The sequence below is a fragment of the Flavobacterium sp. UM26 genome (assembly GCF_057922445.1).
In genome coordinates this window covers 57,672-104,090 of sequence record NZ_JBVHCY010000013.1, presented here as the reverse complement: position 1 = coordinate 104,090, position 46,419 = coordinate 57,672, and the positions used below count along the sequence as shown (strand labels likewise).

The following is a 46,419-nucleotide window of genomic DNA, read 5'->3' as shown; positions in this document are numbered from 1 at the left end:
GATTGAGTTATAACCCATCCACTTTGCAATCCACTCAATACAACGCTACCTGCTGAAGAACAAGTAACATTTGTTATGGTGCCAACTGTAGGGGTAGAAGGTAGAGGGTTTACAGTAATGGTTACATTTTGAGTAGCATTACAATTTCCATTCCCAATAGTCATTGTACCAGAGTAAGTTCCGGGATTAACATTAGCAGGTATGATTATGTTGATGTTTCCTGATCCTGAATTAAAAGCTTGTGTTGTGTTCGCTTGATCTGTTAATCCTGCACTATTTGCTACTGTATTCCAATCAATACTGTAGCTATTAGGACTTCCAGTTGTTGCTGTATAAGCCAACGTGGTAGCGGTGGTTGCACTAGCATTAAAACAAACAGCTGTAATTGTTCCAGATGTTGTAATTGTTGGTACTGCATTAACAATAACAGAAAAAGTATCTCCTACACTTTGACAACCATTAGCGTTTTTAACTGTAATGGTTCCTGTATAAGTTCCTGCAGCAGTTCCTGCAGGAACCGCAATAGAGATTGGAGTAGTTATTGGGGCATCAGTAACTGGCACGAAACTATTAGTTGGAGAAGCATTCCAAACAATACTATATGTCGTTGGTGTACCAGTAGCAGTATAGCTTAAGGAAGTAGTAGTGGTACCTTGACAAATACTAGTGGCTGATAACGCAGCATTTATACTAGGATTAGCAGTAACAATGCTTTGAACAGTAGAATTACCACTAACTTGATTGCTACACCCATTAAAGGACCTAACTCTATAATAATAAGTAGTACCTACCGCCAAACCTGCAACATTAAAGGAGGTAACTAAACCAACAGGCAAATCTTGAAATCCAGAAACAAAACTAGTAAAATTGCTTACTGTAGAAACATCCAATCTATAAGTAGTCGCTGTAGCTACCGAACTCCAATTGGCAGTAAAACTAGTACAGCTAACATTTGTCCCTGCTAAAGAAGTTGGTGCTGGTGGCGTTGCATTTGCTCCAGTTGTTATACTGATAACATTACTATCCCAAGTACAAGCAGAGGCATATGCCGCTGTAGCTGAAACCACCCTTTTATAATATCTAGTAACAGCTCCAGTTGTGGTTATTGCTGCTGGTGTATAATCCTCTGCTGTACCACTAGTTCCAGTTGTTACATTTGACCAAGGACCTGATGCACTTGTTGCCGTTTGCCATTGATATTTAATAGTTGGATTTATTGTTGACCCATTGTAAGTATAGGATGAACCATTTATAACTCCTGGTGTAACCCCACTACAAACCGTAGAAGGAGTGGGAGCTGTAATCGAATTGGACGATGAAACAAAAGGAGTAATACTAAAACTAACCACATTTTGCCCTCCATTTTCATAATAATCAAGAATAAAATCAGTATCTCCATCTAGATAAACTAAAATACTTTGATAATTCGTTGGTGATTGTTCTTCCCATTCATCAAAAACCAAAACGTTGTCTACATACAATCTCACACCATCGTCTCCTTGAATGTTGACAATATAACACCCTGCAGCTCTTGTAGATTTCATTCGATAGCGCACAGCAAATTGTTCTGGATAAATTGTTGCTCTTTGTGTTCCGTTTGAAAAAACATTAAAACATCCTGTATCACCATTAAAGTTAAAATTTGTGGGTATTGTTTCTGTTCCTACATCATAATAACCTGCATATTGTGAAGCACTGAATGGGTTCGTTGTAGGCGGAGTTGCTGGTGATGGAGAACCACCACCTGGAGGAGCTGTCCCAGTCCAATTATAAATATGTCCTCGCCAAGTATTTGTGCCAAATGATGTTTGATCGTCTTGGGTGTTCCCGATAGCATTTAAAGTCAAAGTTATTGCTCCCCCTGACAAACCATTAGGACCATTTTCATTTGATAAAACTACTTTTACTTGACCAGAATATGTTGCTATCCAATTATTAATTGATGCACCAGTTGCACCCGTTGAAGTAATAGGTGTTGCTAATTGATTATTAGACATATCTAACAAAGTCAATCTCTCATCATAAGCAGTGAATGCGTTACCAACAGAAAAAGAATAAGTGTAACCTTTTATAATATTAACAGTAGCGAATTGACCTGATAAAGCAACAGATGAGTTTTGTGTATTTGTATTATCAATACAAAATTGATAGGTTCCTACGGACGTTGTTGGAGTTAATGATAATGGGACAACGGTTCCATTAAAAGTAAAATCATCAATTCCATATCTTCTAGTTGCTGAAGAAGCTCCCCAAGCATATAATCTAAAAGTTACAGCACTAGTTAAATTTTGAAATGCCGCACCAGACAAATTTACTGTACTGGCATTAGTTAATCCTGTCCCTATATTGGCTGTAAAACCATCTAAACTTGATCTCAATACATAATTTGTTGGTCCAGTTCCTCCCCCAGCAGTAGTACCTACGTAAACAAAATTTGACAAATTAATCTTGTAACCTGAATTTGGCGTTATAGTAAATTGAAAGTAGTCATTTGTATTAATGCTTCCAGAATCCCAACCTATTGCATCATATCGATCATTAGCATTGTTTCCATTTATTCCACTTCCTCTTCCTATTCCACTAACAGTAATGTTGGGGTCAACTGTTTGCCCTGTTGTATATGGATTAGAAGTATTAGGATTTGTTCCAGTTATAGGATTTGTCCAAATACTAGTCTGCCCAAACCCCAATTGTACCATCAATAACACTGCAAAAAGTAAAATTCTTTTCATAAAAAAATGTTTAGAAATTTTAAAAACTAAACTTGAAAAACATGTCACCAAAGTAAGCATTATTTTCCCAGTCTAGTTCTCCACAAAAGTAACCAATATTGACTAAAACACAAGTAAAAGCTTCATTTATAGCGCTTAGAAATTCATTTTTGCAAAAAGCTACTCCTATCCTAAATTATCCAAGATAGTTATGTGCGTATAAATCGCTATTTTTGTGAGCAAAAGACTTACAAACTCAAGAATAACAAAATGGCAGCACTCACCCTTCTACAAGCCCAACACAAAATAGAACAGTATTGCGCCTATCAAGAACGCTGTCACGAAGAAGTGTTGACCAAATTGAGAAGTATGCACTTAGCATCCCACGAAATCGACCAACTTATTGTGCATCTTATCGAACACAACTTCTTGAATGAAGCTCGTTTCGCTTGTAGTTTTGCTCGTGGCAAACACCGCATCAAACATTGGGGAAAAATCCGCATTACCAACGAACTCAAAATGCGCCACATCAACAACACCTTGATTACACTTGCTCTAAAAGAAATCTCAGCCGAGGAATATTTGGAAACTTTTAATGCTTTAGCCGAAAGGAACTGGCAATCCGTTTCAGAAAAAAATGCGCTTAAAAAAAGGAAGAAGTTTTGTGACTATATGATTCGCCGTGGTTTTGAGAGTAACTTAATTTATGAGAAAGTAAAGGAATTGGAGCTTAGGAACGAGGATGACACGGATTTTTTATAGTGACTAAAATTAACCGCAAGGACGCAAAGGCGCAAAGTTCAAAAGCATTCCTTTGTGTAGCTTCGTGACTTCTAGGTATTTCTTTGTGGTGAAATTTTAACCGCAAAGTTTTAAATAATTAACTCTTTAAAATCTGTGGAATCTGCGTGCAAAATTTAACCGTTAAGTTCACAAGAAAAAAACATATAAGTCACCCAAGTTTTTCTGAATAGCTGTGTATTTTGAAGCATATAAGACAAATAAGGGCATATAAGTTTTGGTTGAGCGTTACAACAATTGGAACATTTTTGCTTTGTGCGGCTTCGTGACTTCTTCGTGTTTCTTTGTGGTGAAAAGATTTAACCGCAAGGCTCGCAAAGATTTACGCAAAGGGCGCAAAACTTTAAACAATTAACCATTAACCGATTAAACCCTTTTTAAAATCCGTGGAATTTGTGTCTAAAATTTAACCGATTAAACAGTTAACCAAATTTTACAAACTCAACAACACCGAAACAGCATTACCTCCAAAACCAACGGCGTTTACTAAAACTTTTTTGATATCCTTTTTAGAGTTTTGAACTATGAAAGGGTTACTATCGCTAACAAAAGGCACTCCAATAAACTGATTATGTTGCAGCATCAAAAGGGCCATTTCGACACTTAAGATTCCTGAGGCACCAAACGTGTGGCCAATTTTCCATTTATTGGTAGTGAGTAATGGCAAATTATTTCCGAAAACTCTTTCAATGGCACGATATTCTGTCAAATCACCTTTGATGGTACCTGGCGCGTGCATTACAATAGCATCTACTTCAGATAAAGGCGTATTTTGCAAAGCCATTGTCATCGATTTTTGAAAACAAATAGCTTCTGCCGAGATTGAAATGTTATGCTCCAAAATTTCTGTGGCGTAGCCGATGCCATCAATAAAAGCCAAGGCATTTTCTTTTTGTCCTACTTCTAAACAACATACTGCCGCACCTTCACCCAAAACCATTGTATTTTGCTTCTTATATAAATCCAAAGCACGGTTGGGCCATTCGACAGGCTCATGATGACCCTCTTTATTTTGAGTATAAATCTTCAAAGCGCGCATTTGGCCTATCGTAAAATCTGTCAAGGGCGCTTCACTACCTCCTACCAAAAATTGATTCGCCATTCCTGCTCGCAACCAAGCGACTCCGTTGAGCAAAGCATGCAAAGCAGTAGAACAAGTAATGGAATGTGAAATTTCGGGACCGGTAGTTTGCAAATCATGCGCCACCCAAGACGAAATATTCCCCAAAGTAGTCGTTGGTGAGGCTAAAGTTTGCGCTTTGCCCGTGGTTAAATATTCCTGAAAATGTTTTTCGAACAAATCGGTGGCACCTCTTGAAGAGCCAATGTTGATACCAAAACTCCCTCCTTTTTCCCAACCTGCCTGCGTCATCGCTTTTCTTGCCGCCACCATAGCATACAACACCGATTTATCCAATGATTTGTACTTTATATCCGTTTGCTGTAACGCCAAAACTTCCTGTTGTGAAGCAGCATCCAAAGCAGCTACCCAAGTCTTTTGATGGTCTAAAAACTGCTCCGAAAAACAAGTTTTAGTATGTTGATAATTTTCCCAAATGGTCTTCGGGTTATTGCCCAATGGGGAAATGGAGGACAGGGCGGTTATAGAGATAATTTGTGACAAAATAGACGATTGTAATTTAACCGCAAAGGTCGCAAAGAATTACAGAAAGTCCACAAAATAATTAAAAATCTATACAAATTGATTTTAACTATACGCATAAATGTAACACTGATGACGCAGATTTTTAATATAAAACACAGATTGAACAAATTTGCACAGATTGAAATTGAAAGACAATCGGTGTGTATTTTATCCATTGGTTTCTGTGGCTCTTAAAAAAATGGAACACGGATGACACAGATAAAACGGATGAACGCGGATTTTTTTCTTTGTAATTGGAACAAACACAAATTTTCCACAAAGCGCAACACTTTGCGAACCTTGCGATTTTCCTTTGCGTGCCTTGCGGTTAAAATGAATAACCTGATGGAAACTCGGATGACGCAGATTTAATTATACCAAAATAAAAATCTGTGGAATCAGTGTCTTTTTCACCTCGAAGACTCTACAGTTTTAATTTGTGTCAATTCGTGAAATTCGTGTTTAAAAACTATACTATTTCCAAAGCACTTTCGACTACTTCATACACTTTTTGCAACTGCGCATCGGTAATAACATAAGGCGGTAAGATGTAAACTATATTCCCAACTGGACGAATAATTACTCCATTTTCAATAAAAAAATCGTAAAGCTTATTACGCAAAGAACCATAATAACTCGCTGCGCCATCAGTTTTGATTTCCAAAGCGAAAATTACCCCAAAAACTCGTGTAGTGGTCACTTTTGGATGGGTTGCAATATGCTTTTGAAAGTCTAAATGGCGTTGATGAATGCGTTGAATGTTGGACTGCATCGTTTCGGTTTGCAACAATTCGATACTCGCTAGAGCAGCAGCGCAACCTGTTGGATTCGCCGTAAACGTATGCCCGTGAAACAAAGCTTTATTGATATCATCATCATAAAAAGCATCGAAAATGGCTGTTGTGAAAGTCGTAATCGCCATAGGAATAGTGCCACCAGTCAAGGCTTTAGACAAACACATCATATCGGGCAACGCTTTCAAATAATCGCAGGCAAAGTTTTTTCCGGTTTTCCCAAAACCAGTCATCACTTCATCGGCTATGGTCAATACTTGGTTTTCTCTACAAATTTGAAGCAAGTTATCCAAAGCTTCGGGTGCATACATCACCATTCCTGCTGCACCTTGTATTAAAGGTTCAAAAATAAAAGCCGCGCAATTTTTATCGACAATTGCTTTTTGAAGAGCTGCTATACTTTCCGCTTCTTTTCCTTGCACTGGAACGGGAATCCGAACCACATCAATCATCATTCCTTGAAAGGCTTCGGTAAAGAAAGAAATCCCACTTGCCGCCATAGCCGCAAAGGTGTCGCCGTGAAAAGCATCTTCAAAAGCAATAATGGTTGTTTTTGAAATCCCTTGGTTAAAGTTATACTGCAAAGCCACTTTTATCGCTATTTCGACAGCGGTAGAACCATTGTCCGAAAAAAAGAGTTTTTGCTGATTGCTAGGTAAAATCTCAATCAATTTCTCGGATAAAACAACAGCGGGTTCGTGCGTAAAACCTCCAAAAAGCACGTGCTCTAAAGTGGTGAGTTGTTTATAAATCGCATCTGCAATAAAGCGATTCGAGTGGCCATACGGATTGACCCACCAAGAAGCAATGGCATCAATATATTCTTTTCCACTTTCGTCCCATAACAACGCCGCTTCGCCACGGACAATTCCGACTGGTAAAGCCGCTGTTTTATGTTGGGTGTATGGGTGCCAAAGGTGTTTCTGGTCTCTTTCTGTAAGCTTCATTGCTTCGGAAGAAGGAATATTTGCTGTATTCATAATTATAAACTCAATAGTTGCTCACGAAACAAATCGGCATATTCAGCAATTACATTCGTATCAAAATAGGGTTCTTGGTCAATTCTACCAATGCATTTTACGCCTGTTTTGCTTAAAATAATCGATTCGGTTGCTTGATTTTCATCTCCAGAAAAAACAATTCCTGCCACCGTAATGTTTCGATTTTGTAAGGCCTCAATAGTCAAGAGTGTATGATTGATACTACCCAAATAATGACGAGAAACTACAATCACTTTGTAATCGGGTTGAATCAAATCGGCAATGGTATCAGTTGTATTTAGAGGAACTAAAATTCCGCCAGCGCCTTCAATTACCAAATGGTTTTCGGTTACCGGCTCTTTAATCTGAGTGATATCAATGTTGATTCCATCTATTTCAGCTGCATAATGCGGGCTTGCGGGTGTATGCAAAGCATAACTATTGGGATGAAAAACAGTCTTTGGATTGCACACGTAGGCCTTAACTTTATGACTATCGGAATTATCTAAATCTCCTGCCTGAATGGGTTTCCAATAATCGGCTTCTAAAGCTTGAGTAATGATAGCAGCTGCAACGGTTTTACCAACATCAGTACCTATTCCTGTAATAAATAATTTCATATTTTTAATTGCCACGGATAAAACGGATGGAACGGATTATCGCTGATTTTTTAAATTAACTTTTCTATCGTTTGTATATATAACACGTTTAAATTCTGGTTCTTCGCCGAAATTCAGCAACAATCCAACTTCTATTTCAGTTGCTTTTAAATAGTTTATTATTTGAGCCATATGAACATCCATCAACATTTCAATTGCTTTTAATTCTACTATTACTTTATCTTCAATCAATAAATCTGCAAAATATTCGCCAACAAGTTGCTTTTTGAAGTATACTTTAATTTGTTTTTGGGCTTCTACTTTAAAGCCTTTGTCTTTTAATTCAAAATACATCGCATTTTGATATACTTTTTCAAGGAATCCAGAGCCAAGTTCATTATAGACTTCATAAAAAACTTTTAAAATTGCTTCGGTAATACCTTTGTGTAATAATCCCGCCATAAACATAATTTACATCTGAAATTCATTGAATTTGTGACAAAAATAAACCACAAAACTTTATGTTTTTTATTTTTTTAAAACCATAAGCTATTATCTTTTCAATTTATGGTAAACTTCCTGAAATTCAACCACAAAATATAAAAGTAATTTTCAGTGCTAATCAGTAAAATCCGTTGAATCCGTGGCAAGAAAACTGTGCTTTAAGTTCGCAAAGAATTTACAAAATCTACTATGGTTGCAACACAAAAAAAGCAACCCGAAAGTTGCTTTACTATTTATTCTTCTTTTAACTCGTCTAAAACGGTTCGGATTTCTTTAGCGTATTTGCCGTAAAAAAAGTGTACCCACCATTCTAAAGCCACGCCCATAAACAACATACTAAACACAACCGAAACAAACAACGCTATACTATTACTACTATCCGCAAATAATGACGCGCCATTAGGCAATGTAAAATATAAAACCCCAACCAAAAACAAAACAATAAAAGGTGTTAAGGCGAACCCAAAGGTCTTGTAGAGTTCCATATTCAAACGAATATCAAAATAAGTTTCGTATAAATTGTCTTTGGTATTCAAAGCTGTTTTGTTTAATCGTTTATAAAAAATAAACAACTTAATTAGATAATAAGCACTAACTGCCACAAACAAACTAAACAACAAATAAAAGGGCGTGATGGCTTGCTCTGGAAATCCATTTAAATAAGGCGCAAATCCTATAAGAACAATTGATCCTATTTGGTAAATAAATTCATTTTTTAAATTTTTCTTGATCTTGTCTAGTGGTGTATTGGCTTGTTGTACTTTCTCTAATTGAGTGGGAACAACCACATTTTTGGTGTTTTCGTTGTTCCAAGCTGATTGTATATCGTTAAAATCCATATCCTTGATTTTTTATAATTTCTTTTAATTTTTCTTTGGCTCTATTTAATTTGACTCTAGCATTTCCTTCTGAAATCCCTAGGTTTTCCCCAATTTCTTTATGAGAAAATCCCTCAAGTTGGTAAAAAATAATCGCTTTGTCTATCTTATCTAATTTTTGAACGGCTCTATAAAAGTGTTCCAATTGCCGCTCTTTAATATCGGCATCTCCTTCTTCGTCGGGAATATTTGTAGATGACAATTCATATTTGTCTACTTTCTTTTTTTCTTTTTTCAGAAAAACAATAGCAGTATTGATGGCTACACGATACATCCAAGTAGAAAACTGACTTTCTCCTTTAAAACTATCATTCGCTTTCCATAATTGGCATATGATTTCTTGAAACAAATCTTCTTGGTCGTCTCGGTTGTCCATATACATTTTGGAAACCTTGTACAAGATGCCTTTATGCTGCTCGATTCGGGATAAAAATTCTTGCTCTTTTGTCTTCAAAGTCAAATTAGTTGGTTATGGGTTGTACCTTATATCCTGCTTTTTGCAATAATTGAATCACTCCTTTTTCTCCACCTAAATGCGCTGCACCTACCGCAAAGAATACACTTTCATTTTTCATCATAGCTGGCATATCTTTAACCCAATTACTATTGCGGTTATCTAACATTACAGGTTTACTTTTCTCATCCATAAATTTAGGGTCATTAACCATTTCATAAATGGCCTTTACATCTTCACTTTTATAGGTTTGAGTTAATAAATCGAAATACTTTTTATCATAATTACTCAACTGCTCTACCAAAACTGGTGGTGAAAAAGTAGCATCCATTGCAGCAAACTGCACTGCCGCTTTCTCTAAACCTAGAACCTCCATCTTTCTTTTTTGAGCCATTTGAAAAAACTCCAATTCATACATTTTAGGATTGCAATGTAATGCTTTAAACATAACCATACTCATCAAAGTGCTTAAACTTGTATGCTCAAATTGATTCGCTCCTGCTCCAACCCTTTCTTTCAAAAGAACGTCTAATTTTTTATAATCTGCAGGAGACAGAAGAGTGCTCAAAGCTACTTTGCTTACACTCATTTCTTGCATCGCTTTTAGTTCTGATGGGTCGTCATAGTCAATTTCTAAGGCTAATTTCGATGAGGCATCAAAGGCTTTTTTTACTTTTTCTTTGATGACAAAATCACTTTCACACATCATGTGTAAGGTTCCGTACAGATAAGAAGGACGTGCTAATCCGTTTCCTGAAATTTCCCATAATAAAGAATTTTCGTTTGCCTTTTTGGTTTGAGCTTGTGTTGAAAAACTAAAGCTTGTTACCGCTACTAAACCTAAAATAAGTGTTTTAATTGTTTTCATGATTGTTGATTTTTTTGATTGATGAATGATTAATGATGATTTGATTAATGGATTTGATTGATGATTGTTTAGCCTTCTATTTATTCTTTGTTTGCGAATAACCAGCTAACAAACAGCAAGCAGTGATTAGTAATAAACCGTTTTCTGGTTTCTCGAATACAAACTCTTTTACTAGACTATAACCTAAGCTAATTCCAGCTAAAAAAAGCAATACGTAAAGGACTGGGTTTTGGGATTGTGTTCTTACATTTTTCATGGTTTTTAATTTTTTGGGTTAATGATTGATGATTAAAACGATAGCTAAATTATTTGATTTCGACTCGTAAGTAATCAACAACTAAAAACGTTACAAACTTTTTTTATTTTTTTCAAAAAACCCAGAAAACACAAGACTTATGAAGTGTAGTTTTTTTTATTCAAACACGAATTACACTAATTAACACGAATATGCAGCTAACTTAACCGCAAGGCTCGCAAACAAAAAACTTACAAGACCTTATATGTCTTATATGGTTAAGAAATATCCGTAAGGGTTTATGATTTGTGGTTCATCCAAAATGACTTAAATAAAATTCAATTTAAAAAAAACAAGCAAATAAATTCTTTGGTTTCAATAAAGCTGTGTCATCAAAACAGTCTCTTTTCGGAAAAATTAGTGAAATTCGTATTTACTTTTAATCAATCGAAAACACACAAAATTCGATTAGAGTTATTTTTATTAGAGACAAGAAGATAAAGTATACAATACTTCCGAAATTTGAGCTTCGGTATTGTAGCTGTGTAAACAAAAACGCAAGCGTTCTTGCCCCGCGGGAACCGTGGGGGAAAGTATAGGTTTTATATCAAATCCCTTTTCTTGAAGTTGTTTTGCAATGGCTTTTACAGTAGCATTTCCTGGAATTATAGCTGACTGTATAGCCGATTTACTTCGAACGAAAAGCGGTTTTAAACTGAAGCGGTTTTTTTCTTGATTAAAAAAATTAATTCGCTCTTTCAATTCACCAATTACTGCTACTTTAGCATCCAACTCCTTATAAGCATTAAGAATTGTGGCAACGGAATGTGGAGAAAGTCCTGTCGTGTATATAAAACTTCGGGCAAAATTGACCAAATAACTACTCAATGCTTCTGAGCCAAGAATAACAGCACCATGACAACCTAAGCCTTTTCCAAAAGTAACAATCCGAGCAAAAAAATGCTCTTGTAAACCCAAAAATTGCACCAATCCTTCTCCTTTTTCACCAAAAACCCCCAAAGCGTGAGCTTCATCAATAACCAAATAGCAATTATGTTTTGTGGTTACTTGAACCAGTTCTCCTAAATTCGGACAGTCTCCATCCATAGAAAAAACACTTTCCGTAACTACATAAATGGTAGTGGAATGCTGATTTTCCGAAGACTTAAACTTTACAATTAGTCGTTCCAAATCTTCAAAATCGTTATGCTTGAATTTATAAGCTTTGGCATTAGATAATTGAATCCCATCTCTGATGGATGCATGACACAATTCATCATACAAAATAAAATCGCCTTTTTGAGGTACAGCACTAAAAAAACCAACATTGGCATCATAGCCCGAATTAAAAAGTAGAGCCGATGGTGACTCATGATAAGCAGCAATAAAAGCTTCTGTTAAAGGATATAGTGAATGATTTCCTGAAAGCAATCGCGAACCTGTAGCACCATTAACCAAAAATCCTTCTTGCAACAAATACTCATGTGTAGCATTAAATAATTCCACATTTTTCGAAAAACCAAGATAATCATTAGAAGCAAAATCAATCAAATGATTGGACAATGGTAATTGCCTAAGTGCATTATCCTGAGCTCTAATGGCTAACTTTTGTACAAGAGACGGTGGTAGTGCTTTCATAGAAAACAAAAATAAGCACTTTTTTGGAATGATTTTCAAAACCAAAATTTAACTAAAATCAATTTTTTACCAAAAAAATAATTAAATTCATTTTTATTTGTAAATAAAATTTTAGTATTTATTTTTTATTTGTTAAATTATTCTTAAATAACTTAAAAAATCTGTTAACAAGTCATTTAGTTTTTTACTTTCGAAACATGATGAAACGAATAGCATCTTTATTCCTAATCGCCACCCTATTCTACAATGTATTAGGGTATTACTTACTGTTCCATCAACAAGAAGAACAAAATTGGGTTGAGACTATGAAGGAAAAGACTACTTCCGAGTACAAAGTACTTCAATTAAACGCCTCGATTTATACTTTTACAGAAGATACTGATTTTGAATATGTAAACGAAAATGTTGAAATAAATAACAAATTTTATCATGTCTTCAAAAAGCGCATTCAAAATAACATCTTGTATTTATATTATTTACCAAATTCTCATCAAGATCAAATAAGTTCGGCCTTGACCAAAATTGTAGACCAACAATTATTTGATCACTCACCTTCAAAAGAGTCTCCTACCAAAAAACTCTTCAAAACTTTCCTTACAGACTATGTAGTTACTAAACCTATAATAGTTCAAACCCCTTGTTTTCAATTTTTAAATACTTGTGCGCATCCACAAACACATAATTCCAAACTCCTTTGTGGTCACTATAATGTGCCTTTTTCACCTCCTGATTTCGTTTAGTTTTCTTTTTCAATAATTCAAAACTCTTTGTATTTAGAGCATCCTATGTATGTACACATTGATATGAATTTTGAAGAATCCTACTGACTACTTTTTCCAAAAAACTAAACAATTTCTAAACCCTAGATTATTAGATTAAATCAGATTTAGATGTATTTATTACATCAAAATTGAGTTATTCTAGCAATACTAAAAAAGCATTTTTGACATTTTTGATGTCAATTATTGCCAACATTTTTATTACTCACATGAAAAAAATATACTGTTCATTACTATTCTTGACCTCTTTAATAACATACTCTCAAACCGAAATCGATGGGATTATGATGAGTAAAAATAACTTTTGCACTGGAGCAATATACCAATATAGCAGTTGGGACAACTACTGGGAAGGCGACTTCAAAAGAACCAATCTAAATCTTGGAACTGTAAGTACAAAATCACTGGCAGTTATGGGCAATTATGGAATTTCAGATAAATTAAATCTATTATTTAGTTTGCCCTATGTAAAAACAAATGCTTCTGCCGGTACCATGAAAGGTCAAAAAGGAATACAAGACCTTTCCTTAACTTTGAAATACATGCCAATTGAAAAAACAATTGGAAAAAACACCTATTCCCTTTATTTAATTGGAAGTTATGCTACTCCACTATCCAATTATGCCATCGATTATCTACCTCTCAGCTTGGGCCTTGGAAGCAAAACAGGTACATTCCGCATTATGGGAGATTTCCAAAGAGGTAATTTTTTCAGCACCCTTTCAGGAGCTTACATAAAAAGAGCAAACGTTACCATTGAAAGAAATTCTTACTTAACCAACAACGAAATTCACTATACCAATGAAGTAAATATGCCAGACGCGATTTCAGTTAATTTTAGAACTGGCTATCGCTCTAATCGATTAATAGCCGAATTTATAATTGATAATTGGGTTACTCAAAAAGGAGGTTTTGACATTACCAAAAACAATATGCCTTTCCCAAGCAACACGATGAATGCTATACGTTATGGCATAAATACAAAATACACTTTAAAAAGCATCCCCGAGCTTGCCATAATTGGCGGGTACAACTATGTGGCTGAGGGTAAAAATGTCGGACAATCCAAAACCATTTACGGAGGCTTATTTTATATTATCAATTTTGAAAAAAAATCTACCAAAAATGAAAACTAAACCATACCAATCACTTATAAACAGCCTTATTATTTTACTCTCTTTATTTATTTATTCTTGTAGTGAAGAAGTTACAGAACGCAATAATAATTTTCAGGCTTTAAACCCAACCAATAACGATGCTAATGGCGGAACTTGGAAACCAATTTTACTAACAACACCCGATGAATTTCCAATCGATGTTCCTGTAGCAACAAATACAGCTGCTTATACTCGTGAAATTAACGAAATCAAAAGTTATCAAGCCAATATTACCGAAGAGCAAAAAAAAATCATCGCCTACTGGAGCGTAGGCGGGGTTTTACGCTGGAATGAAATAATGCGCACCTTAGTTGCTAGACACAATCGTCCGCCTTATCAAAACGAAGACGGTACATATCCCGCACCTTCTGCCGCCAATCCATTTGCATATCCTGAATTTCCCTTTTCAAATCCACCTTATGCAGCAAGAGCCTATGCGTATGTAAGCGCCGCACAATATGACGCATTAATCGCCGCTTGGCATTACAAAAAATTACACAATAGAGCCGCTCCCTATACTGTAGATGCGACTTTACAAGTATTAGTCCCAAAAAGTACTTTGCCCGCCTACCCTTCAGAAGACGGAGTACTGTCTGGAGTGACTGTAGAATTACTAAAATTACTTTTCCCAACTGAAATCGCTTATATTCAAGAAAAAGCAGATGAAGAAAAACTATACCGAATCATTAGCGGTGCCAACGTTCGTAGTGATGTAGAAGCCGGAATTGCACTAGGAAGAAAAATTGCTGCTAAATTCATAACTAGAGCCGCTGGAGATGGAGCAGGAGCCGCAATAGGAACACCAGCTATATGGGCTCAATTAGAGTCCGATGCTATAGCAAAAGGAGAAACACCGTGGATTTCACTTGACGCACCAAAACGCCCACCAATGCTACCATTATTTGGGAAAGTAAAATCATTTTTAATGACTCCTGCTGATGTTGTGGCAAGTCGACCTGTACCGCCCCCATCCACAAAATCAGAGGCTTTTGCAAAAGAACTAGCAGAAATAAAAAAATTTAGCACTAGTAGCACAAAAGAACAACAACGAATTGTAACATTTTGGGCAGATGGCGTTGGCACTTATACGCCTCCCGGACATTGGAATGCTATTGCAACAGAACATTTTGTACAACAGAATTATAGTGAAATCCGCTGGGCAAGAAATATGGCTTTACTTAATCTTGCCATGATGGATGCTGCTATAAGTTGCTGGGATGCCAAGTACTTCTATTTTAACCCAAGACCTTCACAAATGGACCCATCCATAAAAACAACAACAGGAGTGCCAAATTTTCCAGCATATGTTTCTGGTCATTCTACCTTTAGCGCAGCGGCAGCAACAGTATTGTCACATATCTTACCTGAATCAAAAGAAAAATTCAATGCCTTCGCCAAAGAGGCGTCCAATTCAAGACTATATGGAGCCATCCACTATAGAAGCGATTGCGAAAAAGGATTACTGCTAGGTGAAACTGTTGGTGCATTCGCAGTTTCAAGAGCCAAAACAGATGGCGCTGAATAAAGCACTAAAATAAAAAATTGGTAATTTAACAATTGGTTATTGCTTTTATTATCAACCAACCTAACAGGATTGAGCCCCTGTTAGGTTTTTAATTCAATCAAATACCATGGAAACACAACTCAACACGTTTTATAGCCAATTCAGCAGAAAAATAGACGCTTACAGCGCAATACTACTAAGAGTATCATTAGCTATTGTTTACATTTGGTTTGGCGCTTTAAAAGTCTTCGAAACAAGCCCTGCAGAAGCATTAGTTCAAGAAACCGTATATTGGTTGGAGCCCTCCATTTTTGTTCCTTTACTAGGAATAGCAGAAATGATGATTGGTTTTGGACTTTTAATAAAAAAATGGACGCCAATAGTGATACTACTTTTGTTGCTACATATGTTCGTAACCTTTTTTCCAATAGTTATCGTTCCAAAATTATGCTTTAACACTACTCTTTTTTGCCCAACATTAATCGGGCAATACATTGTTAAGAATTTAGTACTCATCGCGGCAGCATTGACGATAATTGGGAAACATCACCAACAGCAATCAAGCATATAAAACAAGAAAGCCCAACAAATTGTTGGGCTTTCTTTTCTATTGTATATTCTCTTAGTCTGCTAAAAGAATTAATTTATTGTCTTTCATTTCAATTGTTCCAGACTCGATATCAAGTGTGTATAATTGATTCGAAACTTTTTTAAATTTAGTTTCTGCTTCGCTTATAAAATCAAAACTATTGGCTGCAATTTTTACAGTTCCTTGTTTTAGTAACGAGACAATTGGCGCGTGATTATTCAAGATTTGAAAACTTCCGTCTACACCTGGAAGGGTAATAGAAGTAATTTCCCCATTAAATAATTTTGCTTCTGCTGATACAATTTCTAAAATCATATATTTTAAGTTTGATGTTAGAAGTTAGAAGTTAGAAGTTTTACAACAACCAACTGAAAACTACCAACTGATTTTATGCTTCGGCTAACATTTTTTCTCCTGCTTCGATCGCTTGCTCGATAGTACCTTTAAGGTTAAAAGCAGATTCTGGCAAGTGATCCAATTCTCCATCAATAATCATGTTAAATCCTTTGATGGTATCTTTAATATCAACCAATACACCAGGAATACCTGTAAATTGCTCCGCTACGTGGAAAGGTTGAGACAAGAAACGTTGTACACGACGCGCTCTTGCAACCGCCAATTTATCATCTTCTGACAACTCTTCCATACCAAGGATAGCAATGATATCTTGTAATTGTTTGTATTTTTGAAGAATCTCTTTTACTCTTTGTGCGCAGTTATAGTGGTCGTCACCTAAAATATGAGGAGTCAAAATTCTTGAAGTAGAATCCAATGGATCCACTGCAGGATAAATACCTAACTCAGCAATTTTACGAGACAATACTGTAGTAGCATCTAAGTGAGCAAAAGTTGTTGCTGGCGCAGGGTCAGTTAAGTCATCCGCAGGAACGTAAACCGCTTGTACAGACGTAATAGATCCTTTGTTTGTAGAAGTAATACGCTCTTGCATTGCACCCATCTCAGTTGCCAATGTTGGTTGGTAACCTACCGCAGATGGCATACGTCCTAAAAGTGCTGACACCTCAGAACCTGCTTGCGTAAAACGGAAGATATTATCTACGAAGAACAATACATCTTTTCCTTGATCAGATCCAGCTCCATCACGGAAATACTCAGCGATAGATAATCCAGAAAGTGCCACACGTGCACGAGCTCCTGGTGGCTCATTCATTTGTCCAAAAACGAAAGTAGCTTTAGACTCTCTCATTCCAGGTAAATCAACTTTGGATAAATCCCAACCTCCATTTTCCATAGAGTGCATGAAATCTTCACCATATTTAATAATTCCTGACTCTAACATCTCACGAAGTAAGTCATTCCCTTCACGAGTTCTTTCTCCTACTCCTGCGAATACAGAAAGACCACCGTGACCTTTTGCGATATTGTTAATCAACTCCTGAATCAATACTGTTTTACCAACACCAGCACCACCAAACAATCCAATTTTACCACCTTTTGCATAAGGCTCAATCAAATCGATTACTTTGATACCTGTAAATAAAACTTCAGAAGAAGTAGATAAATCTTCGAATTTTGGAGCTGGTCTGTGAATTGGCAATCCGTTTTCACCAGTTTTAGGCAATTCACCTAAACCATCAATCGCGTCTCCAACCACATTAAACAAACGTCCGTAAACGTCTGGACCAATTGGCATTTGAATTGGACTTCCTGTACCAACTACTTCATAACCTCTGCTTAAACCATCTGTAGAGTCCATCGAAATGGTACGAACGGTATTTTCACCGATGTGAGATTGCACTTCTAGTACTAATAAAGTACCATCTTTTCTAGTGACTTCTAATGAGTCATAAATTTTTGGAAGTTCAACATCCTTACCGTTGAAAACTACGTCCACTACTGGGCCAATGATTTGGGCAACTTTTCCTATTACTTTAGACATTACTTATGTATTTATTAAATAGCTATTTAGGTTTGTGAAATTCATCTTCAGAAATCAGGTCTTTCAGATGCTTTTTTCCGTGTGCAAAGATATATTTTTTAAAATACATAATCAATACCTTTTTTTTAAAAAAAATGATATTTTTTATCAAAGTCACAAAAGCAGCCCTCTACTTTCATCATATTCATTTTTCATCGCAACAAAAAAACCACCTGCATTACACAAGTGGTTCCTTTGATTATTGTTTCTTTTATCTTTTTACAATGTTGATGGAAATAAAATGCGATATTGCCCAACGTTTATACTTTTAAAATTAGAACCATATTTTGCATTAATGGCTTCCGTAAATAAATTAGCAATGATTGCATAACCACGTGGACTTGGATGTACACCATCTAATGAAAACATTCCACCAGTTACAAAAGTTGAAGTTGTAGTGTATCCATTATACACAACTCCAGTCGACGCTAACAAATCTGTCACTCCTTTTAACTCAACAAACGCTAAACCTTTTGCATCTGCAACTGATTTAATTGTAGCATTGTATGCATCTGTAGCAACTTTTACTTCTGTTATTTCTGACTTAGTCAAAACATCCTTGTCTTGAAGTGGATAAGTAATCCCAAATCTATTTAGAGGCGCCGGAACTCCTGCTGGCGCAGTACCAATAACAGATTGTGTAGTTAAAACTACTAAATCCTCATTAGTTGCCTGTCTAGCTTGACCAAAAATTTGACCATAAAAGGCTGCTGTTGCAGCACCTAAGGTTGGCGTAAATGCCGCTGTCAATTGAGCAGATAAATTAGTTAAAGACTCGTCTCTAATCAATAATGGATTTGCAGCCGTTGTAGACATAAGATTAATTCTATCTCCAGCACCAAAAGCTGTTAAAGCTTGTTTTAATGGACCGTACAACTGAGTATTTAAAGCTGCAACCGTAGCTTGCCCAACCGCAACATTGCCACCACCTAAAACAGCGTTCGAAAGCGGATTAAATGGTACAGTGGTAAAATAAGGCAAAGCCGTTACATATGGTAAATTAGCAACAACCCCTTTTGCTCCTTTCGCAGTCAACGCATTTACTATCGTAGAATAGGCATTTGCAAAAACATTTGGATCAGTAATATCATTACTTGCATAAGTTGCTGGATTCAAATTACCCGTTTGATTTTTCCCAGACCCACCAGAAGTAGCATATCCTAAGATGTCATTTCCTCCAATCCATAAAGAAAAGAAAGTAGGATCTTGAGCGACAGCGTCGGCTACAACCGTAGTTGTAGCACTTGTAGCGAATCTAGCAAAATAAGGATTTGCCAATCCTCCTGCTACCCCAGCAACATTGCCATAACCAGGAGCTACCAAATGATAACTTTTGGCACCTGGAACACTTAAATTATTGAATGGACCAGTTAATTTAGCAGTTACCTCTGTAGAAGGCTTACCAGCAACAGGCAATGGAGATCTGGTCACTAAATCGAAATATAATCTCACACCAAGTATTTGGTTCCCCCCAAAAAGCAACCCTCCTACGTTATCCGCCATAAATGGAGTTTTGAACTCTCCTCCACCAGCTAAAACAAATTGATTTGCTAATAAATTAGCATATGACCCTTCTTGTGCTAATTTAAACAATGCATTGTCACTAAAACCAGCCCCGTAAGAATCCCCTAAGGCCACATACTTAGTTACATCTGCAGTTCCTGCCGTTAAGGGCTTTCCGTCTGATGAATTCGAATCAATCGTTACTTCATCATCATTATTACAAGCTACAAATGCTAAAGAAGCAATAAGTAACCATTTGAAATTTTTTATCATTGTTCTTATTTTTTGATTAATGAATAATTACGGATTAATTGTCCAAGAAGCGAAGTATTGTTGACCGATTAACCCAGCCCCTAATACTTGACCATATTCTTTTCCTCCAATATTTGAAGCCCCTACTTTTAAAGTTGATCGCAAAGAAGGTATATTGTAATTTAATTGCGCATCAATCACAGTAGCAGAAGCGATTACACCATCAGCAAATGTAGACTGCCACAAATATTCACTATTCCATCTACCGCTTATATTAAATCCAAAGTTTTTAAATAAATTTTCATTACTAATTGAAGCTTTAACTCTGTGCTTTGGCGTATTGAAACCTGCCTCAAAACTTGGATCTTTAGCTTGATCAAAACTAAATTCTGCGTAGTTATAATTAACACCTACCTCAAAATCTTGATACACCTTTCTAGACAATCCAACACCAAATCCTAAGGATTTTATTTCTAAATCAGTATTAGTATACAATTGGAATGTTCTAGTATTTCCAGTCCCTAAAGCATGTACGGATTGCCAACCTAAATCAGCAGGGTTCGGCGTTGCATTTGGAGCATCTTGCGCAGTACCATACAAAGGAGCCACAACATTCAAGTTACCAATAAAATTATTGTAGATATTGTAATACCCATTAATATCAATAGAAGTTTTATTAATGAATGAACGATACCCCAATTCAAATGCTTTAACTTCTTCAGGCTTAACAAAACCGACATTAGTTTTACGCAATAATGTTGTGTTACCACCAGCTGCAGCAAAAGCCTGAACAGATGAAGCAGTATATGAATTATTGTAAGCATTTAAGCCATTAACCGTTACAGATGTTCCTCCTGCAAATGATTGCCCTAAAGCAGTAGCAACTGGCAACACCTCAGAATATCTAGTTAAGTTATCTGGAGCAGACCCTAACAAAATAGCACTACCCACGTTGAATCCTATATATTGGTCTTGTGTGGTCGGGTTTCTAAATCCTGTTTGAAAAGACCCTCTAAAATTATGATTCTTATTCTCTCCCGCTGAATATACCAAAGATAACCTTGGAGAAATATTACCTTTGAAATTTTGAGACTTATCATAACGAATAGAACCCGTAAACTTCAAACGATCATCCATCATTTTTTTGGTCGCTTGTGTATACAAACCGTATTCATTATAATAGATAGGACCATCAGCATCAGTATAAATACGTCCTCCAGAATTTAACTGGTACTGTCTAAATGAACCACCTACTTGTATTTCTGCAAAAGAGATTAAATCTTTGAAATTATAGTTAGCATCTGAATGATATATTCTAGAATTATCTACCAATTTAGAGCCAGACAAAACATTAGGATCTGCTATAACTTGATTAAAAGCATTTTTAAATGCTGCTGTTCCTGGAATCAATCTACCTGTATCAGCACTTGCTCTTGCTGCTGCATGGGCTTGATCTGGAGTAGAACCTGCTAAAGTCGCTCCAATATATCCAGCGGCGTACTGCCCAAACCAAGTTCTGTCATCTTTCCATTTTCTATTAATATTAATACCCGTAAACAACATGTCGTAAGAACTTCCTCCATCCTCAGTTGTAAAGTATCCTCTTACAAAGAAATTCTTGCCTTTGAACTCAATTTTATGTTGTTGCATAAAAAAGTTATTCAAGTAGTAACGATTAGCTCCTTGATAAACCGTATTCCCAAAGCCAAACTTACTTTGCCATATTACTTCCAATTTTTCATCCCCAAAAGGACGATAGTGTAAAGAGAAATCCACTTTAGTATTCGCAACTTTATTATCCGTCAAATCAACTTCATTATACCCGGTTCTGCTTACATTAGTATTTGGCAAAAGATTAACCAACGCAGTTGTCAGCCCAGGAACACCTGCAGCTACTAATGCAGTACCCACATTTCTAATATTTGTCGCTACCTCATCACCATAAATATTAATTCCATCATAATTAATAGTATTTCTATCTATCCCTTCTCTAGTCTTATCGTCATAATTTACCGCATGCCACTCAGTACCTTTCATTACAGAAAAATTAGCTTTTGCAGCAAATTTTGGACTGAAAACACCAGCCATTCTCACACCATAATCATAATAATCATTTGTTCCTGCTGCTTTTTGACTTGTTTGTCCAAACTTGGCATACGCAGTAATACCAGGAGATGTAAACGGGTTTTTACTATTCATAAACAAAATACCATTAAAAGCATTTGCACCATACAATGCAGAAGAAGCACCTGGCAATAACTCTACACTTTGCACATCTATTTCAGATAAACCAATAAGGTTACCCAATGGAAAATTCAATAGAGGAGAAGAATTATCCATACCATCCACTAATTGCATAAAACGAGTATTGGCAACCGAAGCAAAACCACGAGTATTAATAGATTTAAATGACATACTTGACGTATTCATTTGAACCTCTTTTAAATTTTCTAATCCATCATAAAAAGAAGGAGAAGCTGTTTTTTTTATCTCAGCAAGACCCATTCTTTCAATAGTTACTGGGGATTCTAAAACTCGTTCTGGAGTCCTAGAGGCAGAAACTACAATTTCGTCCAATTTAGTTTCCTCATCCAACAACTTTACAGCGATTCTCTGATTGTAAGAGGTCACATTCAAAACTTGCGTTGTAAACCCCAAGCTAGAAATTTCAATCTTTACAGGCAAAGATTGAACAGACTTCAAAACAAACTTACCGTCAAAATCCGTAGCAGTACTTGCATTTTGTCCGATAACTTTAATATTTACGCCAGGAATTGGTTGGCCATTACGGTCAGAAACAGACCCTGAAATTGAATTCTGAGCAAATGTTAAGCTGCAAAAAAACAATGACAAAAAAAGTAAATAAATTCTCATTAGGTTCAAGTTAAATGGTTTAGTTCGTAAATGTAAAAATATTTTTGATATTAATAAAAATAGGTGCAAAAAACTGCCGAAATAGCATTAAAAAGAGGCAAAAAAAACCAATTTCTTGTTGAATAGTTTTTAATAAAAATGGATATTTAGAATAATTGATTAAATAAAAAATTATGCATGCATAATAAATTATATTAATCGTATTTTTTATAGTATTTTTTTGAATTTTTAATAAAAATGAATTTATCAACGAAATCGATTGAAAAAAAAGAGAAAAAAGGCACGTATACACTAAAAAAAGACATAAAAAAACCCCAAATGTATACACATTTGGGGTGATTAATAAATCAAAAAATATTATTCTACTGTAACTGATTTAGCCAAATTTCTAGGCTGATCTACATTACATCCACGCAATACCGCAATGTGGTAAGACAATAACTGTAAAGGTATTGTCGTAATAAGAGGAGATAGAGCATCTGACGTCTCTGGTATTTCAATAACAAAATCAGCTAAGTCTCTTACTTGAGTATCCCCTTTAGTAACTACCGCAATAATTTTACCACTTCTTGATTTTATTTCTTGTATGTTACTTACAATTTTATCATAATGTCCTTGTCTAGGTGCAATTACAATAACTGGCATTTGCTCATCTATAAGAGCTATAGGCCCATGCTTCATTTCGGCGGCAGGATAACCTTCTGCATGTATATAAGAAATCTCTTTTAACTTTAAAGCCCCTTCTAAGGCAACAGGAAAATTATATCCACGTCCCAAATACAAACAATTTGGAGAATCTTTAAACGTAGCCGCAATAACTTTTGATTGTTCATTTGTCTCTAAAGCATCCAAAACTTTACTAGGGATAAACTCTAATTCTTGCAAATAAGTATGATATTGAGACTGTGTTAAGGTACCTTTTGCCTTAGCTAATCTCAAGGCTATCATATTAAGAACTGTAATTTGAGTAGTAAATGCTTTTGTCGAAGCCACACCAATTTCGGGACCAGCATGTGTGTAAGCCCCTGCATGCGTCTCTCTAGAAATTGAAGACCCAACAACATTACAAACACCAAAAACGAAAGCTCCGTGCTCTTTGGCTAATTTAATAGCCGCCATCGTGTCTGCAGTTTCTCCTGATTGCGAAATAGCAATTACAACATCTTTGCTAGTAATAATTGGATTACGGTATCTAAATTCAGATGCATATTCTACCTCTACAGGTATTCTTGTAAACTCTTCAAATACATATTCAGCTACCAAACCAGCATGCCAAGAAGTACCACAAGCCACAATAATGATACGATCTGCATTTAAAAACTTTTCTAAGTTATCTTCAACTCCTGCCATTTGAATAATACCGTCATTGGCATGAAGCCTACCTCTATAGGTATCTTTTATAACATTAGGTTGCTCATAAATTTCTTTTAGCATAAAATGCTCATAACCTCCTTTTTCAATTTGCTCCAAATTCATTTGAAGTTCTTGTATATAAGGATCAACCAATGAATCATCTTTTATCTTACGAATCTTCATAGGCTTATGCAGACGAATATTCGCCATCTCACCATCTTCTAAATACACCGCATTTGATGTATACTCAATAAACGGCGATGCATCAGAAGCTACGAAATATTCTTTTTCACCAACTCCAATTGCTAAAGGACTTCCTAAACGGGCCGCTACAATTTCCTCTGGATTTTTTTTATCAAAAACTGCTATTGCATAAGCACCCACAACTTGATTTAAAGCTAATTGTACCGCTTTTCCAAGTTTCAGTTTTTCTTTTTTCTGAACTTCCTCAATTAAATTAACTAAGACTTCTGTATCCGTATCTGAGTGAAAAACATACCCTCTTTTGATTAACTCTTGTTTTAATGGAGCATAATTTTCAATAATTCCGTTATGAATAATTGTTAAGTCGCCAGAGTTAGAAACATGAGGATGAGAATTTACATCATTAGGAACACCATGTGTAGCCCAACGGGTATGCCCCATACCGATAGTTCCATTGGTAGTAATATCCGAAAGTGCTTTTGTTTCTAAATCAGAAACCTTACCTTTTGTTTTACAAAGCTTGATTTCCTTTTCATCGTACACCATGATTCCGGCACTATCATAACCTCTGTATTCTAAGCGCTTCAACCCTTTTATAACTATCGGGTACGCTTCTCTATAGCCAATATATCCAACAATTCCACACATATTTTTTACTAATTAGGTTTGGTATAAATAATTTCAAGTCGCAATCTTTTTTCTTCTGGCACAGCAGGATGACCGCCATAAAGAATAGTTCCCAAAGGATTTAATACTGAAGCTGTAGGAACCGAAGACAATATACTATTGGGTGTTTTTAATTTATTAAAGGTTGCAACTGCAATATCCTCGGTAACAACAACGCCTAACTTAACATTTGTTGAATCAGCATTTTTGATTAAATTTTTGATTTGATTAGTAATACGGACTTTATAATTCAAACCTCTACCATTAGTGACAGCTTCCTTATTCAAAATACCACCATAAATAAATTTATTGAACTTTACTCGATTTGCTCCAGCAGTAGTATTATCTGTTAAATAATCTAAAACAGCTGTTTTATTTGTCAAATTATAAACATAAATTCTATTAGGCTCAATAGAGTTTTTCATTGCTGCCGCATCAATATGAAACACCAAATTAGCTTCATTAATCAACCAACCATTCTTTCTTATTTTTTCAAGTTCGTCTGCTACGCCATTGTTATCATTATCTGCACCAAACAACTCAAGCACTGCCACCGATCCTTCACCTCCTTTTACATAAAGCATTTCATCTCCAACTGAAGGATTGAAATTAGTTACTGCATTACTATAGACAGGATTGGTATTGGATTGTTCTAAAAAGTTAACGGTGTTGCCATCAATATTTAAATCTAATGTTTTATTAACTCGTTTAACAGTAGTAACACCATTTGAAGTGGTAGATAAATCTTCTTTATAATAAAGACGTATTACATTTTGAACAGAACCTGCTTTTTTAAAATTAATTAAAGCCATATTCTCATCCGTTCCTGTTTTCTCTACTTTGAAATACAAGCCTCTAAAATAGTTTTTGAATGCTTCATTTGTAGTCAATTTACCAGCTGGCGCATTTAAAATTTTTGATGTAAAAAAAGCATTATTAAGCTTTAAACGCATACCTGGCCCTGAACGTTTTGTAGTTGCCTTTTTCGTTTCCTCGTCTATTGTCGTTTCTGCAATTTCTTTAGGATCGAAATAAAAGGCATCATTTTGATTAGCATCAGCCGCATCATTAAGTCTACTTCCAATTTTCAGGGCATCAAAATCATTTTTTTGATTGCTATAATAAGCCTGCTTTTCTTTGAAGTTTGTTGCTGGATCTAAATCTCGCATAAAATATCCAGACTCATATATACTTAACTTGAATGGCGCTTTGGATGTCCCATAAATAGAATCCAATTCGTATGTTTTTTTACCGGTAGAAGCATCAGTTGCTGTAACAGTACTAAAATAAGGAACCGTCATAACCACACTATCCATTACTGCATTAGCTCCTATTGTAGGATTAACATCCGCTAAAGTTAACTGTGTGGCAAAACTTGCCGTTGTGGTACCAAATGCAGCATTGGTATACGTGCCCAAAGCGTTTACTGCCAAGTTATCAGTCTGTACAACTCCTGTACCTTGATTATAAGCTTTTACAGCAGAGTAATATTTTCCTAATTCAAAATTATTATCACCAATCAAATCTTCTCCAACAACATTGTAGTCTTTGTCACAAGAAAAAAGAATAAAAAAACCACAAAGAATAGATAACTTCTTTATAAAAGACGTATTGTACATAAAATAGTGTAAGTTAAAATTAAAGCACCTGATTTGTATAAAATTTGGTATACGCCTCAGCGAAACCATCTTTCGGAGTGAAAGGTAAAAAAGGTTTATTGGAAGATTCTATAAATTTTGTTAAACTTGGTGTCAAATTATTAGAGGCCACAATTACAGCATCAGAATTTAAAACAGCTGTTTTTAAAATGTTCTCATAATTAGGCACCTCTAAATCAGCAATCGCTTCATGAGGCACACCGTCAAATTTGACTTTGTTAATCATTTCAACATCCAAAGTTTCTGAAAATGATTCAGAATATACAGAAGTAACTATTTTAGTTTCAGAAAATAAAGCTTCGTTTTTGTAATAATGCTTCATGTAAACAGGCAACATTGATGCCATCCAGCCATGCACATGAATAATATCTGGTACCCAGTTAAGTTTTTTAACTGTCTCGACTACACCTTTGGCAAAAAAAATGGCTCGTTCATCATTATCAGGGTACATAACCCCATCCTCATCAGCAAAAGTTGCTTTACGCTTAAAATATTCATCATTGTCGATAAAATAGACTTGTATACGCTCTTTAGGAATAGACGCTACCTTTATAATTAGCGGCATATCTAGGTCATTTACCACTAAATTCATTCCAGAGAGACGAATCACCTCATGTAATTGATGTCTTCTTTCATTAATATTCCCATATCTAGGCATGAATATCCGTATCTGACCACCTTGATCATTAATCATTTTTGGTACGTCATAAGACATTAAAGAGACCTCATTCTCAGCAAGATAAGGAACAACTTCAGATGACACGTATAATATCCTCTTATCTTTCATAGCATTATTTACTTTATTTATTGGCAATAAAAACGTTGCAAAATTACAAAATTTTATGCAGTTATGGACTAAAATATTATGTTTGCACCTAATTTTAATAAAATGACCATGCAAATCTTCAATAAAAACATCGAATTAAGAGAATTCTTGACTTCGATTAAGTCCAAAAATTCTACTGTTGGTTTCGTACCAACTATGGGCGCCTTGCATGAAGGTCATTTGGCATTAATGAGCCAATCCATTCAGGAGAACGATCTTACTGTAGTTAGTATTTTCGTAAACCCGACACAATTCAACAATCCCGACGATCTTGCCAAATATCCTAGAACATTAGAGGCCGATGTTGAAAAAATGAGCGCACTAAGTGATAAAATTATTGTGTACGCACCTACCGTTGAGGACATTTATGAAGGAAAAACTACAGCAAATTCCTTCGATTATGACGGGTTAGAACATCAGATGGAAGGTAAGTTTAGACCCGGTCATTTTGATGGCGTGGGAACAATCGTAAAAAAGTTATTTGAAATTGTTACCCCAACAAGAGCTTACTTTGGAGAAAAGGATTTTCAGCAACTTCAGATAGTCAAAAAATTAGTCACTAAAAACCATATTCCTGTGAAAATCATTGGTTGCCCAATTCACAGAGAACCAAGCGGTTTAGCCATGAGCTCTCGCAACGAAAGATTAAGCAGCACAGAGAGAAAAGAAGCAGCTGTAATATACACCATTTTGAAAGAAGCCAAAGAAAAATTTCAAACACAAGACGCTGATTTGGTGGAAGATTGGGTTAAAAATGAATTCAAAAAACATCCGTTATTTCAACTGGAATATTTCGTAATTGCTGACGAATCGACACTTTTGCCTATCAATTTTAAAGAAAAACACAAAAAATATCGCGCTTTTATTGCTGTTTTTGTTAACAACATCCGTTTGATTGACACTATTACATTAAATTAATTACCTTTGCCACATGCAAATTCAAGTAGTAAAATCTAAAATTCATCGCGTAAAAGTAACTGGTGCTGACTTAAATTATATCGGCAGTATTACTATAGATGAAGCTTTGTTAGACGCCTCCAACATTATCGAAGGTGAAAAAGTATCTATTGTAAACATCAATAACGGAGAACGTTTTGAAACCTACGCTATCAAAGGCGAAAGAAATTCTGGCATAATTACTCTAAATGGTCCTGCGGCAAGAAAAGTACAAAAAGACGATATTATCATTATCATTTCTTACGCCACTTTAGAATTTGAGGAAGCCAAGACTTTTAAACCTTGGATTGTCTTCCCTAACGAAAACGACAATTCTCTCACTTAATTCCTTTTTTATTGGTCTAAGATGTAAAAATCCAGACGATACCATACCTGCTTTTAAAGTTTAAAAGCGGTCATCTATTATTTATCTATAAAATAAATTAAAATAGTATCTTGCTCTGTTTTTAAACCATACCTAATTTAGACTCCCCAATCATGAAAAAGGTCCTTTTAATGCTATTTTTTTCAATAGCACTTTATGCACAACACAAAACCGAATCCTTTGATTCTGAAAAATTAGCTGAAAAACGAGAAATTACCATAAGTTTACCGCTATCTTACGAAAAAAATACCACTAAAAAATATCCTATTTTGGTTTTACTAGATGGAGATTTTTTATTTGATCCTTTTTATGGCGCCCTTTCATATGGCAGCTATTGGGATGATTTTCCAGAAACAATAATTGTTGGAATCCATCAAAATCATAACGACGAGCGAGTTGACGACACAGAATATGAAGACGCCCAAGGGCTTCCTGCCGAAAAAGGAGCGGCTTTTTATGAGTTTATCGGTCAAGAATTACTGCCTTATATTGAAAAAAAATACCGCGTAGCCCCATTCCGAATAATTGCTGGACTTGACACAACAGCTGGTTATTTGAATTTTTTTCTGTACAAAGAAAACCCTCTTTTTAACGCTTACATTTCATTAAATCCCGAACTCGCTCCACTAATGGAAAAAAGAGTGGCTGAACAATTAAGCATAGCGAAAAATCCAGTTTTTTATTACTTATCTACTAGTGAAGATGAAATCAAACAATTGGCAGAACCTATCAAAATGCTGAATGACAACATCAAAAAAGACAACAATCCATTAGTCAATTACAAGTTTGAATCATTCAAAGGTGCTGGGCATTATTCCCAAACCTTATATGCTATTCCAAGTGCATTACATCAAATATTTGACAGTTACAAACCCATCACTTCTCTAGAGTTTAGCAATAAAATTGTCATACTACAATCAGGCTATGTCGATTATTTAGAAAAAAAATACAACACTTTAAACGAAGTTTTACATCTTGAAGTTCCGATTAGAATTAATGATTTCAAAGCTATTGAAGCTGCTATTTTAAAAAACAATGCTTTTAGTGAATTGGATCAATTGGCAATTTTGGCCGATAAATATTATCCAAAATCAATGCTTGCAGAATATGAATTAGGCTTAATGTACGAAAAACAAGAAGACTACAAAAAAGCCATGAAACGCTACCAAAACGCCTCACAAATGCAAGAAATTGGAGCGTTAACAAAAACAATGATGCTAGAGAAATACGACTTAATGTTGAGTAAAATTGCACCTAAAAAATAATGGCTAAAGTAAAAACTACCTTTTTTTGTCAAAATTGTGGCGCTCAATATGCCAAATGGCAAGGACAATGCAATTCCTGCAAAGAATGGAACACCATTGCAGAAGAAATTATACAAAAACAAGAAAAAGTAGCCTGGAAAAGTGAACCTACTTCTATAAGTAAAGCACCACGCCCGTTGCGCATCAACGAAATTGATTCGACAGCAGAAATTAGACTAGACACCACTGATGCGGAATTGAACCGTGTTTTAGGAGGCGGAATTGTTCCTGGTTCCTTAATTTTACTAGGCGGAGAACCAGGTATAGGAAAAAGTACACTGTTACTGCAAATTTCCTTAAAACTACCTTTTAAAACCTTATATGTTTCTGGTGAAGAAAGCCAAAAGCAAATCAAGATGCGTGCGGAACGCATTACTCCCAATGGAGACAATTGCTATATTTTGACAGAAACCAAAACACAAAACATCTTTAAGCAAATCGAAACGATGCAGCCTGAGATTGTAATCATCGATTCGATTCAAACGCTGCATACGGATTATATTGAATCGACTGCTGGAAGCATTTCTCAAATTAGAGAAACCACCGCAGAGTTGATTAAATTTGCCAAAGAAACTAACGTTCCCGTAATTCTTATTGGCCACATCACCAAAGATGGCACCATTGCCGGCCCAAAGATTCTAGAACATATGGTGGACACCGTTTTGCAATTTGAAGGCGATAGAAACCACGTGTACCGCATCCTTCGCTCACTAAAAAACCGTTTTGGCTCCACTGCTGAAATAGGTATTTATGAGATGTTGGGCAGCGGTTTACGCGAAGTTTCAAATCCGTCTGAAATATTGATTTCGCACAAAGACGAACAACTCTCTGGAACTGCTATTGCAACTACATTAGAAGGTATGCGCCCTTTAATGATAGAAATACAAGCGCTTGTAAGCACCGCTGTTTACGGAACACCTCAACGAAGCACAACAGGTTACAACGCCAAACGACTAAATATGATTTTGGCTGTTTTAGAAAAAAGAGCTGGTTTCCGATTAGGAGCTAAAGATGTCTTTTTGAACGTAACAGGAGGACTTTCCGTCGATGACCCGGCGATTGATTTAGCGGTAGTTGCCGCCATCTTATCTTCAAACGAAGACATTCCTATACATAAAGATTTTTGTTTTGCTGGAGAAGTAGGGCTTTCGGGAGAAATTCGCCCTGTTAATCGAGTTGACCAACGCATACAAGAAGCTGAAAAACTGGGTTTCTCAACTATATTCGTTTCAAAATACAACAAAATTGCAATTAAAAATACTGGGATTCAAATTCGGTTAGTCACGAAAATAGAAGATGTAGCAGCCGAACTCTTTGGATAACTCAAACCCCTAGCCCTTATGGAAGCGGCATCCTTTTATACTAGAAACCCTTTCAGTAAATAAAACTGAAAGGGTTTCTAGTATAAAAGATATAGCGTACAGCAGGATAAAGCTCCTAAAAATTAGGCATCTCCTTTATGAAAAGCTTTTTTATTAAAAACAATTAAGATTCCTACACCCGTTGAAATGGCCACATCGGCTACGTTGAAAATAGCATTGAAGAACGTAAAAGGTCTCCCTCCTATGAAAGGTACCCATTCTGGCATTGGAAAATCTTTGATGATAGGAAAGTAAAACATATCAACCACTTGCCCGTGAAACCAAGTTCCGTAAGGCTCTTCAGAGAACATAACGGCCAATTGCTGATAACTGTCGTTAAAAATAACACCGTAAAAAACAGAATCTATAATATTTCCTAATGCTCCAGCAAAAATCAAGGCAATCGCCACTATAAGATAATTAGAACTTTTATGATTACGCACAGAATCCCATAACCAATAACCAATTCCGCCGACAGCAAAAATGCGGAAAACGGTCAAAAACAACTTGCCGTACTCGCCAGGAAGTTTAGTTCCCCAAGCCATTCCTTCGTTTTCTATAAAATGAATTTTGAACCAATTGAAAACGGTCACTTCTTCGCCTAAAACAAAATTTGTTTTGACATAAATTTTAGAAACTTGATCTACCAATAGAAGTAGAAATATAAGCAGATAGGCTTTTCGTAAGGACATCTTATACATTTTAGTGGGGCAAAAATAGACAAATTCAAAAAAAGAACTCTAAAATAAAAATTAAAATCCAAAAAAAAGAAATTCCAAATTCCAAAAGATACCCTTGGAATTTGGAACTTGAAATTTAGTATTTTAAATAATTATCGTTGCATGTTTTTGGCTTCGATACTCATAGTAGCATGAGGAACTATTTTAAGCCTTTCTTTACCAATTAACTTTCCGGTTACTCTACAAATACCGTAGGTTTTGTTTTCCACACGGAAAAGAGCATTTTTTAAATCACGCAAAAACTTTTCTTGACGAATAGCCAATTGTGAATTGGCTTCTTTAGACATCGTTTCGCTTCCTTCTTCAAAAGCTTTGAAAGTAGGCGAAGTGTCATCAGTACCATTATTTAAATCATTCATATAGGCACTTTTTATCAAGTCAAGATCAGCCTGTGCTTTTTCAATCTTCTCTTTGATTATCTGTTTGAACTCTGCTAAGTCAGCGTCTGAGTATCGTGTCATTTCCTCGATCATAGCCTAAATTAATTTAATGGGTTGGTTAATTCTTTTTTGGTTGGTTTATTTTGTTATCGTTAATTTTGTTTTAATGTCGTCGAACTCAATTTCTATGCCATTTTCTAAGCTTTCAGCAAATAGCAATTCTTCAGTCAATGTTTCTGACTTAATGTAGCTTTCATTAGCTAGAATTGCTTCTTGTAAAACAGCGTGATTTTGAACGTAAACCTTCACTTTATCAGTAACCTCGAAACCAGAATCTTTACGGATATTCTGAATACGATTTACTAACTCCCTAGCAATTCCTTCTTTTCTTAACTCTTCAGAAATGGTGATGTCTAATGCTACTGTTATTCCATTAGCATTGGCTACCAACCACCCTTCGATATCTTGCGAAGAAATTTCTACATCCTCTAGAGATAAAATTACATCTTTTCCTGAAATTACAATACTTAAGCTTCCTTCTTTGTCTAATTGATTGATTTGTTCAGGTGTAAAAGATTGTATCTCTTTGGAAATCAGACCCATATCTTTTCCGAATCGTGGTCCAAGAGCCTTAAAATTAGGTTTAATTTGTTTTACCAATATGCCTGAAGCATCGTCTAAAAGTTCGATTTCTTTGACGTTTACTTCGGCTTTTATAAGGTCGGCAACCGCTTCGATTTCAGCCTTCTGAACCGCGTCAAGTACCGGAATCATTACCTTTTGCAGAGGTTGACGCACTTTGATCATTTCCTTTTTACGCAGTGACAACACTAGTGAAGAAATGGTTTGCGCCTTCTGCATTTTACTCTCTAACGATTTATCAACAAACTTTTCAACTGAAACGGGGAATTGCGCCAAGTGTACTGACTCGAAATTCTCTGTTCCTGTTGCTTGAGTCAAGTCTCTATACAACTTATCCATAAAGAAAGGAGCGATAGGTGCACTCAATTTTGCTATGCTCAACAAGCAAGTATAAAGTGTTTGATAAGCAGCAATTTTATCTTGAGCATACTCCCCTTTCCAGAAACGACGTCTACACAAACGCACGTACCAGTTACTTAGATTTTCTTGAACAAAATCAGAAATAGCACGAGCGGCACGAGTTGGTTCATATTCAGCATAAAACACATCCACTTCTTTGATCAACGTATTCAATTCTGAAATGATCCATTGATCAATCTCTGGGCGTTCTTCTAAAGGCACCTCAGCTTCTGCATAACTAAAGCCATCGATATTGGCATATAAAGCAAAGAAAGAATAGGTATTATACAACGTTCCAAAGAACTTACGACGCACCTCAGCAATTCCTTCAATGTCAAACTTCAAGTTATCCCAAGGGTTAGCATTCGAGATCATGTACCAACGCGTTGCATCAGGACCATATTCTGATAACGTTTCAAATGGATCGACAGCATTTCCTAAACGCTTGGACATTTTTTGACCATTTTTATCCAAAACCAAACCGTTGGATACTACGTTTTTATAAGCGATACGATCAAAAACCAAAGCACCAATGGCGTGTAAGGTGTAAAACCATCCACGAGTTTGATCGACACCTTCTGCAATAAAATCAGCTGGGAAATCGGTATTTTGATCAATTTTTTCTTTATTTTCAAATGGATAATGCCATTGTGCATAAGGCATAGCACCGGAATCAAACCAAACGTCAATCAAATCGGATTCGCGTTTCATTGGTTTTCCTGAAGCAGAAACCAGTGTGATTTGGTCTACCACATTTTTGTGTAAATCAATCAAATCGTAATTGGATTCAGACATGTTTCCAATTTCAAAACCTGCAAACGGATTGTTGGTTTGAACGCCTGCTGCAATAGCTTTGTCTATCTCGTTGTATAATTCTTCAACAGAACCAATTACAATTTCTTCTTGTTTGTCTTCGGTTCTCCAAATTGGCAAAGGAATTCCCCAATATCTAGAACGCGATAGGTTCCAGTCATTAGCATTTTTCAACCAATTTCCAAAACGACCTTCGCCAGTAGCTTTTGGTTTCCAATTGATGCTGTCGTTCAGGTCGAACATACGGTCTCTCACCTCGGTAATTTTGATAAACCAAGAGTCTAATGGATAATACAAAATAGGCTTATCAGTTCTCCAACAATGTGGGTAACTGTGAACGTATTTCTCTACTTTAAAGGCTTTGTTTTCTTCTTTTAAACGAATGGCAATTTCTACATCTACCGAACGCTCTGGTGCTTCTCCTTCGTTGTAATATTCGTTTTTAACGTATTTACCCGAAAAATCACCTAGACCTTGAATAAATCTTCCTTGCAAATCTACCAAAGGAACTGGCGTACCATTTTCGTCTAAAACTAACATTGGCGGCACTTCTGGCGTAGCTTCTTTGGCTACTTTAGCATCATCTGCTCCAAATGTAGGCGCTGTATGTACAATACCCGTACCGTCTTCAGTAGTCACAAAATCACCCGCAATTACTCTAAACGCATTTTCTGGATTTTGATAGGGTAATACAAGAGGCAATAATTGCTCATAACGAATATCCACTAAATCTTGACCTTTACATTCGGCTACGATTTGAAATGGTATTTTTTTATCGCCAGCTTTGAAATTTTCAAAATCAGTGGCGTCTTCAGCGGCAAAAAATCCTTTTGTAAATTGTTTTCCAACTAAGTTTTTGGCCAAAATCACATGAACTGGCTCAAAAGTATATTGATTGAAGGTTTTTACTAAAACATAATCGATTTTTGGCCCAACTGTCAAAGCGGTGTTCGATGGCAAAGTCCAAGGTGTTGTCGTCCAAGCCAAAATGTGAATAGAACCAAAACCTTGTAAAAATGAAGGTAATGTTTCTGGTAGTGTTTTGAACTGAGCTACAATGGTCGTATCCGTTACATCACGGTAACTTCCAGGTTGATTTACTTCGTGAGAAGACAAACCAGTACCCGCTTTTGGGGAATACGGCTGAATGGTGTAGCCTTTATACATCAAATCCTTGTCATAGATTTGCTTTAGCAACCACCAAACGGATTCCATATACTTGGGTTTATAGGTTACATACGGATCTTCCATATCTACCCAATAGCCCATTTTTTCAGTCAAATCATTCCAAACATCAGTATAACGCATTACGGTTTTTTTACACGCTTCGTTATAATCTTCGATAGAAATTGTTTTTCCGATATCTTCTTTCGTAATGCCTAATTCTTTTTCGGTACCTAACTCTACAGGCAAACCGTGAGTATCCCAACCGGCTTTACGTTTTACTTGAAATCCTTTTTGGGTTTTGTATCGGCAAAAAATATCTTTAATAGCACGCGCCATTACGTGGTGAATTCCAGGTAATCCATTGGCCGAAGGCGGCCCTTCAAAAAACACAAAAGGCGTGTTGCCTTCTCGGGTAGTTACACTCTTTTCAAATATATTTTCGTTCTTCCAAAAATCAAGTACTTCGGATGCCGCTTTTGGCAAGTCAAGTCCTTTGTATTCAGTAAATTTTGTACTCATGATATCCTTTTCTTAATCGAGGTGCGAAAGTAATAAATTTTGAATTATTGTGTGAGTATTTATTGAAAATTCATGAAGTTTATTAGATAAAAGGTAAAAAAAGAGGAGTAAAAAATACTCCTCTTTAAACTAAAAAATTAAAAATAAAAATAAAGACTATTTAAATCCACCAAAATAGACTTCTTTAATAAAAATTCTATTCCCAAAAACAGGATTTATATCAATTTTTTCTCTCAGTTCTTGATATACAGTTTCTCCATTAAAATCTTCAATTTCATAAGCGACTTTATAAGGCAAACTACCTGTATTCAAGGCTGGCACAATGCGATAATCCGAAAACAGTTTTCTTTCAAAAAAGCTTTTATTTCCATTGTCATATTCAGTTTTTTCGGAAGCAACGATAGTATGACTCTCTTTGTCAATAAACAAATGATAATCCGTTTTAGGAATAGTTCTATTCGCTGCATTTAATGTTTTCTCAAAATAGTTCAAATGGTAACACATTTTTCCTTCAACCATCTCATCGCCCAAAAGCTCAAAATCATTCCATAAATCAAGTCGTAAATCAGAAATAAAATTAATCAAATCAACATTTTTGGACAGCATATTGTAGCCATATGAACTTTCCTTTGTCCATTTTGCATTAACTCCGCTTTCGCGATCATCGTGACTCCAAGCCTCGGGCCCATTTACTATCTCATAATAATTTTCAGGCATTTTTTTCTTCAAAAGATAATTTGTGCTTGTTGCCCATTTTTCTTCTGTTTGAGAAACCCTATTACCTTCAATAAAAAGTTTAGATAACATATGTGCTTTTTCAATACTTTTCAGAGCATTACTCCCGCCTAAACTAGTAATAACTTTAGCTAACAAATCTGGTTTAGATTGATACGGAATAGAGTCAAGCATATTAAATCTTTGCACTTTAGACTTAATTAGATTAGCTTCTCTATTGGCTTTTTCTATTTCCCAGTCTGCTTCTTGTTGAGCAATTTTCTCAAAGAAAGCAAGTCGCATTTCCTCTTTTTCTTCAGCTATTTTAAGGCCTAACTTTTTAAGCTCAGCAAAACGAGTAGTATGGCTTCTAATCATTTTATCTACAAAAAAAGCATTCTTAACTCGATTAATAATTGCAGTCCCTCTAGAATCTAATTTATCGTTCTCAATAAGCAAATTGGCAAACTGCAACGCTTTCTCTTTGTTTTCAAGTAAAAAATAGGATTGTGCTAAATTATTAAGAACAATAAATCTTATGTTTTCGTTTGCTGGCAAAGGTGGATATTTAGTTAACAAACCCTCCAAGTAATGTAAATGAGGTAGCAATGCTTTTTCATCTAATCCTTTTTCGAGTGTTACTTTTTGCATTTGTGTCGAAATTTCATTTTCAAAATCAAGCATCTGCTTATATTCTGGATGATCTTTGGAAGTTACAAATTCAAATTTTTCTTTTGATTCTCCTTTACTGTATCCAAATTTATAATTAAGATAATTCTGAATTTTATCTACTGATTGATAAATTACTTTATCTATTCCTAAATTTTCTATATCATAATCTTCCTTTTGTTCTGCGTTTCGAATAGACTGACTACTTGCAACTACAGCTTGTTTAAGATTACTCTTTTGATATTCAGTACCAACAACATAAGGTTCTATTGTATTAAATTCCTCAGATAACAAAAGTTTATCTGCACATTTTGCCTCAACTTTTATTTTAACATTATAATTTGAAGATATTGCATACTTCCATATGTTTTGCTTTTTATCAAAAGTACTATCAATTTTAGTGGCAGTAAATTTTGGCAAAGCAATGGTCAAATAAATCTTTAATTTTCCGTTTGTAGGGTCTTTTATAAAACCATTAATATTAAAATAGTTTTTCTTTAAAATAAGTTCTTCTTGAATTAACTCCTTATCCATCTGATAAAAAGTGGTTTGTGTCAAAACATTATCAAGAATTGGGAATGAAGAATATTGAATTGTTGGTATGTAGAATTTTTTTTTCTTTGAGCTTATTTTTTCTTGAGCTTGAATTGAAACAATTACAAGCAAAAACATAAAGAGTAATTTTTTTTTCATGGCTAAAAAAAAGGCCAACAGATTAACTTTCTGATGGCCTTTGTATTTTATTTTTTATTAAAAATTTGAATTGAACTATCAGAAACGTAAAAAATGTTTTGCGTTGCTGGATCAATTTCATATTGTGGACGATTGTTATTAAAAGTTATCTTATCTAATTCCACTCCGTCAATCTTTCTAACTTTTACAAGGATTTTTTCTCCTGTTTGAGCTTTGGCAAAAATATAAGAAAAGTCACGATTCTGTTTCATTGCATTAAAGCGAGAACCAAACTTCTCAGCAACCATTCCTAATGCAGCAGCACCTGCAGCATAACCTTCGGCCTGAGCCATGTTGGTTTTATCTCTTTCACGAATTGTAACAGTTTGTTTATTCCCGTTTTCATCACGAGTCTCCATTGTCAATTCACTTCCTTTCATGGCACTGCCAAAAGCAGCAGCCCCCATAGCAAAACTTCCAACTAATGCAGCACTCTTTAACAAACGTCTTCCAGTTTCACCTGGTTGACTATAGGTAAGATGATATTTTACGGTTCCATCCATATTAACCCCCATAACCTCAACTGGACCAGAAAGCACTACTCCCCAAGGAAACAGTTCAATGCTATTCAATTCTTTTTCATTTTTGATGTTAACTTTTGCGAATGGCTCCGGCTTATCATCAATAGTTGGGTTAAATTTGTATAACTTTTCATCATTATATACTAAATAAGAATTTGATGTTTCTTCAAACGTAGGTAAAACTGGACGGCTCTTATCAAATTCAATATTACGCTTCCATAATTTTTTTCCAGACTTGTAATCAACCATATTCCCGTAAGTACCTGTAAGATACATTACTTTTTCTCCTACTTTTCCTAAATAGTAAATAGGATCTTCTTTATCATCTGAGATTTCTATAAACTTCTTCCATAACTTTTCGCCTTCTTTATTTATTAGCATCATTTCGTTTTCGGCTACATAAAGAAAATCTTGATCGATTGGGATTACTCGTTTCAAACCATCACCGCGAGCATCTTTTTTCCATATTTTTTCTCCTGTTTTTAAGTCATAGAAATTAAAACCACTAAAATGTGCAATTAATAATTTTGATCCCCAATCTTCAAGATAAACTACTTTCTTGGTTTTAATAGACTCTTTCCATATACTTTTACCGTTATCAGTACTCAACACATTTAAATACTCTTTTGTTGAAAAAATGCCTTGGCTATTAACTACTACAATATTTTTATCATTTTGCGTTAAAAAGAATTTTGTATATTCTTCATCATCAGCTTTCCAATTTAATTTACCCGAGCTTCGATCAAATGAATACAATTTTCCATACAGCAAATAATAAATTACTGAACCATTTACTTTGGCGATATTAGTATTTGCGGATTCTTTTAAAGAAAAACTAAATAAAGATTTTGCTTTGTCAACTATGGTATTCCATTTTAACTCACCAGTTTTCATGTCCAATAAAGCAATTGCCATATCACCATCCTTCTTTAAAGTAAGTAAATATTCATCAGTTTCTGGTATAAAATCAGATTGAATTACCCAAAACGATTCTTTCGATGAATTATATACAATTTTACCTGTGTCAGTATTTACAATGATATATTTGTTATTGATGTAAGCCTCAACATAAGGACTACCTCCAACGCTTGTTAAAGCCTTTTTGTCTTTAAAAATATTACCAAAATCAGGATCTTTCATGATGTCTCCAACAGAAACACTTCCAAAATCCTCTTTAGTAAGTGTCCATACTATTTTTTTTGTTTCTGGGTCTAATCCTTTTACAGTACCGCCTTCCTTAAAAACTACTATACCAGTAATTTCATTTTGCACTAAATCTTGCACGGGATTATCTGTCGTAATTATTTCGTCGTATTTTCTTTGCGAAATTGCAGAAAAACCAACCAATAAAAGTAAGATAATCGAATAAGTAAATTTCTTCATTTTAATTTTTTGTAATTAATAAATAGGGATATACTGTGACTAATAAATCACAAGCGAATATATAGATATAATTAAACTTATGAAAAAATTTCTTTCAAAATATCTAACGATTTTGGCTTTTTAAAACCATCAAGATGAAAACTATAGTAATCAATTAGAATTTTGAGTAAAAGTTGACGTTCGGTGACCTGAAACACTTTTTGATCAGAATCTAATTTCAAATCAATCAATCTCTTTAGCAAATTGGACTGATGTTCAGATAATGAGCTCATGGCTTGGAACAAAGAAAAAACTCCTTCATTCATTTCAAAAAAAGGCAAATCTTGATCAGAAGTATCGGGATAGAACCCTAAGAACTTGGTAATTTCGAGCATTAAAATCAGATGAAAATTACTCGTTTCGTTGTGCGTATCGAGCCATTGTAAAGCTGCTTCGAGATACTGAAACAAATCCTCGTTTTTTTCTTCTTCGTGAATGGCGTGATGCAAAATCTCGGAAAGAAACAGCACCATAGTACTTTTTACAATATCCAAAGGAATGGTTTGAAACGGTATGGCCGTTTTGATTTCTTTAAAATGCTCTAAAGTTCCTTTGTTTTTATGTACAGCTTCAATTTCTAGGATTGATAACGGTTGAAAGTAGGCAATTTTTTGATTGTTTTTCTTTCCAGAAAATGCATCTCTGACAAAATAAGATTTTAGACCATGAGACTGGGTAAAGCACTTCACAATCAAGCTTTTTTCTTGAAATTTTAAAGTAGATATTACGATGGCTTTGGTTTTTACTAACATAGCCCCCTAACCCCCAAAGGGGGAATTAAATGAGTGAAACAAGCACGGATTTTTAGAAATCGTCAAAACAGTATTTTTTAGTTTTTATAAAAAAGAATTTTGGAATTTAAGTTCAGGAATTTGGTATGTAGCATTTGATATTTACCTTATAATCATCACTTTTTTCACCTTGGTTTCGATACCATCCTCGGCGGAGATGAAAATCATATACACACCTGAAGCCACTTTATACTTGCCAAAAGCGGTGGTATCCCATTCAATTGTTCCTCCTTGCGAAATTGCTTCGTGCACTAAATTACCTTCTATGTCGGTTATTTTTACATTAGCACGATCCAAAAGTCCAGCTATTTTAACCGTTCCGCTAAATTCAGGGCGAACTGGATTGGGATAAACATAGGCGTCATTCAAAGAATCACTAGCTGCTGTGGCTACTCCCTTAAACGAAATCATCCCTTTGGTCGTAGCAATATAAACTTCGCCTGTAACTGAATTGATTCCAATATCATTAATAGTATTACTTGGTAATGGTGAATTATTAGTAGTGAAATGATAAATCGTTTTTTGTCCATTGGATGACAATAAAAAAACACCTGAATCTGCCGTTCCTACCCATTTATTGTTGGCACCATCTACTACTATTGCATTTATAAATTGCTCAAAGAGCAACTCCTGAGCCACCTCATCTTCTAGAATAATAATGGGTTTGGTAGTAAGTGCTGTAGTATTTTGAAAATTATTCACATTAGATAACACGCGTAGTCCCTTGGTGGTACCAATCCAAAGTTGATTATTAGTATCTATAGCCAAAGCTCTAACATCTGTTGTAGGTAGGTTTCCTTTGTCTGATCCAAAAGTAATTTTCTTAAAAGTGGGTGTACCCAATTCGTTAAAAGCAAGTACTCCATCAGTATTAGAGGCAATCCATTTGGTACTATTTTTATCGATGACCATTCTTCCCATACTCACATCAATGCTTTTTTCGGCGATAGTATTCAAGGAATAACTTTGCCATTGTCCATTACTTCTCAAGACTTTTAAGCCATTTTCGATTCGGGAATTGGTCACCCAAAGATTCCCTGATTTGTCAAACACTGTTCCGTTAATACGAACATCTATATACGTTGGCCCTAAAAAAGCAATCGATTCTAAACCCGAATTGGTTTGGTTATACAAAAAACTGGGCACTTCATTTTCTATCCGCAATAAACCCGAAAAAAAAGAACTTGCATAAACTTTAGTCTCGTCATTTGGATCAATAGTTATTCTTGAAATAGATTTAGCTCCCAAAACCTCATTTGCAGGAATTGATAACCAACCCTGAGTATTGAGACGGCTAATGCCATATAAATTAGGACCACTGTTGTTATAAGAATAAGGATTGTAGTCACCAGTATAACCTCCATACACTCCCCAAAGTGCATTTGGAGTAACTTGAAAAGAAAAAATAGCGTTTCTGAGTGGTCCTGAAGGCGTACTATCTACGATTGGTGAGCCTACAGACAATGTCGTTTCTAATAAACCATTTTCTTTGGTGCCCAAAAACAAAGTAGCATTTACGATGGTAGCACACGTAAAAACAGGATTTTTGTCCAAAACCTGGTTGCTATTTACTTGTTTTACCAAAAGCAATCCTGACCCGAAGACCGAAATTTGACTGGGAGTAGTTACCAGTAAATAATTAGCATCAGCACGAAAATCAACTATAGGCGAACCAAAACTTTGAACAACAGAGAATGAATTCAGTCCATATTTATAAATAGTACCAGTAGCAGTTGAAGCGTACAAATCTGTTCCAAAAGCAGTTATTCCAGACCAATTATCAGACAAAAGCAGTGTCCATTGCTGATAATCTATTAGATTTGGATTTGTAAGAACTGCACGACGAATTCCATTTTCGGTGGCAGCATAAATATTTCCTTCAAAAATAGCGGTTTGCTTCACTGAAATCTCCTTTCCTAAGTCGCCAATAAAGTAGGTATCACCAAAAAGTTGTGTATTCAAATTGAATTGTACTATACCAAAATCACAAGAAACATAAAGAATTCCTTGATATTCCAAAAAGTGATTGATTTTTTTGATATTAGCAGGTAATTGTTTGTTTATAATATCGACCACTTTTAGGAGAGAACCATCAGCTTCATTAATCACAATTAAAAGACCATTTTCATAACCCACAATCGTTTTGTTGAAAGCAGCACTATGATACAAAGCGGATATCGTCAAACCCGAAAGCCCATCGATAGTCGTGGTAGTTTTTAACCTATTTGAAAGTGTGTTTTTTGAGAACAGCGCATTCTCAGCAGCAGCAAAAAGATTAGAATTGGATTGCGCTACATCTTTGATTTCGCTATAAGAAAAGTAACCCTTCCATGATAATTGATTTTGTGAAAAACCAACATTAAGGACTAATAAACAACAAAAAAACACGACTATTCTTCTCATGAGTTTTTTTCAAATGAATTACAAATATAGTACAAACGAAAGTTTTTGATTTTTGTTCTTTAAGGAATAAAAAAAGCCTTCTTCTGTTTCCAGAAGAAGGCTTTGACTAATTAACTTACTACTACTATACTACTCCTTGTGCCAACATAGCATCTGCTACTTTCACAAATCCAGCAATATTAGCTCCTTTAACATAATCAACATATCCTGTTTCATCTGTACCGTATTGTACACATGAATCATGAATATTCAACATGATGTTGTATAATTTTTCATCTACTTCTTCAGCTGTCCAGCTTAAACGAAGTGAGTTTTGAGACATTTCTAGACCAGAAGTAGCTACACCTCCAGCGTTTGACGCTTTTCCAGGTGAGAATAAAATTTTCGCTTGGTGGAAAGCTGCAATCGCTTCTGGCGTAGATGGCATATTAGCACCTTCCGCTACAGCGATACAACCATTGGCTAATAAAAGAGCCGCTTCTTCTCCGTTCAACTCATTTTGAGTGGCGCAAGGCAGAGCGATATCACATTTTACTTCCCATGGACGTTTTCCAGCCACATATTTTGCATTTGGATATTTAACTACATATTCGCTAATTCTTCCACGTAATTCATTTTTCAATTCCATTACGAAAGCTAATTTTTCAGCGTCAATCCCGTCTGCATCATAAATATATCCTGCAGAATCAGATAAAGTAACCACTTTACCACCTAACTGAGTTGCTTTTTGAGTAGCGTATTGAGCAACGTTTCCGGAACCAGAAATAACCACAGTTTTTCCTTCAAAAGAATCTCCTTTTGTTTTCAACATACTTTGTGCAAAGTAAACTGTTCCGTAACCAGTTGCTTCAGGACGAATTAATGATCCTCCGAAAGAAATTCCTTTACCAGTTAACACTCCTGTAAATTCATTTCTTAATCTTTTGTATTGACCAAATAAATAGCCAACTTCTCTTCCTCCAACACCGATATCTCCAGCAGGAACATCCGTATCAGCACCAATATGTTTGGCCAATTCAATCATAAAACTTTGACAGAATCTCATAATTTCATTGTCTGATTTTCCTTTAGGATCAAAATCAGAACCTCCTTTACCTCCGCCCATTGGCAAAGTAGTTAAACTGTTTTTAAAAGTTTGCTCAAAAGCTAAGAATTTCAAAATACTTAAGTTTACTGAAGGATGAAAACGTAATCCACCTTTGTATGGACCAATGGCCGAATTCATCTGGATACGATATCCGCGATTTACTTGTGTTTGCCCTTGATCGTCAATCCAAGTAACTCTAAACATGATTACGCGCTCAGGCTCAACCATGCGCTCTAAAAGCATTTTGTTTTGGTATTTTTTATTTTGTTCGATGAAAGGAATTACCGTTTCGGCAACTTCTAGTACTGCTTGCAAAAACTCTGTTTCGTTCGGATTTTTTTTGGTTACCGAATCGATAAAATTAGTAATACTTTGTGACATGATCCTAATGATTATAAAAACGTTAAAAACGTACTGTTACTGATTGCAAATATACGTCTTAAACGTAAATTTGACCTATTTTTTTATAAAAAAAAGAAAAATTATCTTTTATTTAACCATTTTCAAAGAAATACAAAAATCAGAAGGTAGTTTTTACGAAAACGTTATAGTATGTGTAAAGAAAATGAATTTTAGTTAATAATAATTGGTTTAACTTTTACCGCCTATTTTGTGTTATTTGTTTTTATATATTTGCGCCCAATAAAAAGGCCCTCAAATGTTTAAAAAATACTTGCCAACTCTAATAGCATTGATTTCAATCATCAATGTATCCAATGCTCAATTTAATCTTGCCCATGAAATAGGAGTTACTTTTGGCCCTGTCGCATTTCAATCAGACTATGGCGAAAGACATGATATGGAAACCAATGCCGGTAATACTGGATTTGCAGCTGGATTAGTACATTACATTAATTTTTCATCAAGAGCTAATTACGACACCTATTTTAATAACCATTTTAAAATTCGTTCTGAACTCTCTTATAGCTCAACTGACTTTAGACATTTTGGCACATGGGTAGAACAAGGGAATAATTCATTAGGAAAACAACAATTACGAGCGATGAGAGGCGCTTCTAAAGTTATGAATCTGGGTATACAAGGAGAATTTCATCCTATAAAGATTCACGATTTTGAAAATACCATTGGTGCATTTGGGCCTTATGGAAGTTTAGGACTTGCCTATAGTTTTTATAATGCAGAAGCAACTTCTACTTTAGGTCCTTTGGGTACTCCAGATACAACACTTCCAAAATATTTGGCTCCTTCAGATGGAAGACCGAATGGATTTTCTAACGAAAGTAAAACCGTTTTGTCTGTCATTGCTGGTATTGGTACTAGATACAAACTGACAACCATGAGCGACTTAATGGTAGACATGCGTTTTCAATACTTTACTTCGGACTGGGTAGATGGTTTAAATCCTAACAAACAACAATACAAAGAAAATAAAGCCAATGATTGGACTGTTTGGTTCAATATAGGGTACATTCAATATTTAGAATTTTAACATTATTAGATCATTCATAAAAAAGGGCTCAATTGAGCCCTTTTTTATATATAACCTTTTAGGATAACGCTTGCTCTAAATCAGCTATCAAGTCTGAGGCATCTTCTATCCCCACACTCAATCGAACCAAATCATCAGTAATCCCTACTTCCTTTCTTTTATCTTCAGGTATAGAAGCATGAGTCATCAAAGCTGGGTGATTAGCTAAAGATTCTACACCCCCTAACGATTCTGCCAAAGTGAAAACTTTTAATTTTTCTAAAAAAGCAATTGCATCTTCTTTTTTACCAGAGGTAAAAGTAAAAGAAACCATCCCGCCAAAACCATTCATTTGCTTTTTGGCAATGTCATGAAACGGATGCTCTGGCAATCCAGGATAATATACTTTTTTTATTTTTGGATGAGTATTTAAAAAAGCGACTACTTTTTCACCATTTTCACAATGTCTTTGCACACGTAAATGCAAGGTTTTTATACCTCTTAACACCAAAAAACTATCCATTGGCCCTAAAGTTGCTCCAGTTGCAAATTGCTGAAAATGCAATTGATTACCTAATGCTTCGTCTTTTACAA

At 35.3% G+C, this 46,419-nt stretch carries 36 protein-coding genes (1 of these 36 cut by a window edge); 10 read left to right on the top strand and 26 right to left on the bottom strand.

Going from position 1 to position 46,419, the window contains the following annotated elements; all coding sequences use genetic code 11:
• Positions 1-2,732, bottom strand: a 2,732-nt coding sequence (locus tag ACZ1AQ_RS14275) for a beta strand repeat-containing protein (protein ID WP_489633536.1), incomplete at its 3' end; no start/stop codon positions are given.
• Positions 2,733-2,981: 249 nt separating this feature from the next.
• On the opposite strand from ACZ1AQ_RS14275, the gene ACZ1AQ_RS14270 reads away from it, so the two are divergent.
• Positions 2,982-3,473 carry a regulatory protein RecX gene (locus ACZ1AQ_RS14270; protein WP_489633535.1) on the top strand — a complete coding sequence of 164 codons (492 nt, stop codon included), beginning with the start codon at positions 2,982-2,984 and terminating at the stop codon, positions 3,471-3,473.
• A gap of 472 nt (positions 3,474-3,945) precedes the next feature.
• Here ACZ1AQ_RS14270 and ACZ1AQ_RS14265 read toward each other — a convergent pair whose 3' ends face one another.
• The 9 genes from ACZ1AQ_RS14265 to ACZ1AQ_RS14225 all read right to left on the bottom strand — a co-directional run bounded on the left by ACZ1AQ_RS14265 (position 3,946) and on the right by ACZ1AQ_RS14225 (position 12,107).
• Entirely contained in the window at positions 3,946-5,136 is a 1,191-nt protein-coding gene (locus ACZ1AQ_RS14265; RefSeq protein WP_489633534.1) for a beta-ketoacyl synthase N-terminal-like domain-containing protein, read from the bottom strand.
• 490 nt (positions 5,137-5,626) lie between these two features.
• Positions 5,627-6,898, bottom strand: coding sequence for an adenosylmethionine--8-amino-7-oxononanoate transaminase (bioA, locus tag ACZ1AQ_RS14260; protein ID WP_489633538.1), 1,272 nt, complete (start codon positions 6,896-6,898; stop codon positions 5,627-5,629).
• 35 nt (positions 6,899-6,933) lie between these two features.
• Positions 6,934-7,551 (bottom strand): dethiobiotin synthase, encoded by a 618-nt coding sequence (gene bioD, locus ACZ1AQ_RS14255; RefSeq protein WP_489633533.1) that lies wholly within the window; start codon positions 7,549-7,551, stop codon positions 6,934-6,936.
• Positions 7,552-7,587: 36 nt separating this feature from the next.
• On the bottom strand, positions 7,588-7,992 hold the full coding sequence (locus ACZ1AQ_RS14250; protein WP_489633532.1) for a GxxExxY protein: 405 nt from the start codon (positions 7,990-7,992) through the stop codon (positions 7,588-7,590).
• Between the two features lie 275 nt (positions 7,993-8,267).
• Positions 8,268-8,873 carry a hypothetical protein gene (locus ACZ1AQ_RS14245; RefSeq protein ID WP_489633531.1) on the bottom strand — a complete coding sequence of 202 codons (606 nt, stop codon included), beginning with the start codon at positions 8,871-8,873 and terminating at the stop codon, positions 8,268-8,270.
• Complete coding sequence (locus ACZ1AQ_RS14240) at positions 8,863-9,366, bottom strand: RNA polymerase sigma factor (protein WP_024979839.1); 504 nt, start codon at positions 9,364-9,366, stop codon at positions 8,863-8,865. Before ACZ1AQ_RS14240 ends, ACZ1AQ_RS14245 begins: the two co-directional genes overlap by 11 nt.
• 7 nt (positions 9,367-9,373) lie before the next feature.
• Positions 9,374-10,234, bottom strand: coding sequence for a TraB/GumN family protein (locus ACZ1AQ_RS14235; protein ID WP_489633530.1), 861 nt, complete (start codon positions 10,232-10,234; stop codon positions 9,374-9,376).
• Between the two features lie 76 nt (positions 10,235-10,310).
• Entirely contained in the window at positions 10,311-10,490 is a 180-nt protein-coding gene (locus ACZ1AQ_RS14230) for a hypothetical protein (RefSeq protein WP_489633529.1), read from the bottom strand.
• A 462-nt stretch (positions 10,491-10,952) separates the two neighbouring features.
• Positions 10,953-12,107: an aminotransferase class I/II-fold pyridoxal phosphate-dependent enzyme gene (locus ACZ1AQ_RS14225; protein ID WP_489633528.1), complete on the bottom strand. Its 1,155-nt coding sequence runs from the start codon at positions 12,105-12,107 to the stop codon at positions 10,953-10,955.
• Between the two features lie 197 nt (positions 12,108-12,304).
• Between ACZ1AQ_RS14225 and ACZ1AQ_RS14220 the strand changes: the two genes are divergently transcribed.
• From ACZ1AQ_RS14220 to ACZ1AQ_RS14205, 4 genes are all read left to right on the top strand, one after another.
• Positions 12,305-12,847, top strand: a complete 543-nt coding sequence (locus ACZ1AQ_RS14220) for a hypothetical protein (RefSeq protein ID WP_489633527.1) — start codon at positions 12,305-12,307, stop codon at positions 12,845-12,847.
• A 248-nt stretch (positions 12,848-13,095) separates the two neighbouring features.
• Positions 13,096-14,022 carry a hypothetical protein gene (locus tag ACZ1AQ_RS14215; protein WP_489633526.1) on the top strand — a complete coding sequence of 309 codons (927 nt, stop codon included), beginning with the start codon at positions 13,096-13,098 and terminating at the stop codon, positions 14,020-14,022.
• Positions 14,012-15,568, top strand: coding sequence for a vanadium-dependent haloperoxidase (locus ACZ1AQ_RS14210; protein ID WP_489633525.1), 1,557 nt, complete (start codon positions 14,012-14,014; stop codon positions 15,566-15,568). The genes ACZ1AQ_RS14215 and ACZ1AQ_RS14210 overlap by 11 nt, the downstream gene beginning before the upstream one ends.
• A 106-nt stretch (positions 15,569-15,674) precedes the next feature.
• Complete coding sequence (locus ACZ1AQ_RS14205; protein WP_489633524.1) at positions 15,675-16,118, top strand: DoxX family membrane protein; 444 nt, start codon at positions 15,675-15,677, stop codon at positions 16,116-16,118.
• A gap of 51 nt (positions 16,119-16,169) precedes the next feature.
• Here ACZ1AQ_RS14205 and ACZ1AQ_RS14200 read toward each other — a convergent pair whose 3' ends face one another.
• The 7 genes from ACZ1AQ_RS14200 to ACZ1AQ_RS14170 all read right to left on the bottom strand — a co-directional run bounded on the left by ACZ1AQ_RS14200 (position 16,170) and on the right by ACZ1AQ_RS14170 (position 27,372).
• Complete coding sequence (locus tag ACZ1AQ_RS14200; RefSeq protein WP_489633523.1) at positions 16,170-16,451, bottom strand: F0F1 ATP synthase subunit delta/epsilon; 282 nt, start codon at positions 16,449-16,451, stop codon at positions 16,170-16,172.
• 73 nt (positions 16,452-16,524) lie between these two features.
• A complete protein-coding gene (gene atpD / locus ACZ1AQ_RS14195) occupies positions 16,525-18,036 on the bottom strand; it encodes a F0F1 ATP synthase subunit beta (RefSeq protein WP_489633522.1) in 1,512 nt (503 codons plus the stop codon).
• 258 nt (positions 18,037-18,294) lie between these two features.
• Positions 18,295-19,851 (bottom strand): G-D-S-L family lipolytic protein, encoded by a 1,557-nt coding sequence (locus ACZ1AQ_RS14190; RefSeq protein WP_489633521.1) that lies wholly within the window; start codon positions 19,849-19,851, stop codon positions 18,295-18,297.
• Positions 19,852-19,878: 27 nt separating this feature from the next.
• Entirely contained in the window at positions 19,879-22,704 is a 2,826-nt protein-coding gene (locus ACZ1AQ_RS14185) for a TonB-dependent receptor domain-containing protein (protein ID WP_489633520.1), read from the bottom strand.
• A 357-nt stretch (positions 22,705-23,061) separates the two neighbouring features.
• On the bottom strand, positions 23,062-24,909 hold the full coding sequence (glmS, locus tag ACZ1AQ_RS14180) for a glutamine--fructose-6-phosphate transaminase (isomerizing) (RefSeq protein WP_489633519.1): 1,848 nt from the start codon (positions 24,907-24,909) through the stop codon (positions 23,062-23,064).
• A gap of 8 nt (positions 24,910-24,917) precedes the next feature.
• Entirely contained in the window at positions 24,918-26,546 is a 1,629-nt protein-coding gene (gene bamH / locus ACZ1AQ_RS14175) for a BamH family beta-barrel-assembly machinery protein (RefSeq protein ID WP_489633518.1), read from the bottom strand.
• Between the two features lie 19 nt (positions 26,547-26,565).
• Positions 26,566-27,372, bottom strand: a complete 807-nt coding sequence (locus ACZ1AQ_RS14170) for a glycogen/starch synthase (protein ID WP_489633517.1) — start codon at positions 27,370-27,372, stop codon at positions 26,566-26,568.
• 78 nt (positions 27,373-27,450) lie between these two features.
• Between ACZ1AQ_RS14170 and panC the strand changes: the two genes are divergently transcribed.
• The 4 genes from panC to radA all read left to right on the top strand — a co-directional run bounded on the left by panC (position 27,451) and on the right by radA (position 31,358).
• The gene (gene panC / locus ACZ1AQ_RS14165) at positions 27,451-28,329 is read left to right on the top strand and encodes a pantoate--beta-alanine ligase (protein ID WP_489633516.1); all 879 of its coding nucleotides are present in this window, start codon (positions 27,451-27,453) and stop codon (positions 28,327-28,329) included.
• 13 nt (positions 28,330-28,342) lie between these two features.
• A complete protein-coding gene (gene panD / locus ACZ1AQ_RS14160; RefSeq protein WP_342692115.1) occupies positions 28,343-28,693 on the top strand; it encodes an aspartate 1-decarboxylase in 351 nt (116 codons plus the stop codon).
• 170 nt (positions 28,694-28,863) lie between these two features.
• Positions 28,864-29,997 (top strand): alpha/beta hydrolase, encoded by a 1,134-nt coding sequence (locus tag ACZ1AQ_RS14155; protein WP_489633515.1) that lies wholly within the window; start codon positions 28,864-28,866, stop codon positions 29,995-29,997.
• Positions 29,997-31,358, top strand: coding sequence for a DNA repair protein RadA (gene radA, locus ACZ1AQ_RS14150; RefSeq protein WP_489633514.1), 1,362 nt, complete (start codon positions 29,997-29,999; stop codon positions 31,356-31,358). Before ACZ1AQ_RS14155 ends, radA begins: the two co-directional genes overlap by 1 nt.
• A gap of 122 nt (positions 31,359-31,480) precedes the next feature.
• Here radA and ACZ1AQ_RS14145 read toward each other — a convergent pair whose 3' ends face one another.
• From ACZ1AQ_RS14145 to gdhA, 8 genes are all read right to left on the bottom strand, one after another.
• Positions 31,481-32,089, bottom strand: a complete 609-nt coding sequence (locus ACZ1AQ_RS14145; RefSeq protein WP_489633513.1) for a lipoprotein signal peptidase — start codon at positions 32,087-32,089, stop codon at positions 31,481-31,483.
• Positions 32,090-32,229: 140 nt separating this feature from the next.
• Positions 32,230-32,610, bottom strand: coding sequence for a TraR/DksA family transcriptional regulator (locus ACZ1AQ_RS14140; protein WP_489633512.1), 381 nt, complete (start codon positions 32,608-32,610; stop codon positions 32,230-32,232).
• Between the two features lie 45 nt (positions 32,611-32,655).
• Positions 32,656-36,057, bottom strand: coding sequence for an isoleucine--tRNA ligase (gene ileS / locus ACZ1AQ_RS14135; protein ID WP_489633511.1), 3,402 nt, complete (start codon positions 36,055-36,057; stop codon positions 32,656-32,658).
• A gap of 156 nt (positions 36,058-36,213) precedes the next feature.
• The gene (locus ACZ1AQ_RS14130) at positions 36,214-38,133 is read right to left on the bottom strand and encodes a hypothetical protein (RefSeq protein WP_489633510.1); all 1,920 of its coding nucleotides are present in this window, start codon (positions 38,131-38,133) and stop codon (positions 36,214-36,216) included.
• Positions 38,134-38,180: 47 nt separating this feature from the next.
• Positions 38,181-40,076, bottom strand: coding sequence for an outer membrane protein assembly factor BamB family protein (locus tag ACZ1AQ_RS14125; protein WP_489633509.1), 1,896 nt, complete (start codon positions 40,074-40,076; stop codon positions 38,181-38,183).
• Between the two features lie 77 nt (positions 40,077-40,153).
• The gene (gene recO / locus ACZ1AQ_RS14120; RefSeq protein WP_489633508.1) at positions 40,154-40,867 is read right to left on the bottom strand and encodes a DNA repair protein RecO; all 714 of its coding nucleotides are present in this window, start codon (positions 40,865-40,867) and stop codon (positions 40,154-40,156) included.
• A gap of 141 nt (positions 40,868-41,008) precedes the next feature.
• Positions 41,009-43,309 carry a type IX secretion system anionic LPS delivery protein PorZ gene (gene porZ, locus ACZ1AQ_RS14115; protein WP_489633507.1) on the bottom strand — a complete coding sequence of 767 codons (2,301 nt, stop codon included), beginning with the start codon at positions 43,307-43,309 and terminating at the stop codon, positions 41,009-41,011.
• Between the two features lie 124 nt (positions 43,310-43,433).
• On the bottom strand, positions 43,434-44,777 hold the full coding sequence (gene gdhA, locus ACZ1AQ_RS14110) for an NADP-specific glutamate dehydrogenase (RefSeq protein ID WP_489633506.1): 1,344 nt from the start codon (positions 44,775-44,777) through the stop codon (positions 43,434-43,436).
• 277 nt (positions 44,778-45,054) lie between these two features.
• On the opposite strand from gdhA, the gene ACZ1AQ_RS14105 reads away from it, so the two are divergent.
• Positions 45,055-45,846, top strand: a complete 792-nt coding sequence (locus tag ACZ1AQ_RS14105) for a THC0290_0291 family protein (protein ID WP_489633505.1) — start codon at positions 45,055-45,057, stop codon at positions 45,844-45,846.
• Between the two features lie 58 nt (positions 45,847-45,904).
• On the opposite strand, the gene ACZ1AQ_RS14100 is transcribed toward ACZ1AQ_RS14105, so the two are convergent.
• A protein-coding gene (locus ACZ1AQ_RS14100; RefSeq protein ID WP_489633504.1) for a cystathionine gamma-synthase crosses the window boundary here: on the bottom strand, positions 45,905-46,419 show its final stretch. 631 nt of this gene lie beyond the right edge of the window; only the last 515 of its 1,146 coding nucleotides appear in the window; its start codon lies off the right edge, out of view; its stop codon occupies positions 45,905-45,907.

Excerpts from the sequence above, each read along its gene's own strand:
- panC (WP_489633516.1), top strand. The coding sequence starts at position 27,451 with ATGTTTGCACCTAATTTTAATAAAATGACCATGCAAATCTTCAATAAA.
- ACZ1AQ_RS14225 (WP_489633528.1), bottom strand. The coding sequence starts at position 12,107 with ATGAAAGCACTACCACCGTCTCTTGTACAAAAGTTAGCCATTAGAGCT.
- panD (WP_342692115.1), top strand. The coding sequence starts at position 28,343 with ATGCAAATTCAAGTAGTAAAATCTAAAATTCATCGCGTAAAAGTAACT.
- porZ (WP_489633507.1), bottom strand. The coding sequence starts at position 43,309 with ATGAGAAGAATAGTCGTGTTTTTTTGTTGTTTATTAGTCCTTAATGTT.
- bioA (WP_489633538.1), bottom strand. The coding sequence starts at position 6,898 with ATGAAGCTTACAGAAAGAGACCAGAAACACCTTTGGCACCCATACACC.
- atpD (WP_489633522.1), bottom strand. The coding sequence starts at position 18,036 with ATGTCTAAAGTAATAGGAAAAGTTGCCCAAATCATTGGCCCAGTAGTG.
- ACZ1AQ_RS14220 (WP_489633527.1), top strand. The coding sequence starts at position 12,305 with ATGATGAAACGAATAGCATCTTTATTCCTAATCGCCACCCTATTCTAC.
- ACZ1AQ_RS14245 (WP_489633531.1), bottom strand. The coding sequence starts at position 8,873 with ATGGATTTTAACGATATACAATCAGCTTGGAACAACGAAAACACCAAA.
- recO (WP_489633508.1), bottom strand. The coding sequence starts at position 40,867 with ATGTTAGTAAAAACCAAAGCCATCGTAATATCTACTTTAAAATTTCAA.
- ACZ1AQ_RS14155 (WP_489633515.1), top strand. The coding sequence starts at position 28,864 with ATGCTATTTTTTTCAATAGCACTTTATGCACAACACAAAACCGAATCC.
- ACZ1AQ_RS14145 (WP_489633513.1), bottom strand. The coding sequence starts at position 32,089 with ATGTCCTTACGAAAAGCCTATCTGCTTATATTTCTACTTCTATTGGTA.
- ACZ1AQ_RS14200 (WP_489633523.1), bottom strand. The coding sequence starts at position 16,451 with ATGATTTTAGAAATTGTATCAGCAGAAGCAAAATTATTTAATGGGGAA.
- ACZ1AQ_RS14210 (WP_489633525.1), top strand. The coding sequence starts at position 14,012 with ATGAAAACTAAACCATACCAATCACTTATAAACAGCCTTATTATTTTA.
- ACZ1AQ_RS14170 (WP_489633517.1), bottom strand. The coding sequence starts at position 27,372 with ATGAAAGATAAGAGGATATTATACGTGTCATCTGAAGTTGTTCCTTAT.
- ACZ1AQ_RS14250 (WP_489633532.1), bottom strand. The coding sequence starts at position 7,992 with ATGGCGGGATTATTACACAAAGGTATTACCGAAGCAATTTTAAAAGTT.
- gdhA (WP_489633506.1), bottom strand. The coding sequence starts at position 44,777 with ATGTCACAAAGTATTACTAATTTTATCGATTCGGTAACCAAAAAAAAT.
- ACZ1AQ_RS14270 (WP_489633535.1), top strand. The coding sequence starts at position 2,982 with ATGGCAGCACTCACCCTTCTACAAGCCCAACACAAAATAGAACAGTAT.
- ACZ1AQ_RS14130 (WP_489633510.1), bottom strand. The coding sequence starts at position 38,133 with ATGAAAAAAAAATTACTCTTTATGTTTTTGCTTGTAATTGTTTCAATT.
- ACZ1AQ_RS14185 (WP_489633520.1), bottom strand. The coding sequence starts at position 22,704 with ATGAGAATTTATTTACTTTTTTTGTCATTGTTTTTTTGCAGCTTAACA.
- ACZ1AQ_RS14230 (WP_489633529.1), bottom strand. The coding sequence starts at position 10,490 with ATGAAAAATGTAAGAACACAATCCCAAAACCCAGTCCTTTACGTATTG.
- ACZ1AQ_RS14235 (WP_489633530.1), bottom strand. The coding sequence starts at position 10,234 with ATGAAAACAATTAAAACACTTATTTTAGGTTTAGTAGCGGTAACAAGC.
- bioD (WP_489633533.1), bottom strand. The coding sequence starts at position 7,551 with ATGAAATTATTTATTACAGGAATAGGTACTGATGTTGGTAAAACCGTT.
- ACZ1AQ_RS14190 (WP_489633521.1), bottom strand. The coding sequence starts at position 19,851 with ATGATAAAAAATTTCAAATGGTTACTTATTGCTTCTTTAGCATTTGTA.
- ACZ1AQ_RS14140 (WP_489633512.1), bottom strand. The coding sequence starts at position 32,610 with ATGATCGAGGAAATGACACGATACTCAGACGCTGACTTAGCAGAGTTC.
- ACZ1AQ_RS14205 (WP_489633524.1), top strand. The coding sequence starts at position 15,675 with ATGGAAACACAACTCAACACGTTTTATAGCCAATTCAGCAGAAAAATA.
- ACZ1AQ_RS14215 (WP_489633526.1), top strand. The coding sequence starts at position 13,096 with ATGAAAAAAATATACTGTTCATTACTATTCTTGACCTCTTTAATAACA.
- glmS (WP_489633519.1), bottom strand. The coding sequence starts at position 24,909 with ATGTGTGGAATTGTTGGATATATTGGCTATAGAGAAGCGTACCCGATA.
- ACZ1AQ_RS14105 (WP_489633505.1), top strand. The coding sequence starts at position 45,055 with ATGTTTAAAAAATACTTGCCAACTCTAATAGCATTGATTTCAATCATC.
- ileS (WP_489633511.1), bottom strand. The coding sequence starts at position 36,057 with ATGAGTACAAAATTTACTGAATACAAAGGACTTGACTTGCCAAAAGCG.
- ACZ1AQ_RS14125 (WP_489633509.1), bottom strand. The coding sequence starts at position 40,076 with ATGAAGAAATTTACTTATTCGATTATCTTACTTTTATTGGTTGGTTTT.
- bamH (WP_489633518.1), bottom strand. The coding sequence starts at position 26,546 with ATGTACAATACGTCTTTTATAAAGAAGTTATCTATTCTTTGTGGTTTT.
- radA (WP_489633514.1), top strand. The coding sequence starts at position 29,997 with ATGGCTAAAGTAAAAACTACCTTTTTTTGTCAAAATTGTGGCGCTCAA.